This window comes from Caulobacter sp. GW821-FHT10A10 (assembly GCF_059415745.1).
Genome location: NZ_JBWKNV010000005.1, coordinates 111227 through 165443, shown reverse-complemented (window position 1 = coordinate 165443; position 54217 = coordinate 111227). Strand labels below are relative to the sequence as shown.

55 protein-coding genes and 1 pseudogene (2 of these 56 cut by a window edge) are annotated in these 54217 nt (G+C 69.1%); 29 read left to right on the top strand and 27 right to left on the bottom strand.

Annotation, left to right across the window (positions count from 1 at the left end; all coding sequences use genetic code 11):
* The 3 genes from AC07NS_RS15095 to AC07NS_RS15085 form a co-directional block, all read right to left on the bottom strand.
* Positions 1-327 carry the 5' portion of a hypothetical protein gene (locus AC07NS_RS15095; protein ID WP_494604480.1) on the bottom strand. It extends 42 nt beyond the left edge of the window, so only the first 327 of its 369 coding nucleotides appear in the window; it begins with the start codon at positions 325-327; its stop codon lies beyond the left edge, outside the window.
* 49 nt (positions 328-376) lie between these two features.
* The gene (locus AC07NS_RS15090) at positions 377-931 is read right to left on the bottom strand and encodes a GNAT family N-acetyltransferase (RefSeq protein WP_494604476.1); all 555 of its coding nucleotides are present in this window, start codon (positions 929-931) and stop codon (positions 377-379) included.
* 109 nt (positions 932-1040) lie between these two features.
* Positions 1041-3221, bottom strand: a complete 2181-nt coding sequence (locus AC07NS_RS15085) for a S9 family peptidase (protein ID WP_494604475.1) — start codon at positions 3219-3221, stop codon at positions 1041-1043.
* A 103-nt stretch (positions 3222-3324) separates the two neighbouring features.
* Here AC07NS_RS15085 and AC07NS_RS15080 point away from each other — a divergent pair, with 103 nt between their 5' ends.
* Together AC07NS_RS15080 and AC07NS_RS15075 are read left to right on the top strand one after the other, a co-directional pair.
* Positions 3325-4209: a trypsin-like serine peptidase gene (locus tag AC07NS_RS15080; protein ID WP_494604473.1), complete on the top strand. Its 885-nt coding sequence runs from the start codon at positions 3325-3327 to the stop codon at positions 4207-4209.
* A gap of 79 nt (positions 4210-4288) precedes the next feature.
* Positions 4289-4491, top strand: a pseudogene (locus AC07NS_RS15075) (CsbD family protein).
* Positions 4492-4675: 184 nt separating this feature from the next.
* Here AC07NS_RS15075 and AC07NS_RS15070 read toward each other — a convergent pair.
* From AC07NS_RS15070 to AC07NS_RS15060, 3 genes are read right to left on the bottom strand one after another with little or no spacing between them, the layout of a single operon-like run.
* Complete coding sequence (locus AC07NS_RS15070) at positions 4676-5125, bottom strand: MaoC family dehydratase (protein ID WP_494604471.1); 450 nt, start codon at positions 5123-5125, stop codon at positions 4676-4678.
* 50 nt (positions 5126-5175) lie between these two features.
* Positions 5176-6195 carry a nucleotidyltransferase family protein gene (locus tag AC07NS_RS15065; protein WP_494604469.1) on the bottom strand — a complete coding sequence of 340 codons (1020 nt, stop codon included), beginning with the start codon at positions 6193-6195 and terminating at the stop codon, positions 5176-5178.
* Positions 6196-6240: 45 nt separating this feature from the next.
* On the bottom strand, positions 6241-7779 hold the full coding sequence (locus AC07NS_RS15060; RefSeq protein ID WP_494604467.1) for an acyl-CoA synthetase: 1539 nt from the start codon (positions 7777-7779) through the stop codon (positions 6241-6243).
* Between the two features lie 204 nt (positions 7780-7983).
* Between AC07NS_RS15060 and AC07NS_RS15055 the strand changes: the two genes are divergently transcribed.
* From AC07NS_RS15055 to AC07NS_RS15030, 6 genes are all read left to right on the top strand, one after another.
* Complete coding sequence (locus AC07NS_RS15055; protein WP_494604465.1) at positions 7984-9318, top strand: cytochrome P450; 1335 nt, start codon at positions 7984-7986, stop codon at positions 9316-9318.
* Between the two features lie 191 nt (positions 9319-9509).
* On the top strand, positions 9510-10394 hold the full coding sequence (locus tag AC07NS_RS15050) for a crotonase/enoyl-CoA hydratase family protein (protein WP_494604464.1): 885 nt from the start codon (positions 9510-9512) through the stop codon (positions 10392-10394).
* A gap of 130 nt (positions 10395-10524) precedes the next feature.
* Complete coding sequence (locus AC07NS_RS15045) at positions 10525-11736, top strand: DUF2336 domain-containing protein (protein WP_494604462.1); 1212 nt, start codon at positions 10525-10527, stop codon at positions 11734-11736.
* A gap of 1143 nt (positions 11737-12879) precedes the next feature.
* Positions 12880-13299 carry a Ros/MucR family transcriptional regulator gene (locus tag AC07NS_RS15040; protein ID WP_110120882.1) on the top strand — a complete coding sequence of 140 codons (420 nt, stop codon included), beginning with the start codon at positions 12880-12882 and terminating at the stop codon, positions 13297-13299.
* A 224-nt stretch (positions 13300-13523) separates the two neighbouring features.
* Positions 13524-14021, top strand: coding sequence for a motility/cell cycle regulatory protein MopJ (gene mopJ, locus AC07NS_RS15035; RefSeq protein ID WP_110120885.1), 498 nt, complete (start codon positions 13524-13526; stop codon positions 14019-14021).
* 258 nt (positions 14022-14279) lie between these two features.
* Positions 14280-15044, top strand: a complete 765-nt coding sequence (locus tag AC07NS_RS15030) for an alpha/beta fold hydrolase (protein ID WP_494604460.1) — start codon at positions 14280-14282, stop codon at positions 15042-15044.
* A 15-nt stretch (positions 15045-15059) separates the two neighbouring features.
* Here AC07NS_RS15030 and AC07NS_RS15025 read toward each other — a convergent pair whose 3' ends face one another.
* The 3 genes from AC07NS_RS15025 to AC07NS_RS15015 are packed head-to-tail and all read right to left on the bottom strand — an operon-like array spanning position 15060 to position 17135.
* Entirely contained in the window at positions 15060-15971 is a 912-nt protein-coding gene (locus AC07NS_RS15025) for a ribokinase (RefSeq protein WP_487287681.1), read from the bottom strand.
* A gap of 40 nt (positions 15972-16011) precedes the next feature.
* Positions 16012-16809: a flagellar type III secretion system pore protein FliP gene (gene fliP, locus AC07NS_RS15020; protein WP_494604458.1), complete on the bottom strand. Its 798-nt coding sequence runs from the start codon at positions 16807-16809 to the stop codon at positions 16012-16014.
* Positions 16809-17135 (bottom strand): flagellar biosynthetic protein FliO, encoded by a 327-nt coding sequence (locus AC07NS_RS15015; RefSeq protein ID WP_494604457.1) that lies wholly within the window; start codon positions 17133-17135, stop codon positions 16809-16811. The genes fliP and AC07NS_RS15015 overlap by 1 nt, the downstream gene beginning before the upstream one ends.
* Before the next feature lie 111 nt (positions 17136-17246).
* On the opposite strand from AC07NS_RS15015, the gene flgB reads away from it, so the two are divergent.
* The 3 genes from flgB to fliE are packed head-to-tail and all read left to right on the top strand — an operon-like array spanning position 17247 to position 18438.
* Complete coding sequence (gene flgB, locus AC07NS_RS15010; protein WP_110120883.1) at positions 17247-17690, top strand: flagellar basal body rod protein FlgB; 444 nt, start codon at positions 17247-17249, stop codon at positions 17688-17690.
* A gap of 11 nt (positions 17691-17701) precedes the next feature.
* Positions 17702-18121: a flagellar basal body rod protein FlgC gene (gene flgC, locus AC07NS_RS15005; protein ID WP_110120876.1), complete on the top strand. Its 420-nt coding sequence runs from the start codon at positions 17702-17704 to the stop codon at positions 18119-18121.
* An 11-nt stretch (positions 18122-18132) separates the two neighbouring features.
* Positions 18133-18438 (top strand): flagellar hook-basal body complex protein FliE, encoded by a 306-nt coding sequence (fliE, locus tag AC07NS_RS15000; RefSeq protein ID WP_110120875.1) that lies wholly within the window; start codon positions 18133-18135, stop codon positions 18436-18438.
* 250 nt (positions 18439-18688) lie between these two features.
* On the opposite strand, the gene AC07NS_RS14995 is transcribed toward fliE, so the two are convergent.
* Positions 18689-18877, bottom strand: a complete 189-nt coding sequence (locus tag AC07NS_RS14995) for a hypothetical protein (protein WP_494604456.1) — start codon at positions 18875-18877, stop codon at positions 18689-18691.
* A 109-nt stretch (positions 18878-18986) separates the two neighbouring features.
* Between AC07NS_RS14995 and AC07NS_RS14990 the strand changes: the two genes are divergently transcribed.
* The 7 genes from AC07NS_RS14990 (at position 18987) to cckA (ending at position 27967) form a co-directional block, all read left to right on the top strand.
* Positions 18987-19763, top strand: coding sequence for an ATP-binding cassette domain-containing protein (locus tag AC07NS_RS14990; protein WP_494604454.1), 777 nt, complete (start codon positions 18987-18989; stop codon positions 19761-19763).
* Positions 19756-21300: a glycine betaine ABC transporter substrate-binding protein gene (locus tag AC07NS_RS14985; protein ID WP_494604453.1), complete on the top strand. Its 1545-nt coding sequence runs from the start codon at positions 19756-19758 to the stop codon at positions 21298-21300. The genes AC07NS_RS14990 and AC07NS_RS14985 overlap by 8 nt, the downstream gene beginning before the upstream one ends.
* A 58-nt stretch (positions 21301-21358) precedes the next feature.
* Positions 21359-23032, top strand: a complete 1674-nt coding sequence (locus tag AC07NS_RS14980; RefSeq protein ID WP_494604451.1) for an alkaline phosphatase family protein — start codon at positions 21359-21361, stop codon at positions 23030-23032.
* Positions 23033-23601: 569 nt separating this feature from the next.
* Complete coding sequence (gene fliQ / locus AC07NS_RS14975; RefSeq protein ID WP_110120873.1) at positions 23602-23865, top strand: flagellar biosynthesis protein FliQ; 264 nt, start codon at positions 23602-23604, stop codon at positions 23863-23865.
* A 13-nt stretch (positions 23866-23878) separates the two neighbouring features.
* The gene (gene fliR, locus AC07NS_RS14970) at positions 23879-24634 is read left to right on the top strand and encodes a flagellar biosynthetic protein FliR (RefSeq protein ID WP_494604449.1); all 756 of its coding nucleotides are present in this window, start codon (positions 23879-23881) and stop codon (positions 24632-24634) included.
* 9 nt (positions 24635-24643) lie between these two features.
* Positions 24644-25726 carry a flagellar biosynthesis protein FlhB gene (flhB, locus tag AC07NS_RS14965; protein ID WP_494604448.1) on the top strand — a complete coding sequence of 361 codons (1083 nt, stop codon included), beginning with the start codon at positions 24644-24646 and terminating at the stop codon, positions 25724-25726.
* Positions 25727-25903: 177 nt separating this feature from the next.
* The gene (gene cckA, locus AC07NS_RS14960) at positions 25904-27967 is read left to right on the top strand and encodes a cell cycle histidine kinase CckA (RefSeq protein ID WP_494604446.1); all 2064 of its coding nucleotides are present in this window, start codon (positions 25904-25906) and stop codon (positions 27965-27967) included.
* A gap of 123 nt (positions 27968-28090) precedes the next feature.
* On the opposite strand, the gene AC07NS_RS14955 is transcribed toward cckA, so the two are convergent.
* A complete protein-coding gene (locus AC07NS_RS14955) occupies positions 28091-28642 on the bottom strand; it encodes a GNAT family N-acetyltransferase (RefSeq protein WP_494604444.1) in 552 nt (183 codons plus the stop codon).
* A gap of 72 nt (positions 28643-28714) precedes the next feature.
* Here AC07NS_RS14955 and AC07NS_RS14950 point away from each other — a divergent pair, with 72 nt between their 5' ends.
* Positions 28715-29095 (top strand): YybH family protein, encoded by a 381-nt coding sequence (locus AC07NS_RS14950; protein ID WP_494604442.1) that lies wholly within the window; start codon positions 28715-28717, stop codon positions 29093-29095.
* A 169-nt stretch (positions 29096-29264) separates the two neighbouring features.
* On the opposite strand, the gene AC07NS_RS14945 is transcribed toward AC07NS_RS14950, so the two are convergent.
* Positions 29265-29477, bottom strand: a complete 213-nt coding sequence (locus tag AC07NS_RS14945; RefSeq protein WP_494604441.1) for a hypothetical protein — start codon at positions 29475-29477, stop codon at positions 29265-29267.
* Positions 29478-29955: 478 nt separating this feature from the next.
* Here AC07NS_RS14945 and AC07NS_RS14940 point away from each other — a divergent pair, with 478 nt between their 5' ends.
* Positions 29956-30951 carry a cell wall hydrolase gene (locus AC07NS_RS14940; RefSeq protein ID WP_494604440.1) on the top strand — a complete coding sequence of 332 codons (996 nt, stop codon included), beginning with the start codon at positions 29956-29958 and terminating at the stop codon, positions 30949-30951.
* On the opposite strand, the gene AC07NS_RS14935 is transcribed toward AC07NS_RS14940, so the two are convergent.
* Complete coding sequence (locus tag AC07NS_RS14935; protein WP_494604438.1) at positions 30914-31711, bottom strand: SDR family oxidoreductase; 798 nt, start codon at positions 31709-31711, stop codon at positions 30914-30916. The two genes, AC07NS_RS14940 and AC07NS_RS14935, sit on opposite strands and share 38 nt — an antisense overlap.
* A gap of 85 nt (positions 31712-31796) precedes the next feature.
* Entirely contained in the window at positions 31797-31979 is a 183-nt protein-coding gene (locus AC07NS_RS14930) for a YegP family protein (protein WP_494604437.1), read from the bottom strand.
* A gap of 142 nt (positions 31980-32121) precedes the next feature.
* Between AC07NS_RS14930 and AC07NS_RS14925 the strand changes: the two genes are divergently transcribed.
* Positions 32122-32673, top strand: a complete 552-nt coding sequence (locus AC07NS_RS14925; protein WP_494604435.1) for a DUF1003 domain-containing protein — start codon at positions 32122-32124, stop codon at positions 32671-32673.
* Between the two features lie 121 nt (positions 32674-32794).
* Here the strand turns inward: AC07NS_RS14925 and AC07NS_RS14920 are convergent, their stop codons facing one another.
* On the bottom strand, positions 32795-33736 hold the full coding sequence (locus tag AC07NS_RS14920; RefSeq protein ID WP_494604434.1) for a GlxA family transcriptional regulator: 942 nt from the start codon (positions 33734-33736) through the stop codon (positions 32795-32797).
* Positions 33737-33831: 95 nt separating this feature from the next.
* Here AC07NS_RS14920 and AC07NS_RS14915 point away from each other — a divergent pair, with 95 nt between their 5' ends.
* On the top strand, positions 33832-34533 hold the full coding sequence (locus tag AC07NS_RS14915) for a DJ-1/PfpI family protein (protein ID WP_494604433.1): 702 nt from the start codon (positions 33832-33834) through the stop codon (positions 34531-34533).
* Positions 34534-34708: 175 nt separating this feature from the next.
* On the opposite strand, the gene ygiD is transcribed toward AC07NS_RS14915, so the two are convergent.
* Positions 34709-35479 carry a 4,5-DOPA-extradiol-dioxygenase gene (gene ygiD / locus AC07NS_RS14910; protein WP_494604431.1) on the bottom strand — a complete coding sequence of 257 codons (771 nt, stop codon included), beginning with the start codon at positions 35477-35479 and terminating at the stop codon, positions 34709-34711.
* A 125-nt stretch (positions 35480-35604) separates the two neighbouring features.
* Between ygiD and AC07NS_RS14905 the strand changes: the two genes are divergently transcribed.
* Positions 35605-36765 carry an acyltransferase family protein gene (locus AC07NS_RS14905; protein WP_494604429.1) on the top strand — a complete coding sequence of 387 codons (1161 nt, stop codon included), beginning with the start codon at positions 35605-35607 and terminating at the stop codon, positions 36763-36765.
* Between the two features lie 175 nt (positions 36766-36940).
* On the opposite strand, the gene nadC is transcribed toward AC07NS_RS14905, so the two are convergent.
* From nadC to AC07NS_RS14880, 5 genes are all read right to left on the bottom strand, one after another.
* A complete protein-coding gene (nadC, locus tag AC07NS_RS14900) occupies positions 36941-37783 on the bottom strand; it encodes a carboxylating nicotinate-nucleotide diphosphorylase (protein ID WP_494604944.1) in 843 nt (280 codons plus the stop codon).
* A gap of 14 nt (positions 37784-37797) precedes the next feature.
* Positions 37798-38424, bottom strand: coding sequence for a Uma2 family endonuclease (locus tag AC07NS_RS14895; protein WP_494604428.1), 627 nt, complete (start codon positions 38422-38424; stop codon positions 37798-37800).
* Positions 38425-38453: 29 nt separating this feature from the next.
* Complete coding sequence (locus AC07NS_RS14890) at positions 38454-39980, bottom strand: L-aspartate oxidase (RefSeq protein ID WP_494604426.1); 1527 nt, start codon at positions 39978-39980, stop codon at positions 38454-38456.
* Positions 39981-40115: 135 nt separating this feature from the next.
* Complete coding sequence (gene nadA, locus AC07NS_RS14885; RefSeq protein WP_199228585.1) at positions 40116-41201, bottom strand: quinolinate synthase NadA; 1086 nt, start codon at positions 41199-41201, stop codon at positions 40116-40118.
* A 385-nt stretch (positions 41202-41586) separates the two neighbouring features.
* Complete coding sequence (locus AC07NS_RS14880) at positions 41587-43857, bottom strand: hybrid sensor histidine kinase/response regulator (protein WP_494604423.1); 2271 nt, start codon at positions 43855-43857, stop codon at positions 41587-41589.
* A gap of 201 nt (positions 43858-44058) precedes the next feature.
* Between AC07NS_RS14880 and AC07NS_RS14875 the strand changes: the two genes are divergently transcribed.
* The gene (locus AC07NS_RS14875; RefSeq protein ID WP_494604421.1) at positions 44059-44535 is read left to right on the top strand and encodes a Dps family protein; all 477 of its coding nucleotides are present in this window, start codon (positions 44059-44061) and stop codon (positions 44533-44535) included.
* A gap of 15 nt (positions 44536-44550) precedes the next feature.
* Positions 44551-45780 carry a cell wall hydrolase gene (locus tag AC07NS_RS14870; RefSeq protein WP_494604419.1) on the top strand — a complete coding sequence of 410 codons (1230 nt, stop codon included), beginning with the start codon at positions 44551-44553 and terminating at the stop codon, positions 45778-45780.
* A 156-nt stretch (positions 45781-45936) separates the two neighbouring features.
* Here the strand turns inward: AC07NS_RS14870 and trxB are convergent, their stop codons facing one another.
* Positions 45937-46944 carry a thioredoxin-disulfide reductase gene (gene trxB, locus AC07NS_RS14865; RefSeq protein ID WP_494604418.1) on the bottom strand — a complete coding sequence of 336 codons (1008 nt, stop codon included), beginning with the start codon at positions 46942-46944 and terminating at the stop codon, positions 45937-45939.
* Positions 46945-46996: 52 nt separating this feature from the next.
* On the opposite strand from trxB, the gene AC07NS_RS14860 reads away from it, so the two are divergent.
* Genes AC07NS_RS14860 through AC07NS_RS14850 form a run of 3 tightly spaced genes read left to right on the top strand, consistent with a single transcriptional unit; the run spans position 46997 to position 48929 of the window.
* Positions 46997-47329: a glycine zipper domain-containing protein gene (locus AC07NS_RS14860; RefSeq protein ID WP_494604416.1), complete on the top strand. Its 333-nt coding sequence runs from the start codon at positions 46997-46999 to the stop codon at positions 47327-47329.
* Positions 47330-47383: 54 nt separating this feature from the next.
* Positions 47384-48439, top strand: coding sequence for a pseudaminic acid synthase (pseI, locus tag AC07NS_RS14855; protein ID WP_494604414.1), 1056 nt, complete (start codon positions 47384-47386; stop codon positions 48437-48439).
* 7 nt (positions 48440-48446) lie between these two features.
* The gene (locus AC07NS_RS14850) at positions 48447-48929 is read left to right on the top strand and encodes a hypothetical protein (protein ID WP_494604412.1); all 483 of its coding nucleotides are present in this window, start codon (positions 48447-48449) and stop codon (positions 48927-48929) included.
* 388 nt (positions 48930-49317) lie between these two features.
* Here the strand turns inward: AC07NS_RS14850 and AC07NS_RS14845 are convergent, their stop codons facing one another.
* The 5 genes from AC07NS_RS14845 to AC07NS_RS14825 all read right to left on the bottom strand — a co-directional run bounded on the left by AC07NS_RS14845 (position 49318) and on the right by AC07NS_RS14825 (position 53839).
* Complete coding sequence (locus AC07NS_RS14845) at positions 49318-50319, bottom strand: mitochondrial fission ELM1 family protein (RefSeq protein ID WP_494604411.1); 1002 nt, start codon at positions 50317-50319, stop codon at positions 49318-49320.
* Positions 50320-50416: 97 nt separating this feature from the next.
* The gene (gene greA, locus AC07NS_RS14840; protein WP_110121313.1) at positions 50417-50890 is read right to left on the bottom strand and encodes a transcription elongation factor GreA; all 474 of its coding nucleotides are present in this window, start codon (positions 50888-50890) and stop codon (positions 50417-50419) included.
* Between the two features lie 166 nt (positions 50891-51056).
* Positions 51057-52670, bottom strand: a complete 1614-nt coding sequence (locus AC07NS_RS14835; RefSeq protein ID WP_494604409.1) for a methyl-accepting chemotaxis protein — start codon at positions 52668-52670, stop codon at positions 51057-51059.
* The gene (locus tag AC07NS_RS14830) at positions 52667-52924 is read right to left on the bottom strand and encodes a hypothetical protein (protein WP_494595919.1); all 258 of its coding nucleotides are present in this window, start codon (positions 52922-52924) and stop codon (positions 52667-52669) included. The genes AC07NS_RS14835 and AC07NS_RS14830 overlap by 4 nt, the downstream gene beginning before the upstream one ends.
* A 249-nt stretch (positions 52925-53173) precedes the next feature.
* Complete coding sequence (locus tag AC07NS_RS14825) at positions 53174-53839, bottom strand: glutathione S-transferase (RefSeq protein WP_494604407.1); 666 nt, start codon at positions 53837-53839, stop codon at positions 53174-53176.
* Between the two features lie 108 nt (positions 53840-53947).
* Between AC07NS_RS14825 and AC07NS_RS14820 the strand changes: the two genes are divergently transcribed.
* Positions 53948-54217: the 5' end (the start) of a methyl-accepting chemotaxis protein gene (locus tag AC07NS_RS14820; protein ID WP_494604405.1), read on the top strand. Its footprint extends 1950 nt past the window's final position; only the first 270 of its 2220 coding nucleotides appear in the window; it begins with the start codon at positions 53948-53950; its stop codon lies off the right edge, out of view.

Sequence of the window (54217 nt, the reverse complement as noted above, 5' to 3'; positions counted from 1 at the left end):
GTCGAGCGACTGGCTGAGGACGGAGAACTCAACAGGGCCGGCCGTTCGCGAGGCGAGCTCTCCAGAGGCGACGCGCTGGCCGGCCGGCAGGCAGCCGACGCAGCAGCTGGTCGCCATGGCGCCGGGCTTGGACTTGTGGTCGGCGTCCTTGTCGGCGGGAGCGTGCTCGGCGGCTTCCCCGTCCATGGCGCCCATGTCCATGCCGTCCATCGCCATCTCGTGGCAGGTGGGCATGGCCGAGGCCTGGGCCGGCGCGGCGCGCATGATCCCGCCGGCGGCGAAAGCCACCGCGATCAAGGCCAGAAGAAGGAGGCGAAGCCCGCGCATGGGCGGGAAACTAGGGATGGTCGCGACGCGGCGCAACCATCCCGCAATGTCACACCCCGCTCAGCGACAGTCCCGGCGCGTCCGGAGGCGTGTCGCCGCCGCCGTTCAGGGGCAGCTGCATCCAGACCAGGTCCACCCAGCGGCCGAACTTGTAGCCCATGGCGGGGAAGACGCCCTTGTGCTCGAAACCCAGCGAGGCGTGCACGCCGATCGAGGCGGCGTTGCCGCTGTCACCGATCACCGCGCAGATCTGGCGCAGGCCCAGGCCCTGGCAGATCTCGATCAGGGCCTTCAGCAGCGCCTTGCCGGCGCCCTTTCCGGCCGCGTCGGGGGCGACATAGATGCTGTCCTCGACGGTGTAGCGATAGGCGGCCCGCAGTCGGAACGGGCCGGCATAGGCGTAGCCCAGCACCTTTCCGTCCTGCTCGGCGACCAGATAGGGCAGGCCGCGATCGAGGAAGGTCGCGCGCCGGCGGGCCATCTCGGCCTCGTCGGGCGGAACCTCTTCGAAGGTGCCCAGGCCGTTGAGCACGTTCCAGCCGTAGATGGCCGTGATCGCCGGCACGTCGGCGTCGGTGGAGGGGCGGATAATAAGTTCGGACATGTGGGAAGACCCCCTCAGTCGGCTTCGCCGACAGCTCCCCCAGAGGGGGAGCATCTACGCAATCAAATCCTCCCCCTTTGGGGGAGGTGGCCCGGAGGGGGGGAAGGCCCTAAGCCTTCCAGCCCTTGTCGATCGCCCACACCGCGAAGGCGTAGTCGAGCGCGATCTCCTTGAGGAAGTCGAAGCGGCCCGAGGCGCCGCCGTGACCGGCCTCCATGTTGATCTTCAGCAGGATCGGGTCGCCGCTGGTCGTGTGCTCGCGCAGCTTGGCCGCCCACTTCTCGGGCTCCCAATAGGTGACGCGCGGGTCCGACAGGCCGCCGGTGGCCAGCACGGCCGGATAGGGCTTGGCGGTGACGTTGTCGTACGGCGAATAGCTGGCGATGTAGTCGTAGGCCTCCTTGTCCTCCAGCGGATTGCCCCATTCGGGCCATTCCGGCGGGGTCAGGGGCAGGGAGGTGTCGCTCATGGTGTTGAGCACGTCGACGAACGGCACCGCCCCGATGATCCCGGCCCACAGGTCGGGCCGCAGGTTGGTGATCGCGCCCATCAGCATGCCGCCGGCCGAGCCGCCGTAGGCGACCGTGCGGCCCGCCGCGCCGTAGCCGGTCGCGTGCAGGTGCTCGGCGCTGGCGATGAAGTCGGTGAAGGTGTTCTTCTTCTTGAACTTCTTGCCGTCCAGGAACCAGCCGTAGCCCTTTTCCGAGCCGCCGCGCACATGGGCGATGGCCCAGATCCAGCCGCGGTCGACCAAGCTGAAATTGCGGATCGAGAACGACGGATCCATCGACATGCCGTAGCTGCCGTAGCCGTAGAGCAGCAGCGGCGCCTTGCCGTCGAGCTTGACGTCCTTCTTCATCAGCACGGTGACCGGCACCTCTGCGCCGTCGGGCGCCTTCGCATAGAGGCGCTTGGTCACGTACTTGGACGGATCGTGGCCCGAGGGAATCTCCTGGGTCTTGCGCAGCGCCTTGTCGCCGGTGCGCATGTCGTAGTCGAACCACTGCCGGGGCGTGGTCGGCGACTGGTAGACGTAGCGCAGGGTCGGGGTGTCGAACTCGTAGCCGCCCTCGACGCTCAACACATAGGCCTGCTCGTCGACGACGATCGGCTTCTCGGCCTTGCTGGCGCGGTCGGTGATGACGATGCGGGTGTTGGCGTTGACCCGCTCGACCCGGACCAGGTGCTCCTTGTAGGCGGCGTGACCAGTGATGAAGGTCCCCGGCTTGTGGGCCACGAAGTCCTTCCAGTTGGCGCGGCCCGGATTGTCGACCGGGGCCTCGACCAGCTTGAAGTCGATGGCGTCGTCGGCGTTCGTCAGGATGATGAACTTGCCGTCCCAGTGCTCGACCGAATAGCGCAGACCGGGCGTGCGGGGCTCGACGGCTTTCGGCTTGGCGGCGACGTCGCCGGCCGGGATCAGCAGGGTCTCCGACGTCTCGTGGTCGCCGGCGCTGATGACGATGAAGGCGTCCGAGCCCGTGACGCTGACGCTGACGAAGAAGCCGTCGTCGGGCTCGTCATAGACCAGCACGTCGTCCTTCAGGCCGCCGCGGGCAGGGCGGCGGTAGATCTTGTCGGAACGGCCGTTGTCGTCGCGGTGGGTCCAGAACAGCCATTGGCTGTCGGGCGAGAAGGTGAAGTCGCCGGTGCTGCTCTCGACCGGCTCGGCCAGCACCTGGCCCGTGGCCAGGTCCTTGACGTAGATCTTGAAGACTTCCGAGCCTTGCGCGTCCTCGGCATAGGCGAACAGCTTGTGGTCGGGGCTGTGCTCGGCGGCCGCCACCTGGCTGTAGGCCTTGCCCTTGGCCAGGGCGTCGCTGTCGAGCAGCACCTCCTCGCCCTCGGTCTTGCCACGGGGGCGGCGTGCATAGATCGGATGCTGGCCGCCGATGGCGAAGCGCGAATAGTAGTCAAACGGGCCGTCGGGGGCGGGGACCGAGGAGTCGTCCTCCTTGATGCGGCCCTTCATCTCCTCGAACATCGCCTTCTGCAGGTCCTCGGTGGGGGCCAGCATCGCCTTGACGTAGGCGTTCTCGGCGGTGAGGTGCTCCTTGACCTCGGCCTTGATCAGGCTGGGGTCGCGCAACACCTTCTGCCAGTTGTCGTCCTTCATCCAGGCGTAGTCATCGACCCGCACGCGCCCCAGCTGCTCGATGCGCTTGGGGACCTTCTTGGCGACGGGCGGAACGGGCTTGGCGGTGGCGGACATGGAACTCCCGGGGATCAGGACGGCGGAGGAGGCGGCGGCGACGGCTGCAGCGCTCGTCATCATTTCGCGCCGGTTCATGGACAGATTCCCCCTCGGATGCGTCAGAACGCCAACTTGTTGCGGCGGGCGCCTCTGGTCAAACTCTTACGGCGTCAAAGGTTGAATCGGAGACGAGGCGTTCATGGCGTGGGACCTGTCGGTCGATCTGATCCAGGCGACGGTGCAGCTCGAGCAGCCGCTCGCCGACGGCTCGCGCACGGTCGGCACCGGTTTCCTCATCGAGGACCCGACGCCCGAGGGGCGTCCGCGCACCATCCTGGTCACCGCCGCCCACGTGTTCGACAAGATGCCCTCGGTCTCGGCCAAGATCGGCTATCGCGTGCAGGGGACGGACGGCGTCTGGCGCTACGACCCCCGCACCCTGAAGATCCGAGACGGCGACCATCCGCTGTGGATCAAGCATCCCAGCCGCGACGTCGCCGCCATCGAGGTCGAGGCTCCGTCGGAATTCGCCAAGGCCGCCATACCGCTGGCCTGGCTGGCCCAGGACGACACCTTCAACAAGTACAGCCTGGGTCCCGGCGACGAGATGATGGCCCTGGGCTTCCCGCGCGGCCTGTCGGCCAACACCGCGGGTTTTCCGATCCTGCGCTCGGGCCGGGTGGCGTCGTACCCATTGGCCCCGGCCAGCGTGTTCCCGACCTTCCTGATGGATTTCTCGGTGTTCCCCGGCAATTCTGGGGGACCGGTGTTCATGGCCGAGGGCGCGCGCCGCCGGCCGGGCTCGACCGAAAGCCAGGAAGTGCAGTTCGTGGCCGGCATGCTGACCCAGCAGGTCGAGCTGTCGGGCGAGCGCCTCGAGATCGGCATCGTCACCCACGCCAAGTACATCCGCGAGACCGTGGCCCTGCTCGACAAGGCCGCCGGTCCGCCGGTGATCCAGGCCGCGCCGGCCAAGCCCGCCACCCAGGCCGTCGTCCAGGTCCCGCCGGCGACACCGCCGCCTGGGGCGGCCCAAGGCGTGGTCGCCGTTCAGGCCGTGTCGGTGACCGGCTACAACCGCTGAGCCGCTCTGGTCACGCTAGGAACCTTTGCTCCGGGGCTCCCGTTCGGATGGGGAGTTCAATTCCAACTAGGAGCAAGCCATGAGCACCAATCGTGTTGAAGGCGCTGTCGACAAGGGCGTGGGCGCGGTGAAGGAAGCGGTCGGCAAGGCCACGGACAACGAGCGCCTGGAAGCCGAAGGCGCGGCCCAGAAGGTCAAGGGCGACGTCCAGAACAAGGTCGGCAAGGCCCAGGACAAGATCGGCGACGCGATCAAGCACTAGGCTTGGCCGAAGCCGAATGAAGAAGGCCCCGGGAGTGATCCCGGGGCCTTTCTTTGAGATCCTCCCCCTCTGGGGGAGGTGGCCCAAAGGGCCGGAGGGGGGGGCGTTTTCAGCTGCCGCAGAGGCGGCCGGTTTCGTAGACACCCCCCACCGATCGCTACGCGATCGCTTCCCCCACAGGGGGAGGTTCCTCGCTAGAAAGCCTTATGCGCCGTAGATGATCGAGATGGTCTCGGCCACGCAGGCCGGGCGCTCCTCGCCCTCGATCTCGATGGTGCATTCGTTCTTCAGCTGCAGGCCGCCGGCCTTGGGCTCGACCGAAACCAGCTTCTGGCGCATCCGCACCCGCTTGCCGACGCGCACCATGCCGGTGAACCGCACCTTGTCGCAGCCATAGTTGATGCCGCGGGTCACGCCGGTGACGTGCAGTATGCCCGCGCCCAGCATCGGGATCAGCGACAGGGTGAGATAGCCGTGGGCGATCGGTCCGCCGATCTCGCGGGTGGCCCGCTCGACGTCTACGTGGATCCACTGGTGGTCGCCGGTGGCCTCGGCGAACTGGTTGACCCGCTCCTGGCTGATCTCGACCCAGTCGGACACCCCGACCTCCTGGCCGACCAGGCTGGCGATGTCGGCGAAGGCGATCTCTTTCATGCGGCGTTCTCCCAAACGTTTGTTTGGAAGAGATCACGAGGCGGCCCGGGTCACAAGCCTTCGAGCGTCGCCCGCGCGTCGTCGGGCAGCAGGCCGACAGCTTCGTCAAGCAGCGTCCGCCAGGCCTCGCCCCGCCCGCGCGCCTCGGCATAGGCGTCGCGCAGGGCGTAGGGGTCGTCCTCGGCGAGGGCGCGGATCAGCTGGATCGACTGCAGGCGGTCCTTCAATCCCTTCTCGGGATTGACCTTGCGATCGCGGCTGACGATCAGCTTGTGAACCGCATAGCGGGCCGGCGAAGGCGCGTTGACGAGTACGCCGCCGCCATGGAGCACGGCGGTCTCGACGGGATCGCGCAGCAGAAAATCCATGAAGGGCAGCGGAACGGCGTCACTGCCCAAGGTCGGCAGGTACGAGGGCTCGTCCCGCGGCGCGCCTCGATTGGTGGTCAGGACATCCAGTCGATAGCGTTCGCCGAGGGAATAGCTCGTGGTGCGGCTGGCGTCGAAGGCGTAGCTCACCGGCGCGAAGCGAGGATCAAGTTCTCTCAGGATTTCGAGAAGGGGACGATCGAGGGTGTCGTCCAGGTTCGACGCGATGCCGAAGTCCTGGGCGATGTCGAGATCCATGGTCGCCAGACTGGTGATCGGCAACCGGACGCTGAGATGCGCGGCATAGGTTTGGAACGCGACCGTGCCGATCAGCAGGGCGCGCAGGCGGAATGCGCCCGCCGCCGCCAGCGCGTGGATGATCTCCGCGCTGGTACGGTCGGGGCGGGGAGCGCCCGAAGCGATGATCGCCGCGACGAGCCTGCGGCGATCATCCTGGTCGGCGCGGTGCTCGCCGTGTCGTGCGATGCGCTCGCGCAGTTCGTCGCTGTCGGGGCCGATATAGACCTGCCGTCGGCTCTGGGCGCCGCCCGTCGGCATCTGGACGTACCAGTAGATCCGGCCCTTCACGGTCTTGGATACGAACGACGAGCCGGCGGGATATTCGCCGACCCGGCCCAGGCGCAGGCGCTCCATCAGCTCGGCGTAGCTGGTGTGGGCCGAAAGAGGCAGGCGCTCGATCATGGGCCTAAGTTATACGCAATTTGAAAATCTGCGTATAACTTTCCATCACACGATCCGCCCCTCGCCCTTGCCCCAGTAGGCGTCCCGCACCAGCCGCTTGTAGAGCTTGCCGGTCGGATGCCTGGGCAGTTCGCGCACGAAGTCGATCTGGCGCGGGGCCTTCACGTGGCTGAGGTTGTCGCGGGCGAAGGCCAGGAGTTCGGCGGCCAGGTCCGGGCCGGCGTCGGACCAGTCCAGCGGCTGGATCACGGCCACGACCTTCTCGCCCATCTCCTCGTCGGGGCCGCCGACCACGGCGGCGTCGGCGACCCTGGGGTGGGTGATCAGGAGGTTCTCGATCTCCTGCGGATAGATGTTCACCCCGCCGGAGATGATCATGAAGCTCTTGCGGTCGGTCAGGTAGAGATAGCCGTCCTCGTCGGCCCAGCCGACGTCGCCCAGCGTGGTCCAGCCGTGCTTGTTGTAGCTCTCGGCCGTCTTCTCCGGGGCGTTGTGATAGGTCACGGCCGGGCCGTTGGCGAAATAGACCACGCCCTCGGCGCGGGCGGGCAGGGGATCGCCGGCCTCGTCGCAGATGCGCAGTTCGCCCAGCGCCGCCTGGCCCACCGAGCCGCGCCGCTCCAGCCAGTTGCCGCTGTCTATCCAGCAGAAGCCGTTGCCCTCGGTGCCGGCGTAGTACTCGTAGATCACCGGACCCCACCAGCCGATCATCTGTTCCTTGACCGGGATCGGGCAGGGCGCGGCGGCATGGATCGCCGACTTCATGCTGGAGACGTCGTACTTCGTCCGCACGGCCTCCGGCAGCTTCAGCATCCGCACGAAGTGGGTCGGCACGAACTGGCCGCAGGTGGCGCGGTGCTTTTCGATCAGGGTGAGGGCCGTCTCGGGATCGAACTTCTCCATCACCACGACCGTGCCGCCCAGCTTGTGCACGCTCATGCACCAGCGCAGCGGGGCGGCGTGATAGAGCGGGGCGGGCGAGAGATAGACGCTGTCGCCGTCCAGCTTGAAGAGGTGCTGGGCCATCATCTGCAGGGCCGTGGGCGCGTCGATCGGCGCGCCGTTCAGGGCTGGCTTGACGCCCTTGGGTCGTCCCGTGGTGCCCGACGAATAGAGCATGTCCGAGCCCGAGGTCTCGTCGGCGACCGGCGTGGCCGGCATGGCCGCGCGGGCGGCGTCGAAATCGCCATAGGGGGCGAGGGCGCCGTCGACCCGCAGCAGGGCGACGCCCGGGATCAGCGGCGCGAGGCTTTGCGCGACCGCGTCCAGCGCCGGCCCGGCGATCAGCGCCTTGGCCCCGCAGTCCTTGACGATGTACTCGACCTCGGGCGCGGTCAGCTTGGTCGAGACGCAAGTGAAGTAGAGCCCCGCGCGTTGGGCCGCCCAGGCGATCTCCAGGTAGCGCGGATGGTTGTCGAGCAGGATGGCCACGACGTCGCCGACCCCAAGCCCCATCGACCGGAAGAGCTGCGCCCCCTGGTTCGAGCGGTCGTCGAGTTCTTTGTAGGTCACCGTCTCGCCCGAGCCGGCCATCACGAAGGCGGGCTTGTCGGGCTGGGCAAGGGCGTGGACGCTCGGATGCATGCGACCTCCTGGGCCATGCCCGCGGAGGCGGGGGCGGCCGTTTCTCTCCCTGTCGCCGTCCGCGTGTTGCCCGCGTGATCGGCGTTCATCTGGAGCATGCTTCAAGCTCGAACTGTCGCGCAAGTTGCCGTAGGGGCGCCGTTGGCGGCGACGTCATCCTGGGTGATCGTGCCGCAAGAGAACGACGTTCAGCGGGAGGCGCGCATGGAACTGATCAGCCAGACGGCGGTGGACGGGCGGCCGGGACCGGCCGCCGCGCCGACCTATCCGACCCTCGACGGCGTCGACCTCGCCGACATCTTCCGTTTCACCAAGGGCCAGCCCTTCGCCGACTTCGCGCGGATGCGGAACGAGGCGCCGGTCATGTGGCACGCCGAGCCGTTCGGCGGGCCGGGCTTCTGGGCCGTCACCCGCCACGAGGACGTCATGCGGGTGAACGGCGACCCCGAGACCTTCTCCTCGCAGAAGGGCGGGATCCTGATGTCGATGGGGCCGCCCGACAAGCGCCACGCCCTGCTGTTTCGGGCGACCATGGACACCATGATCAATCTCGACGCGCCGCATCACCTGCAGCTGCGCCGCGAGCACATGCCCTATTTCACCGCCGGCTATCTGCGCGGCCTGACCGAGAAGGTGAGGGGCGAGGTCACGCGCCTGCTCGACGAGATGGAGCCGCTGCTGGCCGGCGGCGCCGAGGTCGACATGGTCGAGCATTTCTCGTCGATCCTGCCGCTGTTCACCCTGTGCGAGATCCTGGGCGTGCCGGCCGAGGATCGCGGCAAGTTCCTGCGCTGGATGCACTATCTGGAGCGGGCTCAGGACCTGGCCGTGCAGCAGGCCATGGCGCCGATCACCCCGACGCTGGAGCTGATGCAGTTCGTGGCCGACTTCAACGAGAACATCGAGGAGATGTTCGACTACGGCCGCACCATGCTGCTCAAGCGCCGGGAGGATCCGAAGCAGGATCTGATGACCGCCATCGCCCGCGCCCAGGTGGACGGCGACTTCCTGGCCGACGAGTATCTGGACGGCTCGTGGCTGCTGATCGTGTTCGCCGGCAACGATACGACGCGCAATACGCTGTCGGGCGCGATGAAGCTGCTGACCGAGTTTCCCGAGCAGAAGCAGCGGCTGATCGAGGATGCGTCGCTGCTGCCGGGCGCGGTGGACGAGTTCATCCGCATGGTCAGCCCGGTGATCTACATGCGCCGCACGGCGACGCGCGACGTCGAGGTGGCCGGCCAGCCGATCCGCGAGGGCGAGAAGGTGGTCATGTACTACGGCTCGGCCAACCGCGACCCGGCGGTTTTCGCCGATCCTGATCGCTTGGACGTGACCCGGCCCAACGCCGGCAAGCACGTGGCCTTCGGCTACGGTCCGCACACCTGCCTGGGCAAGCGCGTGGCGCAGATCCAGCTGGAGGAGGCCTATCGCCAGATCCTGGCGCGGTTCCCCGACCTGGAGTGGACGGGGAGCATGGAGGTCGCGGCCAACAATTTCGTGCATGCGATCAGCAAGCTGGGCGTGCGGCGGGCTTGAGAGCTCCCTTCCCCCTTGATGGGGGAAGGGCCGGGGATGGGGGTGACCTGCTGAGCTGGCGGCCGTGCGCGGCATCCGACGCCGTATTCACCCCCACCCCTGCCCCTCCCCCATCGAGGGGGAGGGGTTGTGCGTTCTTGCTGATGCGCCATACGATCGTTTGAAAAGAGATCGCTCAGGGAGCCCCGCCCATGTCGCAGCCGACCTTCGAGACCCTGCTCTATGCCGTCGAGGACGGGATCGCGACGATCACCCTGAACCGGCCCGAGAAGCTGAACGCCTTCACCGCCCGGATGATGAAGGAGATGATCGAGGTCTTCGACATCACCGACGCCGACGACGCGGTGAAGGTGGTGATCGTAACCGGCGCGGGCCGGGCGTTCTGCGCCGGGGCCGACCTGTCGAGCGGCGGGGCCACCTTCGACCGCACGTCTCCGCAAGCCCTGGAGCGCGAGGAGGGCAAGGTCGGCGACGTCTATCGCGACGGCGGCGGCCGGGTGACCCTGCGGATCTATGACAGCCTCAAGCCGGTGATCGCCGCCGTGAACGGCGCGGCTGTCGGCGTCGGGGCGACCATGCAGCTGGCCATGGACATCCGCCTGGCCAGCGAGGACGCCAAGTTCGGCTTCGTGTTCGCGCGGCGGGGCATCACGCCGGAGGCCTGCTCATCGTGGTTCCTGCCCAGGTTGGTCGGGATGCAGACGGCGCTGGAGTGGTGCTACACCGGCCGGGTGTTCCCGGCCTCGGAGGCCAAGGAGCGTGGCTTCGTGCGCTCGCTGCACGCGCCCGAGGACCTGCTGCCGGCCGCCAAGGCCCTGGCCCGCGAGATCGCCGACAATACCGCCCCGGTCTCGGTGGCTCTGACCCGCCAGCTGTTGTGGCGCATGGCCGGGGCCGACCATCCGATGGAAGCCCACAAGGCCGACAGTCGGGCCATCCAGTCGCGCGGCGCCTCGGGCGACGCCAAGGAGGGGGTGACCTCGTTCCTGGAGAAGCGCCCGCCGGCCTATCCCAACCGCGTCTCGACCGACCTGCCCGACATCTGGCCGGAATGGGAGCCGCGACAATTTCGCTGAAGCTCTGGCGGAGAGGGCTGTAAGGCCGCAAATTCTCCTGGCGGGAGAATCCTTGGCGCTTATTCGAAGTTAAAGACGTTTCCCGTCTAGTTTCGAATCCGGCGATGGGGGCTTCGCCGCCAGGAAGATCATGACCGACCCGATTTCGCCCTTCGCCAAGCCGATCGCCGTTCCGCCCAAGTCGCGCGCCGCGCTGCTCAAGCGGCTGGCCGACGTGGTCTGCCTGCCGGCCAGCCGGATCAACAATTTCGAGCGCGCCATGTGCGCCGACCTGCTGGTCGAGATGCTGCGCGAGGCGGTGGTCGAGGAGCGCGAAAAGGTCGCCCGGCGTCTGGCCACGCTGAGCGACATGCCGGGATCCCTGGTGCGGCTGCTGCTGCGCGACGAGGTGATGGTGGCCCGGGCGCTGCTGGAGAACTCGCCCAACCTGTCGGACGCCGACCTGATCGACTGCCTGTATCACGCCAGCCAGGAGCACCGCCGGCTGATCGCCATCCGCCGCGGGGTGGGCGAGGTGGTGGCCGACGCCCTGGTCGACATGGGCGAGATCCCGGTGGTCGAGGCCTTGCTGCGCAACGACCTGGCCCGCTTCAGCCACCAGGGCGTCGAGAACGTCGTGGCCATGACGCGCGACAATCCGGGCCTGATCGCCCTGCTGCTCAAGCGCGCCGAACTGCGGCCCAGCCACGCCTATGTGATGTTCTGGTGGGCCGACGCCGAGGCGCGGCGCACGATCCTCCAGCGCTTCGCCGTCTCGCGCGAGATCCTGCAGGACGCCGTCGGCGACGTCTTCGCCGTGGCCTCGGAGGAGGGCTGGCAGGACCCGCTGTCGAGAAAGGCGCTGCAGTTCATCGAGCGCCGCCAGCGCAACCGCGCCGCCATCGCCAAGAGCCCGTTCGACAGCCTGGAAGACGCCGTCGCCGCCGCCCAGAACGGCCTGACCCGCGAGACGGCCGAGGAGGTCTCGTACCTGGCCGGCCTCAAGCCGATGACCGGGGCCAAGATCTTCACCGACCCGGGCGGCGAGCCGATCGCCATCCTGTGCAAGGCCACCGGCCTGCCGCGCGCGGCGGTGCGGGCCCTGTGGCGCGGCCTGCGCCGGCCCGAGACCGACGCCAACGGCGGGCCTTCGCCGGGGCTGGAGCGGGTGCTCGGCGTATTCGACGCCATCGCCGTCGACCGCGCCCAGACGGTGCTGCGCTACTGGAACTGGTCGCTCTCCTCGGCCCTGACCCCGGCCCTGCTGAAGGCCATCCGCGACGGCGACACCGACGCCATCGACGAATATTCGGTGCCGCAACGGGCGGCGATGCTGGCCCTGTCGCGGGACTTCGGGCGGTAGGGGGGGGCTTCCTTCTCCCCTCAAGGAACCTCCCCCTCTGGGGGAGGCGATCGCGCAGCGATCGGTGGGGGGAGTTGGTGGGATACCGGCCAACACCTCGAAAGCTGAAAACGCCCCCACCGGCCTTCGGCCGCCTCCCCCAGAGGGGGAGGTTCCTTGAGCGCATGGCTTCTCGCGCTCACGCGGTGGACCGCTGAGCTGTGAAGGAGAGCGGAGCGCCCGGGCGACGCCCGGAGGTGCTTTGTGTTGTTACCGTTTCGACGAAGCCCGTGCGCTTCGCGCGGTCGTTTGGCTGCCGGCTTCCCGGGCGGCGGCGCTCTTAACGCCTTACCAGGACCGCCTTCGAGGTTTCCCTGTCAGGCGGCGACGAGGAGAGGGACGCTCTGTAGTCCTCGCCCAAGCCGACGGCGGGCGGGCCAGGCCAGCGCCAGGTCCCCGGACGCGACGGATCTTCCCAATCCGCCCCAGTCCCGCTCGATCGCATCCCGCCGCCGCATGGTCGCTGGCCGCGCGCCCCTTCGGTGCGGCGAGACCCGTTGATTATGCAGCGGGTTTGAGCGCGTCTGATCCAGAGCGCTGAGAAAGTTGCAAGGGGTTGGATTGGTTGGGGTTTGGTTCGGGCGCGACGGGGATTGAGGGCGCTCGATCCTCGTCACCCCCTTTCTTCTCCCTTCCCCTTGATTGGGGAAGGGCCGGGGTTGGGGTGGCTGCGGCGGTTGGTCCTGCATGGGCTGTGCAGGCGGAGCCGCAGCGTCACCCCCATCCCAACCCTTCCCCCATCAAGGGGGAAGGGCTCAAAAAGCCTGGGTCCTCGCTTTCGCGGGGATTTTACGGAAAGAGGGGGCGTTTCCCTGCCTTTCAGGCCACCCCGTCCGGCAAGGGGAGGGTTTTGTCCTTGAGAAAGCGACGCAGTACTAGTCCGGCCGGTCAAGTTGGTTGAACATGTTCAGTCAATAGTACGGAAAATGCAAATTTCAACTCACGACCTTGAGTTGTCATGCGGCATATGTCGGCTATCCGTCAGTCAATATTCCATGGATTCAGCTATTGCCCAGTTTTACTGGCAAGCTTATCCATATGTGGACTTCGCGTGTGAGGCGGCGCGCGTCGAATAAAAGAAAACAGAGAGAACGGGAGAGCGCCATGGAAGAAGACATCCCCTTGGTCGAGCTGACCGCGAGCATCGTCGCCGCCTTCGTGGGCGGCAATGCGGTGCCGACGGCCGAGATGCCGGCCCTGATCCGCAGCGTGCACGCCGCCCTGTCGGCGGTCGGCGCGCCGGAGGCGGCCGCGCCCGAGCCGAAGGAGCCGGCGGTGCCGGTGCGGCGCTCGGTGACGCCCGACTACATCGTCTGCCTGGAGGACGGCCGGCGCTTCAAGTCGCTGAAGCGGCACCTGCGCACGCAGTACGACCTGAGCCCCGAGGACTACCGTGAGAAGTGGGGGTTGCCATCGGACTACCCGATGGTTGCGCCGAACTACGCCAAGGCGCGTTCGGAGCTGGCCCGGCAGATGGGCCTGGGTCAGACCGGGCGAGGGACCCGCGGCGCCCGCAAGGGGTGAGTCTGAGCGTTCATTTACCCTAAATCAATCAATCGCTTGTGGTTAAGCTAAGGCTGAACCCAGACGCCCGGTCGCTGCTCCAGCGGCCGGGCGTTGTGCTTCCAGATTGACTCGCCAGCAGAATCTTTGTTGGCGAACGCGATTTTTCGCTTCCGCCGATTCGGTGCTTAAGACATAGTGAATGAGCGGTGAATCACCGTGATTCCAAAGACTTGTTAAGGACTCTGAAGATGTCCGCGCAATTGAGCGCATCCGCCACGGCGGCGCGCGCTCATCAGGAAATGTTCGCATACTGGGCGTCCCTGCGCCGTGGGGCGAACCTGCCTGCGCGTGTCGATCTTCAACCTTCCGGCATCAAGCGCCTGCTTCCGACCGTCAGCCTGACCGACGTGGTGCGCGAGCCGCGCGACTATCGCCTGCGCCTGGCCGGCACCGGCCTCTACGGCGTCTATGGCCGCGAGATCACCGGCCGCAAGCTGGACGAGGTCTACAACACCGCCGCCGCCGACTACTGGCGCAAGGAGCTGGACAAGGTGGTCGACGAGCGTCGTCCGGGCGTGGGCGTGCACAGCCTGGCCTGGCGCGGCGCGCCGCACGTCTCGATCCTGTGGCTGCGCCTGCCGCTGGCCAGCAACGGCAAGGACGTCGACATGATCCTGGGCTACGACGCCGTCGTCGGCGCCCAGGCCGAAGGCTCGTTCAGCGGCATCCGCGCGGCCTGATCGGCTAACTTCACCACCCGGCCTTCCCTGACTCCGTTCTCCCCCGCGAAGGCGGGGATCCAAGCCGAGCCCGCGGATGATCCACGGCCGTTCTTCACCCTGAAAGTCCGCTTGGATCCCCGCCTTCGCGGGGATGCTCGGTGGGGGAGGGGGCTCCTCGCGACATCTGGACCCATGCCACCAAGCTTGACCTCAAGTTGCGCCCGCCGCTCTGTCGCGCTAGCAATCGAAACGTTCGTTTGAATTACGGTGGATCGCATGCCCAGCTTCACGACCTCCGACGGCCTGTCGATCGCCTATCTGGTCTGGGGCGAGGACGAGGCGCGGCCGCCGGTGGTGCTGCACCACGGCTTTTCGGCCAGCGGCCTGATCAACTGGAAGGGACCGGGCGTCGTAGACGCCCTGGTCGCGGCGGGGCGCAAGGTCATCGCGATCGACGCGCGCGGTCACGGCGCCTCGGACAAGCCGCATGATCCCGTCTTCTACGGCGAGGCGCGGATGGCCCGCGACGTCTCCGAGCTGATCGACCATCTGGGCGCGGCCGCCATCGACCTGGCCGGCTATTCGATGGGGGCGATCGTGTCCCTGATCTGCGCCAGCCAGGAGCCGCGCGTGCACCGGCTGGTGACCGGCGGGGTGGGCGAGGGCGTGGTCGCCACCGGCGGGGTCGACACCCGCCATGTGCCCAGCGACGCCATCGTCGAGGCGTTGCTGACCGAGGATCCCTCGACCATCTGCCATCCGGCCGCCGTGCCCTTCCGGCTGTTCGCCGACGCCATCGGCGCTGATCGGAAAGCCCTGGCGGCCCAGGCCAGCGTCGTCCACGCCAAGCCGATCGCCCTGGATGCGATCACCGCCCCGACCCTGGTGATCGCCGGCGACGACGATCCGCTGGCGGTGCATCCCGAACGGCTGGCCGAAGCCATCCCCGGCGCGCGGTCGCTGCTGGTCGGCGGCGATCATCGCTCGGCGGTGGCTAACCCGGCCTTCGCCCGGGCGATCGTGGAGTTCTTCGCGGACTGAGGACGCTGGAGGGCCTCAGCCCTCCAGGAACTGCTCGACTTCGCGCTTGCCCGGCATCGAGGGGGCGGCGCCTGGCTTCTGCACCGACAGGGCGGCGGCGGCGTTGGCCTGTTCAACGGCCTCGCGCAGGTCGAGATTGGCCGACAGGCCCGCGGCCAGGGCGCCGCAGAAGCAGTCGCCGGCGCCGACGGTGTCGACGGCCTTGACCTTGCGGCCCTCGACCAGGAAGGCCTCGTCGCGACGCACGGCGGCGACGCCGGCCGAGCCCAGGGTGACGATGATCGTCTGGTCCGGGCGGCTCATCAGCTTGCGGGCGGCCTTGGAGACCTCTTCGAGCTTGGCCGGCTCATGGTCGAGGCGGGCGTAGGTGGCCAGTTCGGTCTGGTTGAGGATGAGAATGTCGGTCAGCGGGAACAGGGCCGCGCCCTGGGGCAGGGCGGGGGCGGCGTTCAGCACCCGCAGGCCGCCCTTGGCCGCGCCGGCCTTGAACAGGGCCTCGATGGCGGCGGCCGGGGTCTCCAACTGGGCCAGCAGCACGCGCTGGCCCTCCAGCGGGGTGGCGGCCACCTGCTGGGGCGTGATCATCATGTTGGCGCCGCCGGTGACGACGATCATGTTCTCGCCGCTGTTGGACACCCAGACGTGGGCCTGGCCGGTGGGGGCGCCCGACAGCTCGACGACGTCGGCCACCTGCACGCCGTAGCCGGCCAGCTTGGCCTTCAGGCTGGAGCCGCTGTCGTCCTTGCCGACCGCGCCCATCAGGCGGGTGGGCGCGCCCATGCGGGCGGCGGCGACGGCCTGGTTGGCGCCCTTGCCGCCGAGGAACAGCTCCAGCGACAGGCCGGCCACCGTCTCGCCCGGCCGCGGCAGGTCGTCGACCCGCGCCACGGCGTCCAGATTGATCGAGCCCAGTACGAAAACGCCCATCGGTCTTGGTCTTCTGTTCTTGTCTTTGAAGAGTATAGCGTCAGCCGCCGCCGGCGCCGCGCTGGAAGCTTTCCACCAGGCTGCCGCAGACGAGTCGCCAGCCATCCACTAGCACGAAGAAGATCAGCTTGAACGGCAGGCTGACCGTGGCGGGCGGCAGCATCATCATGCCCATGCTCATCAGCACGCTGGCGACGACCAGGTCGATGACCAGGAACGGGATGAACAGCAGGAAGCCGATCTCGAAGGCGCGCTTCAGTTCCGAGATCATGAAGGCCGGGGTGACCACCTTCAGCGGGGTTTCCTGGGCGGTCTTGGGCTTCTCGATCTTGGAGAGGCGGATGAACAGGGCCAGATCGTCCTCGTCGACCTGGCGCAGCATGAAGGTCTTCACCGGGCCGCCGGCCGCCTCGAAGGCCTCGGGCAGCTCCATCTGCTTGTCGAGCAGGGGTTTGACGCCGGCGTCGTAGGACTGCTCGAAGGTCGGGCCCATGACGATGGCGGTCAGGAACAGCGCCAGGCTGATGATCACCGGGTTGGGCGGGCTCTGCTGCACGCCGATCGCCGTGCGCAGCAGGCCCAGCACCACGACGATGCGGACGAACGAGGTCGTCATGATGACGATCGACGGGGCCAGGGACAGCACGGTCAGCAGGCCGACCAGCTGGACGACGCGCTCGGTGAGGCCGGCGCCGGTGCCCAGGTTCACATTGACCGCCGACTGGGCCATGGCGAAGGACGGACCCAGCGTGGTGGCGAAGGCGGCCAGCACGGCGATGACCGCGGCGCGGCGCAGGTCCTGCGGGTGGGCGCCGGTGAGGGACTTGAGCAGGCTCATCAGGCCACGGGCTCCGGCTGGGCGGGGGTCTCGGTGGTGGAAGGCGCAGGAGAAGGGGCGGGGGCGCCGGCGGGCGTCCAGTCCAGCAGGCGACCGTCGCCCAGCAGCACCAGGCGCTCCTCGCCGTCCATGCGGCACAGCACCAGGCGCCGGGCGGGGTCGAGCACCAGGGTCTCGACCACCTGCAGGCGGCGCTCGCGGCGCTTGGAAACCAGGCGGTTCAGGGTGTCGGGACCGAATCGGCGCAGGGCCACGGCGGCCAGGCCGATGAGGCCCAGCGTGACGGCCAGCGCGGCGACGGCGCGGATGAGCAGAAAGACGTCCATGGCGCGCGGACAGGATTCCAAGAAGAGAAAGGGCGCGGCGAGGCGCCGCATCCCTGGTGTGCCCTACGGGTATTAATGCCGAATTAACCCTGTTTCTTCACCATGATCCGCATGGGTCCCGACGACATTCCCCTCTTCGCGATGCTCAAGAGCCGGCTCGGCTATCTGAACGAGCGGCAGAAGGTCGTCGCCCAGAACGTGGCCAACGCCGACACCCCCGGCTACCAGCCGCGGGACCTGAAGGCCTACACCTTCCAGGCTTCGCTCGACGCCCAGGCGACGGGCTCGTCCTATCGCGGCGGCGGCGCGGCGCCGGTCGGGCCGGTGAAGATGCTGGCGACCAGCAGCGGCCACATGGCGCCGGCCACGACGGCCACGCCGTGGCGTTCGCCGACGGGCGCCGACAGCGAGACCACCCTCGACGGCAATTCCGTGAGCCTCGAGGACCAGATGCTCAAGATGACCGATGCGCGCATGAACTACGACGCGGCGGTTTCCTTCTATCAGCGCTCGCTGGCGATGCTCCGCACCGCCTCGCGCAAGCCCAACGGTTGAGGACGCGCTAGATGGCTGAAATTCGATCCCAGTCGACGGCGGCGATGGCCGTGGCGGCCAGCGCGCTGAAGGCCCAGCAGGGCCGTATGCGCATCATCGCCGAGAACATCGCCAACGCGAACTCGACGGCCCGCACGGCCGGCGGCGACCCCTACCGCCGCCAGGTGCCGGTGTTCCGCCCGACCAAGGTCGAGGGCGCCGAGGGCGTCAACATGATCCGCGTCGACGGTGACGAGAGCGCGTTCAAGACCGAGTACGATCCCGGCAACCCGGCCGCCGACGCCAAGGGCTACGTCAAGCTGCCCAACGTCGACACCCTGGTCGAGGCGCTGGACATGAAGGAGGCGCAGCGCGCCTACGAGGCCAACCTCAACGTGATCGAGACCGCGCGCAGCATGCAGTCGCGCACGCTCGACATCCTGAAGAAGTAGGGAGCTAGGCGATGATCACCGCGCTCGCCGCTTCCAAGGCCTACGCCGCCACCGGTTCGACGCCGCTGTCGCTGGGCAAGAGCTCCAGCGAACCCAAGAAGATGGACTTCGGCGACATGCTGAAGTCGGCGATGACCGACACGGTGCAGTCGTCGCGCCAGGCCGAGCACAAGATCGCCCAGCAGGCCGCCGGCAAGGCCGAGATGATCGACGTCGTCACCGCCATCTCGTCGGCCGAAGCCAGCCTGGAGACCGTGATCTCGATCCGCGACCAGGTGATCTCGGCCTATCAAGAGATCATGCGGATGTCGATTTAAGGGTAATTCCCTCTCTCTAAGAGAGAGGGAGGGGCCCGCCGCGAAGCGGTGGGAGGGTGAGAGGTTACACTCTTTCCGGATGAGGCGCCGTGAGAGGCGTGGAAGTTCGACGCAGGCCGGGCCTGTTCGTCGCGTGACTTCCGAGAACCCTAGCGCATCGAGCGCCGTCGTTTTCAAGATCTGAGATTTTCCGGTGAGCGGTGAAACCTCTCACCCTCCCACGCCTTGCGGCGCGGGCCCCTCCCTCTCTCTATGAGAGAGGGATTTGCAGCGGCGGCAGCAGCGCCGCCACGTCGATCCCGCGCAGGGCGGCGATGACGCCGGCCCAGACGGCGAGGTTGGCCAGCAGCATCAGGGCGACGGCGACGCGCAGGCGGCGCTGGACGACCTTGCGGCGCTTGCGGGCCTTGAAACCGGGCATGGATAGGGCCGTGGCCATTGTTCTGCTCCTGATCAGCCCCCGTTAACCCGTATTAACGCGACTGATTTGGCCTGGTGCAAGCGGGACGGCTTGTCGCAGCGGCCGCTAGCGCGGAAGGTGAGGGGGCATGAGCCCCGCTCCAGTCCCCGCCATCGTCCTCGAACAGGTCGGCAAGACGCGCGGCGACGCCGTGGCGCTGGAGGCCGTGGACCTGTCGATCGTCAAGGGCCAGTTCGTGGCCCTGGTCGGCGGATCGGGGGCGGGCAAGACCACGCTGCTGAAGACCATCAACGCCCTGGCGACGCCGACGACGGGCGTGGTGCGGGTGGACGGACAGGCGGTTGGCGCGTTGGACGGTTCGGCCCTGCGGCGGCGGATCGGCTACGTCTTCCAGGAGATCGGCCTCTTTCCGCACATGAGCGTCGCCGAGAACATCGGCGTGGTTCCCGACCTGCTGGGCTGGAAGAAAGACGAGATCGCCGCGCGGGTGGACGAACTGCTCGACCTGGTGGACCTGCCGCGCGCCGTGGCGGGGCGCAGGCCCTCGGCGCTGTCGGGCGGGCAGAGGCAGCGGGTGGGGGTGGCCCGGGCGCTGGCCGGGCGGCCCTCGATCCTGCTGATGGACGAGCCTTTCGGGGCGCTGGACCCGATCACCCGCAGCGCCCTGGGCGACGACGTGCGGCGGTTGCATGAAACTCTGGGGCTGACCACGGTGATGGTCACCCACGACGTGGCCGAGGCCCTGCTACTGGCCGACCGGGTGGTGGTGCTGGAGCGCGGTCGGATCATCGCCGACGCCGTGCCGCGCGACCTGATGGCCGGGCACGCCGATCCGCGTGTCGAGGCCCTGATGGCCGCCCCGCGCCGCCAGGCCGAGCGGGTGAGGGCGCTGCTGGATGGTTGAACTGCTCGCGCTTCTGCCCCAGCGCCTGGCCTGGCATGCGGCGCTGTCGGCGGCCGCCCTTTTGCTGGGCCTCGCCGTCGCCCTGCCACTGGGCTTCGCGGCGGCCAGGCGGCCGGGGCTGCGCTGGATCACGCTGGGCGCGGCGAGCCTGGTGCAGACCGTGCCGAGCCTGGCGCTGCTGGCGCTGTTCTATCCGCTGCTGCTTCTGCTTTCGAACCTGACAAAGGCCACATTGGGCTTTGGGTTCCCGGCCCTGGGCTTCCTGCCGGCGTGGCTGGCCTTGGCGCTCTACGCCATGCTGCCGATCCTGCGGAACACGGCGGCGGGGCTGTCGGGCGTCGATCCGGCGGTGACCGAAGCGGCAAGGGGCGTGGGCATGACGCCGCGCCAGAGCCTGCTGCGGGTGGAGCTGCCGCTGGCCGCGCCGGTGATCCTGGCGGGCGTGCGGACGGCGGCGGTCTGGACCATCGGCGGGGCGACCCTGGCCACGCCCGTCGGCCAGACCTCGCTGGGCGACTACATCTTCTCAGGCCTGCAGACCGAGGCCTGGGACATGGTGCTGGTCGGCTGCGCGGCCTCGGCGGCGTTGGCCCTGGTCGTCGACCAACTGCTGGGCCTGGTCGGGCGCGGGATCGAGCAGCGCCGGCCCCTGCTGTGGGGCGGGGCGCTGGCGGCGCTCGGTCTGGGTCTCGTCGCGGCCCTGGCGCCGATCGCCGCGCCGGCCCTGACGCCGCGGCCGCAGGCCTATGTGGTCGGGGCCAAGAACTTCTCCGAGCAATATGTGCTGGCCGAGCTGATCGCGAGCCGGCTGGAAGGGCAGGGGGCGCGGGTCGAGCGGCGGATCAATCTGGGCTCGGCCGTGGCCTATCGGGCGCTGGCCGCCGGCGAGATCGACGCCTATGTCGACTATACCGGCACCCTGTGGGCCAATATCCTGCACCGCACCGACAATCCTGGCCGGCAGGCGGTGCTGGATGCGCTGACGACCGAGCTGAAGCGCCGCGACGGCGTGGTGCTGGCCGCGCCGTTGGGCTTCGAGAACGCCTACGCCTTCGCCATGAAGCGTGGACAGGCGGAAAAGCTGGGCGTGAAGAGCCTGGCCGACCTTGCCGCCAAGGCGCCGAACCTGGTCATGGGCGGCGACCTGGAGTTCTTCTCGCGGCCCGAATGGAAGGCGGTCGAGAAGGCCTATGGCCTGAGGTTCAAGGCCAGGCGGCAGTTCCAGCCCACCTTCATGTACCGCGCCCTGGCCTCGGGCGATGCCGATGTGATCTCGGCCTTCTCCAGCGACGGGCGGATCGCCGCCGACGACCTTGTGGTGCTGGAGGACCCCAAGGGCGCGCTGCCGCCCTATGACGCGGTGCTGCTGGTGTCGCCCAGGCGGGCGGACGATCCACGCCTGAATGCGGTGGCGGCCGACCTGGCCGGCAGCCTGTCGGTGCAGGCCATGCGGCAGGCCAACTACGCCGTCGATCGCGACAGCGACAAGCGCTCGCCGGCCGATGTCGCGCGCGAATTGAGCGACGACATTCCCTGAACGCTGTCCGCCCAAGCTTCGTTTGCGACGCTTTTGTGAATGGGGCAGGTTGCGCGCCATGAGCAAGCTTACCTCCACGGCGGCGCTGTCGGCGCTGGCCGGCGTCGCCCTATTCGCTTCCGTGCCCGCTCAGGCGGCAGACCAGGTGAAGCCCAATCCCAAGCTGGTGGTGGTGATCTCCATCGACCAGTTCAGCGCCAACCTATTCGAGCAGTGGCGCGGCCAGTGGAAGGGCGGCCTGGGCAAGCTGGGCCGCGAGGGCGTGGTCTATCCCAACGGCTACCAGTCGCACGGCATGACCGAGACCTGCCCGGGCCACTCCAGCCTGCTCACCGGCGCCTATCCCAACCGCACCGGCATCGTCGGCAACAACTGGTACGACCCCGAGACCGGCAAGAAATCCTACTGCCTGCTGGATGCGTCGGTGACCCTGGCCGCCCCGTCCGACCAGGACCCGGTCAGCGACAAGAACCTGATGGTCGGCACCTATGGCGACTGGCTGAAGGCCGTGTCGCCCGCCAGCCGCGTCTATGGCGTGTCGGGCAAGGATCGCGGCGCGATCACCATGGCCGGCCACAAGGCCGACGGCGCGTTCTGGTACCAGGCCGGCTACGGCTTCAACACCTTCGTGCGTCCGGGCGAGGATGCGGCGACCAAGCTCAAGCCCGTCGCGGCGATCAACGCGCGCCTGGCCGCCGAGCAGAAGAAGAAGCCCTTCGTCTGGACCTACGAGAACAAGGCCTGCGCCGCGCTGGAGAAGACCTGGACCACGGGCGACCGCACCTGGGACGCCAAGCTGCCGCGGCCGCTGCCGACCAACGAGGCCGAGACCCTGCGCGACCTGGCCGCCAGCCCCTATACCGACGCCGTGACGCTGGAGGCCGCCGCCGCCCTGCGCGACGAGTTCGGCCTGGGCGACGGCCCGCAGGTCGACGTGCTGACCGTCAGCCTGTCGGCCACCGACTTCATCGGTCACCGCTACGGCACGCGCGGTCCGGAGATGTGCGATCACCTCAGCCGCCTGGACGCGCGCCTGGACACCTTCCTCAAGCGCATCGAGAAGGCCAAGGGCGAGGTGCTGGTGGTGCTGAGCGCCGACCACGGCGGTTCGGACTTCCCCGAGCGCCTGCACGACGAAGGCTACGACGTCAGCCGCATCGCCACCTCGGCCTGGCTGAAGGACCTGAACGCCCAGCTGCGCAAGGATCTATCGCTGGACTTCGACCCGGTGATCGCGCCGGGCGGCATCGACACCCTGGTGATCGTCGGCGCCGACAAGAAGGTGCTGCCGGCCACGGAACGCGCCCGCGTCGCCTCGGCGGCTCTCGCCCTGGTGCGCGGCCGCCCCGAGGTGGCCGAGGCCTATGAGATCAACGACCTGCTGACCACGCCGCCCGTCGCCAAGGGCACGCCGCCCGACACGATCAGCGTCAAGGAGCGCCTGCGCCGCAGCGCCTGGCCGGGCCGCTCGGGCGACATCCTGGTGGCTTTCAAGCCGAACCTGGTGCCGGCCACGGCGGCGGCGACCTATGTCGCCACCCACGGCACGCCCTGGGACTACGACCGTCGCGTGCCGATCCTGTTCTGGTGGAAGAGCGCGCAGGCCCGCGAACGCATCCTGCCGATCGAGACGGTCGACATCGCCCCGACCATCGCCGGCGTGACCGGCGTGCCGGTGCCGACCCCGATCGACGGCCGCTGCCGTCCGCTGGGCGCGGGTCACGATTGTTGAATCGCGGAGCCCTCTCCCCTTGCGGGAGAGGGTGGCCTCCCGGAGGGAGGTCGGGTGAGGGGTCTCTCAGAAATTGAAGCCGCGTGCAGCGGTCAGGCCTGGTGAAGGCGTCTCGCGTCTGGGAGACCCCTCATCCGACGGCCTTCGGCCGCCACCTTCTTCTGCAAGGGGAGAAGGGCGCTGCTAGCCGCTTTAACGCGCGAGTACGAAGCCCAGCACGTCGACGCCGATGAAGGCGATGATGGCCCAGCCTATGGCCAGGCCGGCGAACGGGTGGCGCTGCCACCAGCGCAGCTTGATTTCCGATTGCATGACAGTTCCCCAACTGATGGATGCATTCTGTACGCGATCGGATAGTTTCGCCAGCAACTATCGCGAGGCGCCGTTAAGTAAACCCGTGTGGCGGGATGTCGCAGGTGTGCGGGCAACCCCGCAGCGACCAAGCGCCGCGCCCGGCTTACGACCGGAAAGGGCGTCGTGTTAACAGTCCCTAACTCCCTGTTAACCATGTCCGGCCCATGGTGCGGGCCGTACCAGAACCGTCCAGAGCGCCCGCAGAAAGCCCGTTCATGACCGGAGCCGAAGTCCTCGACGTGGGTCGCGACGCGATCTGGCTGACTTTGCAGCTGTGCGCGCCGGTGCTGATCGTCGGCCTGGTGGTCGGGGTGGCCATCGGCCTGTTCCAGGCCCTGACCCAGATCCAGGAGCAGACCCTGGTCTATGCGCCCAAGATCGTCGCCATCTTCATCGCGCTGCTGCTGTGCCTGCCGCTGATGGGAGCCCTGATGTCGGGCTTCATGCGCCAGATCGCCGCCCGCATCGCGGCGATGTAGGGAAGGGCGGGGCGTGGACAGCTTCGCGACGACCGCTCAGGTCTATGTCGCCGGTCTGGTCTTCGCCCGGATCGGGGCCATGCTCATGCTGATGCCCGGCATCGGCGAGACGGCCGTGTCGCCGCGTATTCGCCTAGCCCTGGCGCTGCTGATCGCCCTGGTCATCACCCCGACGGTCGCCAAGGGCGTCGGCCCGCTGCCGACCACGGTGGGCGGCCTGGCCGGCCAGCTGATCCACGAGATCCTGATCGGCCTGATGATCGGCGCGGTGCTGAAGATGTTCATGAGCGCCATGACCACGGCGGGCGAGATCATCTCGATGCAGACCACGCTGTCTTTCGCTCAGACCACCAACCCGATGGGCGTGCAGTCGAGCACGGCGGTGGCCACCTTCCTGTCGATGCTGAGCCTGACCCTGATCATGGCCACCGACCTGCATCACCTGTTCATCGCCGCGATGGCGCGGTCCTACGACCTCTTCCCGTTCACCAAGAGCGTGCCGGTCAACGACGCCGCCGCCCTGGCCGTGCGCACCGTGGCCCATAGCTTCACCCTGGGCGTGCAGCTGGCCGCCCCGGTGATCGTGTTCTCGATCGTCTTCAACCTGGCGACGGGCCTGGTCGGGCGGGTCATGCCGCAGTTCCAGATCTTCTTCGTCACTTCGCCGCTCAGCGTGATCCTGGGTCTATCGTTGCTCGCCCTTTCCCTGGGCGGCATCGCCATGGTGTGGAGCGATCGCTACCGCGATCTGCTCAACGTCTTCAGTTAGGAGGGCGCCGTGGCCGACGACACAGACGACGCCTCGAAAACAGAAGAACCGACACAGAAGAAACTTTCGGACGCCCGGAAGAAAGGCGACGTTCCCAAAAGTCCCGACTTCTCGCAGCTGGCCTCGCTGGCCGGCGCGTTCGGCGTCGTGGTCATCGCCGGCGGCTGGCTGGCGCGCGACCTGGTGTCGGCCCTGGTGCCGTTCATCGCCCACGCCGGCCAGATGGACGTCGAGGGCGGGGCCAACCTGATCGCCAAGAAGGTGGTGATGGCGGCCCTGCCGCCGCTGATCCTGGTGATGCTGGTTTCGGGCTTCATGGGGGCTGCGGCCAACATCGCCCAGTCGGGTTTCCTGTTCTCGGCCGAGAAGATGAAGCCGGACTTCGCCAAGCTGAACCCGATGAAGGGCCTGGGCCGCATCTTCGGGCCGGACGGCCTGATGCAGTTCGCCAAGTCGGCCCTGAAGTTCATCGTCACCGGCATCATCGCCTGGTTCGTACTCAAGCCCGACGCCAAGGAGGTGATCGGCCTGGTCGGCATGGACCCGGCGGCCATGCTCCCGCTGGCCATCGACCTCTGCAAGAAGCTGTTCTGGTCGGTGCTGATCTTCCTGCTGGTCACCGCCGGCTTCGACTGGTTCTGGCAGCGGATGCGCTTCAACAAGCGCATGCGCATGACCCTTCACGAGGTGAAGGAAGAGCACAAGCAGTCGGACGGCGACCCGCACATCAAGGCCAAGCGCCGGCAGATCCAGATGCAGCGCTCGCGCCAGCGGATGATGCAGGCCGTGCCCAAGGCGACCGTCGTCGTCATGAACCCGACCCACTACGCCGTGGCGCTGAAGTACGAGCAGGGCGAGACCCCGGCTCCGATCTGCGTGGCCAAGGGCGTCGACGAGCTGGCCCTGAAGATCCGCGCCCTGGCCGAGGAGTCCGGCGTGCACGTGCTGGAGGATCCGCCCCTGGCCCGCGCCCTCTACGCCGCCGTCGAGATCGACCAGCAGATCCCGGCCGAGCACTTCGAAGCCGTCGCCAAGGTCATCGGCTTCGTGATGAGCAACAAGAAGGCCAAGCGGCGCGCCTGGGCCGACTGACGGCCCGCCTGATCCCTTGGGCGTCCTTGTCCGGGATCATCGGGACATCACATTTCCGCCGTAGAATCAGAGACCTGCTTTCTGAACGCGCTCTTGCGCCGCGTAAGGAGTATCCTTACCGGACGAATCGTCGGGGCTCCTCCCGCCCCGCCAAGTTGCAGAAGGATTTCGGTCGGCATGGCCGAGACGCCCGCGAAAGACATGACGGCGGCCCGCCGCCGCGCCGATCCCCTGATCTGGGGCGCGGCGATCTTCTTCGTCCTGGCCGCCGGCTTCGCCACGGCCCCGGCCCTGAGCGCCGGACCCGCCACCCTGGCCGGCCTGCTGCTGCTGGCGGGCGTCGCCGGCGTGGCGATCCTGGGCCTGGTGGCGATCCGCGCCTCGGCCGCGCACGACAACGGCCTGGACGTGGCCGACAGCTTCATCGAGGCCCTGGGCGAGCCGGCGGCCCTGACCGTCGCCGACGGCCGCATCCTTGTGGCCAACCAGGCTTGGCGCGACACCATGGGCGAGGCCCGCCGCCTGCCCAAGGACGCCGCCCTGTTCTCGGCCCTGACCCGCGCCCGCAAGGGAGAGACCGCCGAGGCCCTGGTGGTGCTGGCCGGCCAGGAGCGCGCGGCCGTGGCCGCCCGCGTGGCCGGCGGCCGTCTGCTGGTGCGCCTGCCCGCCGCGGCCGAGCCCGTGGCCGCCCCGCTGCCGCCCGTCGCCGTTCCGATCGCTCAAGCCGCTCCGCCGCCGCGCGCTCTGGACGCCTTCTCCGGCGCCTCGCCGTTCGGCGCGGCCCTGCTGGAGGGGCTGGATCCGTTCAATTCGCCGGTGCTCGAGGCCAATCCGGCGCTGTCGGCCATGACCGGCGCGGTGCGCGCGGGCATGACCCTGGGCGAACTGATCGACCCGCCGTCGCGCACCGAGGCCGAAACCCGCCTGGCCGAGGGCAAGGCCGGCCCGTTCGAGGTGCGGCTGGCACGCGATCCCTCGCGCATCGCCCACCTCTATCTCTACCGCGCCGAAGGCCGTCTGGTGGCCTATCTGATCGACGTGTCGGAGCAGAAGCAGATCGAGCTGCAGCTGGCCCAGGCCCAGAAGATGCAGGCCATCGGCCAGTTGGCCGGGGGCGTCGCCCACGACTTCAACAACCTGCTGACCGCCATCCAGCTGCGCCTGGACGAGCTGCTGCACCGCCACCCGGTGGGCGATCCGTCCTACGAGGGCCTCAACGAGATCCGTCAGACTGGCGTGCGCGCCGCCGACCTGGTGCGCAAGCTGCTGGCCTTCTCGCGCAAGCAGACCGTCCAGCGCGAGGTGCTGGAGCTGGGCGAGCTGATCTCGGAGTTCGAGGTCCTGCTGCGCCGCCTGCTGCGCGAAGACGTCAAGCTGATCACCGACTACGGCCGCGACCTGCCGCAGGTGCGGGCCGACAAGAGCCAGCTCGAGACGGCGGTCATGAACCTGGCCGTCAACGCCCGCGACGCCGTGCGCGCGGCCAAGGGCGGCGGCGTCGTGCGCATCCGCACCGCGCGTCTCAACGAGGACGAGGCCAAGAGCCTGGGCTTCCCCGGCGCCGAGGGCGACCAGGCCTTCATCGAGGTCAGCGACGACGGTCCCGGCATTCCGCCCGAGGTGATGGGCAAGATCTTCGACCCGTTCTTCACCACCAAGCCGGTGGGCGAGGGCACGGGCCTGGGCCTGGCCACCGTCTACGGCATCGTCAAGCAGAGCGACGGCTGGATCCACGTCCACAGCCGTCCGGGCGAGGGCGCGGCCTTCCGCATCTTCCTGCCCGTGCACGAGCCGACCCCGGCCCAGGCCGCCGCTGCCGCCGTGGTGGCCGCCGAGCCGCCCAAGCCCCGCGCCGCCCGCGACCTGTCGGGCGCCGGCCGCATCCTGTTCGTCGAGGACGAGGACGCCGTGCGCGGCGTAGCCGCCCGGCTTCTTCGCGCCAGAGGCTACGAGGTGCTGGAGGCCAGCGACGGCGAGGAGGCCCTGGTCATCGCCGAGGAGAACGCCGGCAAGATCGACCTGCTGATCAGCGACGTGATCATGCCCGGCATCGACGGCCCGACCCTGCTCAAGAAGGCGCGCGGCTATCTGGGCAACGCGCCGGTGATGTTCATCTCCGGCTATGCCGAGGCCGAGTTCAGCGACCTGCTGGAAGGCGAGACGGGCGTGACCTTCCTGCCCAAGCCGATCGACATCAAGACCCTGGCCGAGCGGGTGAAGCAGCAGCTGCAGGCGGCTTGAGCCTCTCCCACCCGTAAAATCCCCGCGAAAGCGGGGACCTAGGCTTTTTCTGCAACCCAAGGCGCTCGACGATAAAACACCTGGGTCCCCGCTTTCGCGGGGATTTTACGGGGAGGGGGCTGATCACCCCCGCCGCAGCAGGACCGTCGGGCTTTCCTTGTAGGTCGTGCGGGTCTGTTCGACGAAGCCGGTCCTGGCCGCCAGGGCCAGGGAGGCGGCGTTGTCGGGGTGGATGATGCAGACGATGGGATCGGCGCCCCAGCGGGTTTCGCCCCAGGCCAGGCCCGCCTTCACGGCCTCGGTCCCGAAGCCCTGGCCGTGCATGCGGCTGGCCAGCACCCAGCCCATCTCGGGCAAGCCTTCGAAGGACGGGGTGATGTCGCGGTGGAAGTCGGCGAAGCCGACCTCGCCGACATAGCGGCCGGTGGCGGTCTCGCGCACCGCCCAGTAGCCGTAGCCGAGCAGGGCCCACAGGCCGCGGGCGCGCAGCAGCCGGGCCCAGCTTTCCTCGCGCGTCGAGGCCCGGCCGCCGACATAGCGATAGACCTCCGGATCGGCCCACATGGCGACGCTGTCGTCGAAGTCGGACAACTGCGGCGGGCTCAGGGTCAGCCGCGCGGTGACCAGGACTGGGAGGGCGGAAGCGCGGGGGGCCATATCGTCGAGGGGCGGCATCGGGGTCCGGGTTTGCGGAGGAGCGACGGCGCAGCCTATATCGCCGGGCAGCACTAGGGGACCCGCAAGTTCATGACCTCGCCGCAGGACGCCGTCGCCGCCCGCCGCAAGCTCACCAACCGCCTGATCGCGGGCAAGGACGCGCGCCGGCTGGTCCCGTTCTTCACGCCCGACGCCAAGCTGATCGCCGGGGACGGCTCGCTGCTGCTGGGTCGCGACCAGATCATCGAGGCCTTCGCCGGCCAGTTCGCCGACCGCGACTTCGTCTCCTATGTGCGCACCAGCGAGCTGATCGAACTCGACGCCGACGGCGCGCGGGCGGCCGAGCGCGGGCGTTGGGTGGGAACCTGGAAGGGCGAGGGCGCAACCCAGAGCGGGACGTATCTGGCCACCTGGCGCAAGATCGCCGGGCAGTGGGTGATCGAGAACGAGCTGTTCGTGACGCTTTCCTGATCCCTCTCCCCTTGCGGGAGAGGGTGGCCTTCCGGAGGAGGTCGGGTGAGGGGTCTCTTAAACATGAAACGCCGCGACAGCCGATCAGCCGTCGCGGCGTTTTTCGTGGGTGCGACCCCTCATCCGTCGGCCTTCGGCCGCCACCTTCTCCCGCAAGGGGAGAAGGAGATCAGCGCCGCTTCTTAGGCGCGGGCTTCGAGGCGGTGTCGACCACGGCGCCGGCGCCCGCCCCGACGACGGCGCCCACCGGGCCGGCGACGACCGCGCCGGCGATGGCGCCGGTGGCCGCGCGCTGTTCCATGTTGTGGCCGCAGGCCGACGTCAGCGCGGCCAGGGCGAGGATAACGGCCAGGCGCGGAGCGACGGCGGGCAGGCGGGTCATGGGCGGGTCTCCGAGGAGGAATTCACTGTGACCGTTAACGGCGGAGCTTGGTCGGGGTTCCGACAGAGCGGAGCGGACGCGTCGAAAATCCCGCTGCTGCGGCGTTTTCTCGCGCGTCGAGGTTTTTCCTGTGAATCAAAGTGTTAATGGCGCGCATCGCCAAAAAGCCGGGCAAAATCAATGCCGCAGTGCAGCATGCGCTTGCGACTCGGTCATAGTTCGGTCATAAGGCGAGGCATAAGCAGGATCTCGACCTTATTGCGAACGGTCGAACCTCGCTTCCAGACCGGCCCGATAGTGCTTTTTCCGGGTGTCTTGGAAGTGTTTTTGTCGGGGGGCCGGAGCGCCCTCGTCGCGCAGGACGCAAGTTTTGTTTATCAAGTCGCAGACGTGCGCTGACGCGCGCGGGCTGATCGGCGCCGTTTTGGTCGGATCCGTCACGGGTCTGGCCTTGGGCGGCGTCTATCTTGCGGGGGGCATGGCCCAGACCGCCTCTCAGCACGCTCGCGTTACGCGCCTGGCCGACGGCGCCGCGGGAAGTTATTCCGAAGCGGCGCTGCATCAGGCCGCGTCTCGCATGGACGCCGGGGCGCTCGCCATCGCCCGTCGCCATGACCCCTACACCGTCGCCGGCGACGCCCAGCGCGATCGCCAAGCCTCGCTCCTCGCCGCCCGCCTCGAAAGCGGCGGCGAAAAGTCCGACGACCAACCGCTCCTGCTGCGCGCCAGCCTCGGCGGCGCGTTCAGCCCGGCCGCCGCGCCGTTCCACCTGACCAACGCCCTCGAAAGCTCGCGCGAACTCGAGTGCCTGGCCCAGGCGGTCTATTACGAAGCCCGGGGCGAGACGCCCAGCGGCCAGGCCGCGGTGGCTCAAGTAGTCTTAAACCGCGTACGCCACCCTTCGTTCCCCAAGTCGATCTGCGGCGTCGTGTTCCAGGGCGCCTACGCCCGCACCGGCTGCCAGTTCAGCTTCGCCTGCGACGGTTCGATGCGCGCCCCCCACGAGCGCAGCGCCTGGAATCGGGCCCGCAAGGTCGCCTCGCGCGCCCTGGCCGGCACGGTGATGTCCGAGGTCGGTTCGGCCACCCACTTCCACACCACGGGCGTCGCCCCCAACTGGGGCCCGCGCCTGATGCGCGTCGCCCAGGTCGGCATGCACGTCTTCTACCGCTTCGGCGGTCGCGCCGGCGCGCCGGGGGCCTTCACCGGCCAGCCGCGCCCCTCGACCGTGGACGACCTGCCCGACGCGCCCGTTCTGACCAGCCTGCCGCAGGCCCCGACCGCCGACGGCAAGCCGGTGATCTACGTCGCCAGTGCGCTGGCCGTCGCCAAGACGGTCGAGGGCGGCATGGGCGGTCCGGAGAAGGTCGGCCCCGAGCCGGCCTCGGCCCCGGCCATGCACCCGACCAAGACCGGCGCCGACAAGTCGGACGCCGTCAGGCCGGCTGCGGTTGCGACCGGAGCCGGTTCCTGAGGAACCCGGGGGCCAGGCGGGCCATGAACCGCATCTGCCTGGCCCGCTTTCCCACCAGATAATAGAGCTCGCGGCCGTGCGCCGCCTGCCACACCGTCTGCGCGGCCTCGTCGACGCCGTAGACGGGCATGCCGCTCTTGCGAAGCTCCTCGCCCATGTCGATGTTCTTGCCGGGCTGGGAATTGTGCAGGATCGGCGTCTCGACGAACCACGGCATCACGCAGGCCACGCCCACGCCGTGGGGCGCGAACTCGGCGTCCAGCGCTTCGGACAGGCCCCGCACCGCGAACTTGGTGGCCGAATAGACCGCCAGGCCCGGCGCGCCATAGATCCCCGCGCACGAGGCCATGTTGATCAGCCGCCCGCCGCCGGGCGTCGCCTTCAGGAAGGGCAGGCCGGCGCGCGCGCCGTTGACCACGCCGCGGATGTTGACCGCCAGCATCAGGTCGTCGCCCTCGGGATCGATCTCGGCGAAGGCCCCGAAGCGGGCGACGCCGGCGTTGTTGAACAGCACGTCCAGCCGTCCGCCCGAACGGTTCGTGAAGGCCTGCAGCGCTGGGGTCCAGGCCTCGCGGTCGCGCACGTCCAGCGGATGGACCGAGGCGTCGTCGACGCCGATCTCGGCCTGGGCGCGGGCTAGGCCCGCCTCGTCGATGTCGGAAAGACCCACCAGCCAGCCTTCGCGGGCGAAGCGCCGGGCGCTGGCCAGGCCGATGCCGCTGGCCGCCCCGGTGATGAAGATCGCCTTGCGCGCCGCCATGGCCGTCTCCCCGTCGTTGTTGATTATCGCCGATCAGACAGCGACCGACGGGGAGGGGTCAAGATGACTTGGAGTTTTAGGGGGATCAGTCGTCGCTCTGGTCGTCGGTCGGCGCGTCGGGGCCGTTCTTCTTGATCGACTCGATGGCGTTCTTGGCGCCGGCCTTCGAGGAATAACCCTCGGTCCAGAAGATGTTCTCGCTGTTGTAGACGAAGTAGGCGACGAACTCGCCGGCCTTGTTCTTCTTGATCACGAACTTATGGGCCATCTGGAACTCCCACGATGATGGCGGGTCGTTTGTCGACCAGCCGACGGACGCGAGCCTCGCGCTATGAGCGTGACGGTGTCAACCGCGTTGCGGCGACGCTCGGGGCGCCGGATGATGCGGTATCGGCAGACCGGACGGATCGATGAGCGCGGAAAAACTCGACCACCTCTCGCGCACCCTGCTGGGCGTGTCCTATGGCGATCTCACCGAAGTCCAGCGCAGCGTCATCGACCTGATCGCGGCGGAGGCCCCGACGGCCGTCGCGCCGAGCCTGCGCGAGAAGGAGGGGACTTACTGGGAGCGGCTGGCCGACAAGGTGGCGGCGATCGGCGGCTCCTGGGGTTTCATCGGCGGCTTCTCGGCGATCCTGGCGGCCTGGGTGATCCTGAACCTGGCCCTGATGCCGTTCCACAGGGCCTTCGACCCCTATCCCTTCATTTTCCTCAACCTGGTGCTGTCGACCCTGGCGGCGATCCAGGCCCCGATCATCATGATGAGCCAGAACCGGCAGGCCACGAAGGACCGCGAGGCGGCCGAGCACGACTATGTCGTCAACCTGCGCGCCGAGCTGGAGATCATGCGGCTGCACGACAAGCTGGATGCGTTGAGGGTGGCCGAGCTGTCGGAGATGGCGCGCGCCAACACCGCGTGCCTGGACGAACTGCGGGCCGAGGTGAAGGCGTTGAGGGGCTAGGAACCCTCTCCCGTAAAATCCCCGCGAAAGCGGGGACCCAGGCTTTTTCTGCAACCCGCCGCGCTCGACGATAAAACCCCTGGGTCCCCGCTTTCGCGGGGATTTTACGGAGTGGGTGGGCTCACCCCGCCTTCGCCGCGCGCCTCAGCGCCTGGGGCGCCTGGCCGTAGACGCGGATGAAGGCGCGGCGCATGCGTTCGGAGTCGCCGAAGCCGGATTCCAGGGCGATGTCCTCGACCTGCAGCGGGGCGCTGTCGAGCAGGGCGCGGGCGGCCTCGGCGCGCAGGCGCTCGATGGCCTTGGCGGGCGTGGCGCCGGTCTCGGCGGTGAACAGGCGGGCGAAGTTGCGCGGGCTCATGGCGGCGCGCTCGGCCAGTTCCTCGACGGTCAGGGGACGGGCCAGGTTCTCGCGAGCCCAGGCCAGCAGCGGGTCGAACCGGCCGCCCTTCATCTCCAGCAGGGCCGAGAACTGCGACTGGCCGCCCGGGCGGCGGTGATAGACGACCAGCTGCTGGGCCGTGCGCTTGGCGATCGGTTCGCCCAGGTCGGCGCCGATCATGGCCAGGGCGAGATCGATGCCGGCGGTGATGCCGGCCGAACTCCAGATGTCGCCGTCCTGCACCCAGATGCGGTCGGCCTCCAGCCGTACGCCGGGATAGCGGCGCTGAAAGTCCTTGGTGCGGCTCCAGTGGGTTGTGGCGCGCTTGCCGTCCAGCAGGCCGGCGGCGGCCAGGACGTAGGTTCCCGAACAGACGCTGGCCGTGCGCCGGGCGGTGCGGGCGCTCTCGCGCACATAGGCCAGGGTGGTCTCGCAGGTGGCCGGCGCCTTCACCCCGTCGCCGCCGGCGACCAGCAGGGTGTCGAAGCGCGGGGCTTTGTCGAAGGCCACGGTGTCGAAGGCCGCGCCTGAACTGCTGGCCGTCCAGCCGCCGTCGCGCGAGATCACCGTTAGGCCATAGGCGCCGGGATCGAAGCGAGCGGCGATCTCGAAGGCCGAGATCGGGCCGGCGGCGTCCAGCAACTGGAAGCCGGGATAGACCAGCATGCCGACGGCGCGAGGCATTGAGTGACCCTGTCTGGCGGAAATCGAGGGATCTCCGTCATTTCCGCCGAACGCTATCCGGGAGACCCTCGGTCGTCAAACCCGGAGGGCTATCCATGACCGACCAGATCCGCATCGTCTTCGCCCTGTTCCCGGGCGTGACCCATCTCGACTTCACCGGTCCGCACCAGATCCTGGCGCGGCTGCCGGGCGCCCAGATCACCGTCGCCAGCCTGGAGGGCGGCGAGATCGAGGCTGACGGCCTGATCTTCGCCCATCTGGCGCGGCTCGACCAGATCGAGGCGTGCGACATTCTCTGCATTCCCGGCGGTTTCGGAACGACCCAGGCGATGGGCGACGCGGCGTTCCTCGATCAGATCAAGCGGTTGGCCTGGAGCGCGCGCTACGTCACCAGCGTCTGCACCGGCTCGTTGGTGCTGGCGGCGGCCGGGCTCTTGGAGGGCAAGCGGGCGGCCTGCCACTGGGCCTGGCGCGACCAGCTGGCCCTGTTCGGCGCGATCCCCGACGAGAGCCGCGTGGCCCGCGACGGCCGCTTCGTCACCGGCGGCGGGGTGACGGCCGGCGTCGACTTCGCCCTGACCCTGGTGGCCGAGATCGCCGGCCCGGGCGTGGCCCAGGCCATCCAGCTGGCCGTGGAGTACGCGCCGGATCCGCCGTTCCAGTCAGGCCGGCCGGAGCTGGCTCCGCCGGAGGTGCTCGCGAGGGTGCGGCGCATCTACGACAACGGCATGGACGAGCGGGTTGCGGCGGCCGTGGCCGCGGCGGCGCGGTTGAAGGGGGAGGTGGTTCCGGCTTGAGCAAGCCGTCCCCTGAACTCCCGTCATTCCCGCCCTTGTGGCGGGAACCCCTCTGTCAGCCGCACGGGCAGGAGGGGCGGCGTGCTGAGCACGCCGCTGGCGCTTCACCTGCGAACGGAACCAGGGTTTCCCGCCACAAGGGCGGGAATGACGGGAAGAAAGTAGGGGGGAGGCGCTAACCCACCTGCACGCCCGTCATCGAGATCGCCGCGAAGACGTCGTCGGTGAAGAACGACACCGGCTCGTCCTTGCCCTGCGCGCCCAGCACGTAGAGCAGCGGCAGGTAGTGCTCGGCGCTGTTGATCGACAGGGCAGCGTCTTCGCCCAGGCCCTCCCAGTCGATCAGCGGCTGGTGGTCGCCGGCGGCGATCAGGACCTTGGCGGTCTCGTTGAAACGCGGCGCCCAGTCGGGGGTCTGGCCGGTGCGGAAGTTCACGGCCCGCAGATTGTGGACGATGTCGCCGCTGCCGATGATCAGCACGCCCTCGTCGCGTAGGGCCGCCAGGCGTCGGCCGGCCTCGTAGTGCCAGGCGGCGCTCTGGCCGCGGTCCAGGCTGACCTGCACCACCGGCACGTCGGCGTGCGGATACATCGGCAGCAGCACGCTCCAGGCGCCGTGGTCGAGGCCTCGTGTCGGGTGCTGCACGGTGCGCTGGGGCGACAGCAGCTCGGCGGCGCGTGCGGCCAGGGCGGGATCGCCCGGCGCGCGATACCGCACGTCGAACAGCGCCTGGGGGAAGCCGCCGAAGTCGTGGATGGTTTCCGGAGCTTCCGAAGCGCTCAGCGCCGTGCCGCCCATGGTCTCCCAGTGGGCGCTGACCATCAGCACGGCCTTGGGGCGGGGGAGGTCGGCGCCCAGCTGCGCCCAGGCGCGGCTCCAGGCGTTGTCCTCGATGGCGTTCATCGGCGAGCCGTGGCCGATGAAGAGGGCGGGCATGCGGGTCATGGCGGCGAAGTCCAATTAGATACTTGTGCGGTTACAGATGGGCGCTCGCCCATCGCGGGTCAAGGACGTCCAGCGCGACCTTCCGCCGCTTCCCCCCGGGGCTCGGCTTTGTTAAGGCCTGCCGCGTGAGCATCCCGTCGTCATCCTCGGAGTTGGTTCCCCCGGCCGCTCCCGTCGCGTCTCCCGTCGGCCATTCCACTCGCCCGGCCACCCGCGGCGGCGCGCTGGACCTGCTGCGCCTGCTCGCCGCCCTGCTGATCGTGGTCTACCACTTCGGCGCCGAAAGCCCGCTGCGCATCGAGCGCTTCCACCCGGTGTTCGCGCGCGGCTATCTGGCCACGGACTTCTTCCTGATGCTGTCGGGCTACGTGCTGGGACGGGCCTACGGGCCGTCGGCGATCTCGGGCCGCATCACCCACTTCCAGTTCTGGCTGCGTCGCGCGGCGCGGGTCTGGCCGGGCCACCTGATGGTGCTCGCCGCCATGGCCGGCTTGGTCTTCGCTCTCAACGTCATCGGCACCGACGCCCACAAGCCCTCGCGCTTCGCCTGGGACCAGCTGCCGCTGCAGGCCATGCTGATGCACGCCTGGGGTTTCAACAGCGACGGCTGGAACCTGCCCAGCTGGTCGCTGTCGGCGCTGATCGTCTGCTACGCCCTGTTCCCGTGGTTCTGGCGCGCCGCCAACCTGACTCGCCGGCCGTGGTTGCCGATCGTGCTGGCCGCCGCCTTGGTGGTCGCCTTCGACGTCGCCTCGCGCCAGACCAACGGTTTCGGCTTTTCGGAAGTCTCAATCGGCCTGTCGGACCTGCCCTTGCGCATCGGCGTGCTGCGGGCCCTGCCGCTGTTCCTGCTGGGCCTGTGCCTGGCGCGGGCGGTCGAACTGAACTGGCCCACGGAAAAGGCCGCCAAGATCCTGCTGACCCTGGGCTGCGCGGGGCTGGTGATCCTGCAACTGATCGGCCGTTTCGACCTGCCCAGCCTGGTGTGCCTGGCCGCCATCATCCTGGGCGCCGGCCGCCTTCCGGTGAAGCATCCCAAGGCCTGGATCGAGGAGGGCGCCAAGCTCTCCTTCGCCCTGTTCATCACCCACATTCTGGTCGGCGTGATCTACTGGAGCGCCGTGCACAAGCTGATCGACACCGTGCCGATCGGCATCGGCTGGCAATGGCTGATGTGGATCGCCGGCTTCCCCCTGGCCATCGGGGCTGCCTGGGTGTTCCACACCTTCATCGACCAGCCGGTGCAGGACCGGATCATGCCGTGGGTGCGGGGCAGGGGACGCTAGGAGCGCTCCTCCCTATTCTCCCGTCATTCCCGCCCTTGTGGCGGGAACCCCTTTGTCAGCCGCAAGGGCGGAAGGGGCGGACTGCTAAGCAGTCCGCCGGCGCTTCTCGTGCGAGCGGGACCAGGGTTTCCCGCCACAAGGGCGGGAATGACGGGAGTTAAAAAGGGGGACGCCCCTAAGCCGCGTCCAGACCGATATCCAGCACCGGCGCCGAGTGGGTGAGCGCCCCGACGCTGATGACGTCGACGCCCGTCTCGGCGATGGCGCGGACGGTGGTCAGGTTCACCCTTCCCGAGGCCTCCAGCACCGCGCGGCCCTTGGCCAGCGACACGGCGGTCTTCAGGTCGTCGAGGCTGAAGTTGTCGAGCATGACGACGTCGGGGCCGTGCTTGAGGGCGTCTTCCAGCTGGTCCAGGCCGTCGACCTCGACCTCGACCTTCACCAGGTGGCCGGCGAAGGCGCGGGCGTGGCGGACGGCTTCGCCGACCCCGCCGCAGGCGGCGACGTGGTTGTCCTTGATCAGGATGGCGTCGTCGAGGCCGAAGCGGTGGTTGACCCCGCCGCCGCAACGCACGGCGTACTTCTCCAGGGCGCGAAGGCCCGGCGTGGTCTTGCGGGTGTCGACGATGGTCGCCCCCGTGCCTTCGACGAGGCGCACATAGGCGCGGGTCAGGGTGGCGATGCCCGACAGGCGGCCCAGCAGGTTCAGCCCCGTGCGCTCGGCGGCCAGCACGGCGCGGGCGTTGCCCTCGGCGCGGGCCAGAACGGTTCCGGGCGCGGCGTCGGCGCCGTCGGGCGTGACGACCTCGAAGGTCGCGGTCGGATCCAGGGCGAAGAGGGCCAGGCGCGCGCAGGCCAGGCCCGAGACGCGGCCGTCCTGGCGGCTGGTGAAGACCACCGACAGCCGGGCGTCGGCGTCGATGCAGGCCAGGCCCGTGATGTCGCCGGCCCGGCCCAGATCCTCGGCCAGGGACAGATCGACGATGGGGCGGACAAGAAGGTCGGGCAGCGGCTCGATACGGGGCAAGGCGGTCAAAATACGCTCTTCAGGGCAATGTCGGCGTCGGGGGCGAACAGCGGCGAGACGCTGTCGTCGGCGGTCAGGATTTGGCGCTCGGTCCAGTCGCCGTCGAACGGGCGGCGGAAGACGTGAAGCTGGGCGTGTTTGACGTCGATCACCCAGTATTCGGCGATCCCGGCGGCGGCGTAGGCCCGGCTCTTCAGGCCGAGGTCACGCTTGAGAGTCGAGAGCGAGGCTTCGATGATCAGGAAGACTTGGTCGGGGCGCAGGAAGAAGCCCTCGCAGTCACGAGCGATGACGGCGCCGTCCGGATCGAAGGCGGAGATGTTGGAAACGCGAACCGTGCCGCCGTTCAGCACTTCGTAGCGAGCCTCCAATCCGAGGCGTTCGATGGCCCGGTCGAGCGCCTTGTTCAGGCGGGCGGCGGTCCGGGCGTGAGGCGTTGATTCCGGCGACATCCGCACCAGCCTTCCGTCTTCGAGTTCCACGCGGGTCGCATCGTCGCGATCAAAGACGCCGGCCCGGACCATGGTCTCCAGGTCGTCGACGGTGAGCAGGAACTCGGTCACGCCCTGCTCGGCGAGGCCATCGCCTGAATAGTCGAATGCGCTTTCAGATGGACCGAACGGCGTGCTCATGGTCGCGTCTCCGTTCTCCTTCCGTACCACTATTCCGCGGCGTGGCGCAAACCGGCCTGGACGGTGTCTAGGGTGACGAAGGTGCGGACGGGATCGGCCTTTTCGGGGAAGTCCGAGCGGTAGTGACTGCCACGGCTTTCCCGGCGGGCCAGGGCGGCGTCGACGATCAGGCGGGCGGCCACCAGGGGCGGGCAGAGACCGTGAGCGGTCTCCAGAGCGGCGACCTCGGCTTGCAGGCGGGCCAGGCCCTCGGCGTCGCGGATGACGCCGGCGTCGCGGCTCATGGCCTTGCGCAGGGCCTGGAACGCTTCGTCCGGCAGGTCGGGCAGGGGCGCGAGCGACACCGCCTCGCCGCCGGCTTGAGTCCCGTTGGGGACCTCGGCCGCCGCGGCGCGGCCGGCGCGGGCGCCGAACACGGCCGCTTCCAGCAGGCTGTTGGAGGCCAGGCGGTTGGCGCCCTGCACCCCGGTGGAGGCGCATTCGCCGGCGGCGTAGAGGCCGGGCAGGCTGGCGCGGCCGTCGAGGTCGGTGGCCACGCCGCCCATGTGGTAGTGCACGGCCGGCGTGACCGGGATCATCTCGCGGCGCGGGTCGATCCCGGCGCTCTGGCAGGCCTCGAACACGGCCGGGAACTCGTGCGGGAAGTGGGCGCCGACCGCCGTCGTGGCATCGAGGAAGGCGCCGCGACCGGCGGCGCGCTCGGCGTGGATGGCGCGGGCCACCACGTCGCGGGGCGCCAGCTCCTTGGCCGGGTGATAGTCGGCCATGAAGGCGCGGCCATCGGTGTTCCTGAGGATCGAGCCTTCCCCGCGCAGGGCCTCTGTGGCCAAGGGGGCGGGGTCGCGGCCGATGTCGATGGCCGTGGGGTGGAACTGCACGAACTCGGGATCGGCGATCTCGGCGCCGGCCAGGGCGGCCAGGCCCAGGCCCTCGCCGCGCACCTGGGTCGGGGTGGTGGTGACGGCGTAGAGGCCGCCGACGCCGCCGGTGGCCAGGATCACGGCCTTGGCGCGGACTTCCACGAGCTCGCCGTCGATTTCGGCGAGCACTCCGACCACGCGGCCGGCGGCGTCCTGGAGGAGGCGGCGGGCGCGGGCGTTCTCGCGGATCTGGATGGTCGGCGTGGCGCGCACCGTCGCGATGACGGCGGCCATGATCGCGGCCCCGGCTCCGTCGCCGCCGACGCGGGCGACGCGGGCCTTGGAGTGGGCGGCCTCCAGGCTGAGCACGAAGTCGCCGTCGGCTTTGCGGTCGAACGGCGCGCCGAGCGCGGCCAGGGCGCGGACGGCGGCGGGGCCTTCGCGGGTCAGCAGCGCCACGGCGTCGCCGTCGCAGAGGCCAGCGCCGGCGGCGATGGTGTCGGCGGCGTGCAGCGACGGCGTGTCGTCGCCGGCCAGGGCGGCGGCCAGGCCCCCTTGCGCCCAGGCGCTGGAGCAGCCGGTGGCCAGCGGCGTTGGCGACAGCACCAGCGCCGTCCTGGCCGCGAGCGCCGCGCTGAGGCCGGCGAGGCCCGCCCCGAGGATGACGGGGCCGTCGAAGGTGATGCGTTCGATCATCGACTACTCCAGAGCCCCTCCCCCTTGCGGGGAGGGGTTGGGGTGGGGGTGTCGGACCGGACGTTCGACGTCGGCGCTGACACCCCCATCCGACCGCTTCGCGGCCACCTTCCCCGCAAGGGGGAAGGAGACCCGTTAAATCAGCTCCACGTCCACGTGGTGGCGCGCCTTGACGAGGTCGTAGCGGGCCGGGGCGGCGGGCGGGGGCAGGTCGATCATCCGCTGCACGGCCTGGCGGGCGCGGTCGAGGATGTCGGCGTCCACCGTCACCTCGTACTGCTCGTGCACCAGGGCGTCGTAGATGTTCTGCAGGGTGATCCGCTTCATGTGCGGGCACATGTTGCAGGGGCCGATGAACTGGGTGCCGGGGCTTTCGGCCTGGACGTTGCTGGCCATCGAGCACTCGGTGATCAGCACCACCTGGGCCGGCTTGCGGGCTGCCACGTAGTCGTTCATCGCGGCGGTCGAGCCGGCGAAGTCCGAGGCCTCGAGGATCTCGGCCGGGCATTCGGGGTGGGCCAGCACCTCGGCGCCTGGCCAGGCCGCGCGCATGTCGGCGATGTCCTGGGGCGTGAAGCGCTTGTGCACCTCGCAGTGGCCGGCCCAGGCGATGATCTTGACGTCCGTCTGGCGGGCGACGTTGCGGGCCAGGAACTCGTCGGGGATCAGGATGACCTTGTCGGTCCCCCATTCCTTGGCCGCCCATTCCACCACCTGCACGGCGTTGGCGCTGGTGCAGCAGATGTCGGTCTCGGCCTTCACGTCGGCGGTGGTGTTGACGTAGGTGACCACCGGCACGCCCGGATGGCGCTCCTTGATCAGCCGCACGTCGGCGCCCGTGATCGACGAGGCCAGCGAGCAGCCGGCCAGCAGGTCGGGGATCAGGATCTTCTTTTCGGGGCTCAGGACCTTGCTGGTCTCGGCCATGAAGTGCACGCCGGCCTGGACGATGATCTTGGCGTCGCTCTTGGCGGCTTCCTTGGCGAGCGCGAGGCTGTCGCCCACGAAGTCGCCCACGCCGTGGAAGATGTCCGGCGTCATGTAGTTGTGGGCCAGGATGGCGGCGTTCTTCTCGCGCTTGAGCCGGTTGATCTCGACGATCAGCGGCGCGTGCAGGCGCCATTCCATCGGGGTGACATGGTGCTTGACCTTGTCCCAGACGGCGGCGGTCTCCGCCTCGATGTCGGCGGTGAAGGCGAGGGGCGCGAAACCGTCGGCCATGTCGTCCTCTCTTATGCTCAAAGTGAGCATTTCCTGGGCCTCAAAAAACGCCGAGACCGAGTTGCGGCTCCGTCCGGCGTCGCGACTTATGCTGAAATTGAGCATAAGGGGCTATCCACATATAGCCGGTCGCTTTGGAAATGCAAAGCATGCGGACGAAAAATCGCTTCCAGGCTTTCTGAACCGGCTTCGCCGATCGGTGGGGGTGGCTGGATCATTCCCGGCCCTGAGCCGATTTTTCACCGAGTATCCCCGCGAAGGCGGGGATCCAAGCCGAGGCTGAGCATGATCCTCGGCCGCGCCTCCTCTTGAAAGTCAGCTTGGATCCCCGCCTTCGCGGGGATGCGCGGCTTGGAGGCGATTGAATGATGAGTTTCAGCCCGTCCTAGTGCATGCGGCGGGCTTCGAACGCCTGGTCGATGGCCCGGATCAGGGCGTCCAGGGCGTAGGGCTTGCGCAGCAAGGGCCAGGGCGTCGCGCGGGCCTGGGCCAGTTCCTGGCCGGTGTAGCCCGAACTGAGCAGGATCGGCAGGTCGGGGCGCTCGGCCGAGAGGATGGACGCCAGGTCCACCCCGCTCTTGTCGCCGGGCATCATCACGTCGGTGACCAGCAGGCCAAGCTCTGGGTGCGCGCGGGCGACGCTCAGGGCCTCGTCGGCGTCGCCGGCCCGGCGCACGTGGTGGCCCAGTTCCGTCAGCATGGCCTCGACCAGGTCGCCGACCTCGGAATCGTCCTCGGCCAGCAGCACCTCGACGCCGGGGCGCGGGGCGGGGGCGGCGACCGGGGCGTCCTGCAGGATCGCGCCCTCGTGGCTGGCCGGCAGCAGCATCGACACCGTCGTGCCCTTGCCGGGCTTGGAGGCGATTTCGACCTCGCCGCCGCTCTGGCGCACGAAGCCATAGACCTGCGACAGGCCAAGGCCCGTGCCCTTGCCCGAGGCCTTGGTGGTGAAGAACGGCTCGAAGGCGCGGGCGATGGTGTCGGCGTCCATGCCGGCGCCCTCGTCGCACACCGAGACGCGCAGATAGGCGCCCGGCTTCAGTTCGCCGCGGGTCTTGGCCAGTGTCTCGGGACCGGACTCCACGACGATGGTCCCGCCGGGCGGACTGGCGTCGCGGGCGTTGACCACCAGGTTGAGCAGGGCGGCCTCGAACTGGCCGGAGTCGATCAGGGCGGTGCGGGTGCCCGAGCCGAGGCTGAGCTTCAGCGGCAGCACCTCGCCGACGGCCCGCCTCAGCAGGGCCTCGCTCTCGGCGATCACCCGGTCGACGCGGCAGACCTGCGGATTGAGCGGCTGGCGGCGGGCGAAGGCCAGCAGGTGCTGGGTCAGCTTCTCACCGCGCCGGGCGGCCGACAGGGCCGCGTCGATCATCTTGTCGCGCCGACGGGCGTCGCCCGGATGCCGCTGCACCACGTCCAGGGCGCCGATCACCACGGTCAGCAGGTTGTTGAAGTCGTGGGCCACCCCGCCGGTCAACTGGCCGATGGCCTCCAGCTTCTGCGACTGGTTGAGGGCGGCTTGGGCCAGGTCGCGCTCGGCCATGGCGGTGTCGACCTTGTCGGCCAGCAGCTCGTTCATGCCGGTCAGCTTGGCCTCGGCCTCCTTGGCCTCGGTGACGTCGAAGGCGATGCCGATGAATCCGGCGAAAGCCCCGCCTGGGCCGTAGCGCGGCTGGGAGAACGACTTCAGCCAGCGCCACTCGCCATCGGGCCGGCGGTAGCGGGCCTCCAGGCTGAAGGGCTTGCGCGAGGTCTCGCCGGCCAGCTGCGACTTGAGGATCGACGGCAGGTCCTCGGGATGGATGCGGGTGCGCCAGTCCAGGGTGAGGGCGGCGCGGTAGTCGGAACCGGCGAAGTCCACGTAAGCGGCGTTGACGAAGTCGCGGGCCCCGCCCTGACCGGTGATCCACATCAGGGCCGGGGCGCTGTCGGCCAGGGCCCGGAAGCGGGCCTCGCTCTCGCGCAGGCCTTCCTCGGCCTGGCGGCGCTTGGTGACGTCGAAATTGACGCCCAGCACCCGCACGGCCCGGCCGGCGGAGTCGCGCTCGATCTGGCCGCGCCCGTGCATCCAGCGCTCGCCCTCCTGGCTGTCGGTCAGCCGGTATTCGACCTCGTAGATCGGCCCGCTCTTGATGGCCTGGCGGATCTGCTCGCGCACCTTGGGACGGTCGTCGGGATGCACGGCGCCGGCGACGTCGTCGAAGCTCAAGGGGCCGTCCAGCGGCAGGCGCAGGTTGCGGCGGGCGGCGGGGGAGAGATGCAGGGCGCCGCTGGCCACGTCCCACTCCCAGGGGCCGACGCCGGCGGCGGCCTGGGTGACGTCGAGCCGGGCCTCGGCCTGCACCTGCCGTCGCCGGGCCTCGCCCAGGTTGGCCACCGCTTCGCGCAGGCCGTGGGCCACGGCCGTCGTGGCCGCCGCCGAGATCAGGTAGAGCACCAGCGAGGCCGACTCGGCCTCGCTCAGGGGCTCGCCGTAGCGGCCGGCCCACAGCCACCAGCCCAGCAGCCCGCCGCAGACGAGCGGTACGACGCCCCAGCGCCAGCCGGCGTAAAGCGTCACCAGCACCATGGCGGGGAAGAAGGCCTGGGTGGCGCCGATCGCCTGGTCGGGGCCCAGCAAGGCGAAACGCATGCCCAGGGCTGTCAGCGTCGCCACCACGGCGGCCGTCGCGGCGCGCCAGAACGGCGGGGGAACCTCGGGTATGAGCCAGGCGCTTAGGAGGGCGGACGTCGAACGGTGTGGCTTCGACGCCGGGGGGAGCTGATCATTCTTGTTCATTCTTGCTCCGCGCTCAGAAGCGGGCTTGCCATGAGCATGGACACGCTTACCTAGGACACGCAACACGGGAGATCATGAATGGCGACCGCTCCGAACATCGGCATTTCGGCCAAGCAACGCGCGGACATCGCGCAGGGACTGAACAAGGTCCTGGCTGACAGCTATGCGCTCTACCTCAAGACGCACGGCTATCACTGGAATGTTCGCGGTCCCTACTTCCAGTCGCTGCACATCCTGCTGGAAGGACAATACAACGAAGAGTGGGCCGCCCTGGACCTGATCGCCGAGCGCATTCGCGCCCTGGGCGAACTGGCCCCGCAGGGCTACGCCGCCTTCGGCAACCTCTCCAGCATCAAGGACGGCGACGGCGAGAAGGACTGGGAGGCCATGATCAAGGAACTCCTGGCCGACAACGAGACGGTCATCGCCACCCTGCGCGGGGCGATCGACGCGCCGGATGAGGCGGGCGACGAGGCCACGGTCGATCTCTACACTCAGCGCCTGGCGGCCCACGAGAAACACGCCTGGATGCTGCGCTCGACCCTGAGCAAGTAGTCCGAACGCACCCGCGTGCCGTCCATCCGACGACAACGGGACCTGAAGGCCGCCGCGGCGCTGATCGCCGTCGGCGGCCTTTCTGCGTGCGCCACCGCCTATCACCTGCCGCGCCAGCACGGCCGCGCGGCGGGGGTGGCGAGCCAGGCCGGCACGCTGTCGGACGCGGGGCTGGCCCGCTACGTCGCGGACATGGACCCGGCCATGCTGGCCCTGGCCCGCCGGCATGATCCTCGGCCGCGCAAGGACTACTGGGGGCGGGTGAAGGGCTGGGAGGTGATCAAGATCGCCTCCATTCCGACCCTGGGCCCCACGGTTCCCGGCTTCGAGGGCGCCCGGCTCATCAACGCCTATCGCTTGCCCGCGCCCCTGCCGATCGAGGCGGCCCGGCCCTTCGTGCTGAAAGCCTCGGGCGAGGAGCGGGCCAGGGCCCTGCACTGCCTTTCGCAGGCGGTCTATTTCGAGGCCGGCTTCGAGCCGGCGGACGGCCAGGCGGCCGTGGCCCAGACCGTGCTCAACCGGCTGCGCCATCCCGGCTATCCCAAGTCGATCTGCGGGGTGATCTACGAGGGTTCGCTGCGCAGCACCGGCTGCCAGTTCAGCTTCACCTGCGACGGTTCGCTGGAGCGGGCGGTCTCGCCGGCCCTGTGGAACCAGGCCCAGGCCGTGGCGCGGCGGGCGCTGTCGGGCTTCGTGATGAAGGACGTGGGCGTGGCCACCCACTACCACGCCGACTACGTCTCGCCGTACTGGGCGCCGACCCTGGTCAAGCTGCGCCAGGTGGGCACGCACATCTTCTATCGCTGGACCGGGCCGGCGGGGACGCTGGCGGCGTTCAAGGGGCGCTACGCCGGCGGCGAGACCAAGATCTCGGCCGACACCCTGATGGGCGCCGATCCGCGCACGCTGGAGGCCGCGCCGCCGGAGGTGCTGGCCCAGACCTTGTCGCAGACCTTGGGCGGTCCCGCGCCGGCGGCGGCCCTGAAGGACGCCCGCATCGTCGTCATTCCCGACGTCGCCGCGCCGGGCGGCGAGCGGCTGAAGGTCGAGGGCTCGGTGGCCGGCCGCCGCATCGCCACGCCCGAGGAGATCGCCCGGATCAACAAGGCCCTGGAGGCCATGCCCGAGGTCCAGGCCCAAGCCGCCGCCAAGCCCGCGCCGCCGCCGGTGGTCGCCGCGCCTCCGCCGCCTCCGCCCAAGCCGAAGCCGAGAGCGCCGAACCTGCTGAACCCGCTGGATAACTAGAGAGTAGATCCTCCCCCTAAAGGGGGAGGTGGCCCGAAGGGCCGGAGGGGGAAGCGGCTGCTGAGCCGCCGCGATCACTTCCCCCTCAGTCGCTCCGCGACAGCTCCCCCTTCAGGGGGAGCATCAAAAAGCCGCCCCTTTCGGAGCGGCTCTTCGTCACCAGGCCCCGATCTCGTTGGCCTCTTTGTGGCTGATCGGGTGGTGGGCTTGTCTGTGGTCTTCCTCAGCCAGGAAGCGGACAGCTTCCAGGGCGGCCATGCAGCCCATGCCGGCGGCCGTGACGGCCTGGCGGTAGACGTCGTCGGTGACGTCGCCGGCGGCGTAGACGCCTTCGATGGCGGTCGAGGCCGTGCCCGGCTTGACCTTCAGATAGCCGCCCGGGCCGGTTTCCAGCTGGCCCTTGAACAGCTCCGACGACGGGGCGTGGCCGATGGCGATGAACACGCCGTCGGTCTTCAGCTCGGTGGTCGCGCCGGTCTTGACGTTCTTCAGGCGCACGCCGGTGACGCCGGCCGGATCGCTGTCGCCCAGGACCTCGTCGATGGCGCTGTCCCAGACCACTTCGATCTTCGGGTGAGCCAGCAGGCGCTCCTGCAGGATCTTCTCGGCGCGCAGTTCGTCCTTGCGGTGCACGAGGGTGACCTTGCTGGCGAAGCTGGTGAGGAACAGGGCCTCTTCGACGGCCGTGTTGCCGCCGCCGACCACCACGACCTCCTTGTTGCGATAGAAGAAGCCGTCGCAGGTGGCGCAGGCCGACACGCCAAAGCCCTGGAACTTGCTCTCGCTTTCCAGGCCCAGCCACTTGGCCTGGGCGCCGGTGGCGATGATGATCGTCTCGGCGATCCAGTCCTGGCCGCTGTCGGTCTTCACCGTGAACGGGCGCTGGCTAAGGTCGACCGACAGCACGATGTCGTTGACCAGCTCGGTGCCCACGTGCTCGGCCTGGGCGCGCATCTGGTCCATCAGCCAGGGACCCTGGATGACGTCGGCGAAGCCCGGATAGTTCTCGACGTCGGTCGTGATGGTCAGCTGGCCGCCCGGCTGGATGCCGGCGATGAGCACGGGCTTGAGCAGCGCGCGGGCGGCGTAGATGGCGGCGGTGTAGCCGGCGGGGCCCGAACCGATGATCAGGCAGCGCGTGTGGCGGGGAGCGGTGGTGGACATGGCGGAACATATAGTGTCGATTCCGCGGCGTTGCGACGGTTTTGGGGGCGCCATGAAGGGCGGACTGACGATCGGCATCGGGGCCGGGACGGCGATCGGGGTCGCGCTGGGCGTGGCGACCAACAACATCGCCATGGGCGTCGCGATCGGCATCGCCATCGGGGCGGGCCTGGGGACGGCGCTGGAGGCGGCCAAGCCGGCTGGAGCAAAGCCCGGCAAGGGCGGCGACGGGGGTGATGCGTCCTCCTCGACCTATTTCGACGGTGGTTCCTCGACCTCGGATTCTTCGTCGAACGTGTCGGACTGCGGATCCTCTTCGGAGGGCGGTTCTTCGGACGGGGGAAGCTGCGGCGGCGGTGATGGTGGAGGCGGTGGCGGCGATTGACGCCTCGTCCACGATTTCAGGGTTAATATGGCGGGGACACGCGTGAGTTCGCCCATGACCGCTTCGCCCGAAATCGAGATCGCCGGCCGCAGGATCGGCGCAGACCATCCCCCCTATGTGATCTGCGAGCTGTCGGGGAACCACAACGGCAGCCTCGACCGCTGCCTGGAGATGGTCGACGCGGCCGCCGACACCGGCTGCGACGCGATCAAGATCCAGACCTACACCGCCGACACCATCACGCTCGACGTCGATCGGCCCGAGTTCAAGATCAACGGCGGCCTGTGGGACGGCCGCAGCCTCTATGAGCTCTACCAGGAGGCCCAGACGCCGTTCGAGTGGCACGGGGCGATCTTCGAGCGCGCTCGCAAGCGCGGTGTGACGATCTTCTCCAGCCCCTTCGACGAGACGGCGGTCGACCTGCTGGCCGGGCTGGACGCCCCCGCCTACAAGATCGCCTCGTTCGAGGCGGTGGACCTGCCGCTGATCCGCTACGCCGCGGCCAAGGGCAAGCCGCTGATCATCTCGACCGGCATGGCCAACCTGGCGGAGATCGAGACCGCCCGGAACACCGCCCTGGAGGCCGGGGCGGCGGGCGTGCTGCTACTGCACTGCGTGTCGAGCTATCCCGCCACCTTCGCCGACGCCAACGTCCGGACCGTGGCCGACATGGCCGCCCGCTTCGGCTGCCCGATCGGCCTATCGGACCACACGCCGGGCACGGCCGCCTCGGTGGCGGCGGTGTCGGTGGGCGCGGCCGCCATCGAGAAGCACTTCACCCTGGCTCGCGCCGACGGCGGACCGGACTCGGCCTTCAGCCTGGAGCCGGCCGAGTTCAAGGCCCTGGTCGATGACACCAAGAACGCCTGGGCCGCCCTGGGCCGCGCGCACTACGACGTGCTGGGCTCCGAGCAGGCCAACCTGCAGTACCGCCGCTCGCTCTACGTCACCGCCGACGTGCCGGCCGGCGCGATCCTGAGCCGCGACAACGTCCGCTCGGTGCGTCCAGGCATCGGCCTGCCGCCGGCCGATCTCGACAAGGTGCTGGGCCGCCCCGCCGCCCGCGCCCTGACGCGGGGCGAGCCGCTGGCATGGGACATGGTGGGGTGACGGCGGAATGGTCGACACGGGGACCGACCGCATCGCCTTCAGCCGTTCGGCGCGCGGCTACGTCATCGGCACGGCCGCGGTCATCGTCCTCTTCCTGGCGGCGGGGCTGACGCTCTGGCGCGTGGACCAGACCGTGGCGATCTCGTTGTTCGTCATGAGCATCGGCTTCGGCGCCCTGTTCGGCGCGGTGGCGGTGCAGGCCGTGCTCGGCCAGGGCGAGGCCCTGGTGATCGCGCGGGACGGCGTGCGTTGGCGCGGGACCGGGCAGAGACGCCTGCGGTTCCTGCCCTGGGAGCGCGTCGCGGTGGCGCGCGTAGAAAGCTATCGGATCAGATCCGCCGTGCAGCAGCGGCTTTATCTCAAGCTGCGGCCGACGGGGCAGGAGGCGCTGATCGCCGAGCCGATGATCGTTCTCGGCGACCTGGACCAGTCGCCGGAAGCCGTGCTCGACGCGCTTGCGCCCTACGTGTTCGTGCAGGACGCCCGTTAGTTCAGGCTCAGCGGCGATCGAACTTCTGGAAGGCCCAGTAGACCCCGAACGACAGGGCGCCGCCCAGCAGCATCATCAGGGACATGGAGACGAGAGGGTCCATCGCTAGTCCTCCACCTTGCGCAAAAGGTAGTGGGGGAGGCCTTGCAGCACAATGAAGGCGGCTGCGGCGACAAGGGCTCCAAAGCCCAAGAGGAGCGCCGAGTTCAAGTTCAAATCCGTGTTTCCCCGCGAAGGCGGGGATCCAAGCCGAGTCTGCGGGTAGTCCGCGGCTGCGCCAAATCCTGAAAGCCAGCTTGGATCCCCGCCTTCGCGGGGATGCTCGGATGTAAATGTCGAAGGCGGATTTACCCTCAGCCCTCAGCCCTCAGCCCTCAGCCCTCAGCTCTCAGTCCTTCGCCCGTGCCGCGTCCATCCGCGTCAGCACCTCGGTCGCAGCCCGGCCGGTTTCGTCGACCGGGTCATAGGTCCAGCCGTGGAAGGCGCCGCCGTAGGGGCGGGCCGCGCCCTGGCGTTCCAGTTCCTCGTGGAAGAGGCGGAACTTCAGGCTGTGGCCTTCCATCTTGAGGATGAACACCGGCTTGCCCGTCGAGGCCGCCTCGGTGGCCATGTTGGTGGAGTCCTCGGTGACGAGGATGTAGTCGGCCGCCGCCAGGAAGGCGAAATAGGGGTTGGGGCCGTCGCCGTCCCAGATGATCCCGGGCAGGTCGCGCAGGCGGGCGGCCAGCAGGGCGCGGGCCGGCTCGGGCGTGCGGCGCGAGAAGGTCAGCAGCAGGCTGCCGCCTTCCTGCTCCAGCGGCAGCTGGATCTCGTGGGCCATCTGGGCGGCGCGCTCGACGGAGAGGTCGAAGGCCTTGGACTTGCCGCCCAGCAGCACGGCGACGCGCGGGCGGGGCAAGGCCTCGATGGCGTCCTTGAACTTCTCGTACTCGGCGTCGAGGCGTTCCTGGCTGACGCGGTGCGGCGAGCCGGTGATCGGGATCACGTTGTCGCCGGTCAGCCGGTCGTGCTTGGGCGGGATGACCAGGTCGAACATCTGGGCCGGGACGCGCGGATCCTGGATCTGCACGACATAGGTCTTGCCGGCCGACCACTTCTTGAGGCGGATCGACAGGGGCAGGGTGGCGCGGCCTGCGGCGACCCATAGGTCGGGCCAGGGCGCGGTGATCTCGCTTTCGGGGGTGATCCAGCGCTTGGGCAGCCAGGCCAGCCACCAGGGCAGGCGGCCGGTGCGGCCCTTCCAGGACACGCGCTTGAGCACGATCTTCGCAGGACGCCGGCGCGCGATCGCCTCGGCCAGGCCCACGGCCTGGGCCTCGATGCCGGCGCGACCGTCCGAGACGGCCCAGATGGTCAGCGGTTCAGGACGAGGCTTTTCGCTCGCGCTCATCAGTCCAGCCCTCAAACGGCGAACGCCGCGGACCCGCCTTCGAAAGGGCGGATCCACGGCGATTGGCCGAACTTCATGGCAGGTCTGGGGCTAAGCCCTAGACCCACTCGACCTTGAGGATCTCATAGGCCTTCACGCCGCCGGGGGTGTTGACCTCGACGACTTCGCCCACTTCCTTGCCGATCATGGCGCGCGACAGCGGCGAGCTCAGCGAGATGCGGCCCGACTTCACGTCGGCTTCGTGGTCGCCCACGATCTGGTAGCGGGCTTCTTCTTCGGTGTCCTCGTCGACCACGCTGACGGTGGCGCCGAACTTCACCTGAGCGCCGGAGAGCTTGGAGACGTCGATGACCTGGGCGCGGGCGATCTTGTCCTCGATCTCGGCGATCTGGCCTTCGATCCAGCCCTGGCGTTCCTTGGCGGCGTGGTATTCGGCATTTTCCGAGAGGTCGCCATGCGAGCGCGCCTCGGCGATCGCGGCGATCACGGCGGGCCGTTCAATCGTCTTCAAACGCTTCAGTTCTTCGTCGAGGGTTTGATAACCCAAGACGGTCATCGGCACTTTTTCCATTGCGGATTTTAGCTCGGTTCGCCGTAAGGGGAGGAAGACTCCCAGTCGCTGGCGCACGCGACCGGGGGCTGAGAGGATAGGCGCCGCATTCTGGATAAGCAAGTCTCACGCGTCGGGCGACGCGCGCGGCCAAGCTGGCGGTCCTTCTTCCCCTACAGAGCTCCCGTCAGGCCCGCTTCTGCGCGCCGGGCCGCGAGGCCAGGCGGCGGTCGCCGGGCAACTGGAACTGGCCGACCAGGCGGGCCAGCTCGCCGGCGTCGTCGTTGAGGGCGTGGGTGGCCGCGGCGGTCTCCTCCACCAGGCCCGCGTTCTGCTGCAGCACCTGGTCCATCTGGTTCACCGCGGTGTTGACCTGGGTCAGGCCCTGGGCCTGGTGCTGGGCGCTGGCGGCGATCTCGGAAACCAGGCCGTCGATCTCGGCGATCTGCGAGACGATGCGCTCCAGGGCCTCGCCGGTGCGGCCGACCAGCTCGACGCCCTCGCCGACCTGGCGGGTCGAGGTGGTGATCAGTTGCTTGATCTCCTTGGCGGCCTCGGCCGAGCGTTGGGCCAGGCCCCGCACCTCGGCGGCGACCACGGCGAAGCCTTTGCCGGCCTCGCCAGCGCGGGCGGCTTCCACGCCGGCGTTGAGCGCCAGGAGGTTGGTCTGGAAGGCGATCTCGTCGATGACGCCGATGATCCGCGAGATCTGGGTGGCCGAGGTCTCGATCGCGCCCATGGCGTCGACGGCCTCGCCGACCACCTCGCCCGAGCGGCGGGCGTCGTCGCGGGCCCGGGCGACGACGGCGGCGGCCTTGCGGGCGCCGTCGGCCGTCTGCCCGACGGTGGCGGTGATCTCGTCCATGGCGCTGGCGGTCTCGGCCAGGTTGGCGGCCTGCTGCTCGGTGCGGCGCGAAAGGTTCGAGGCGGCGTCGGCGATCTGGTCGGAGCCGCGGCGCACGCCGCCGGCGCGCTCGTCGATGACGGCCAGGGCGTCGGCCAGCTTGACGGCCGCCTGGTTGAAGTCGGCGCGCAGCTGCTCGTAGGACTCGGAAAACTGCTCGACCAGGCGGACCGACAGGTCGCCCTTGGCCAGGCGCGACAGGCTCTGGGCGAGGGCGTCGACCATGTCGGCGCGCTGGCGTTCGGCGGCGGCCTGGACGGCGGCGTGGGCGACGCGGCCCTCTTCTTCCGAGCGGCGGGCGTGGTCGGCGGCGGCGTCGGCCTCGCGGGCCTCCTGCATGGCCTCCTCGGCCTTGGCGCGGGCGCGTTCGGCCAGGCCGATGACGCGGTGCAGGCCTTGCGTGGCCATGATCAGGGCGCCGGCCTCGACGATCAGGATGACGGCATGGACCAGCACGCGGCCCAGGCTCGCCGAACCCGGGAAGACGGCGGCGGGCAGCAGGTAGCTGAGGGAAAGGTGGTGGACGGCCACGGTGGCGGCCGCGGCGGCGATCACTGTCCAGTCGCAATAGACGACCAGCAGGGCCAGAGCCGCGAAATAGGCCATGTGCATGTCGATCTGCCAGGCGTGGCCGTCCAGAGCGGCGACCAGCAGCGAGACCTGGGCCATCAGCGCCACGCCCGACAGGATGCGGCCCGTCTGGGTTTCGCCGCGCTGCAGGACGGCGCCGGCCGCCAGGGCGGCGGTCATCGCGGCGGCGATGGCGATGCCGAGCACGTGCTCGCCGACCAGGAAGCGGGCGGCGATGACGATCGGGGCCATCACCGAGGTCAGGGTCAGGATCAGGCGACCGCCGAGGCGGCGCTGGACGTCGAGGTTCGAGGTCTTCGAGCTCATGGGCGGGGTTCCAGAACGGACTTGGCGGCGCAGACGCCGGCGGCCTCGGGATCGAGAAGGACGATCGCGCCGGCGGCGCGCAGGCGCTGACCCAGGGTGGCGGGATCGCCGCGCAGGATCAGGATGAAGGGCACGGACCCGGCGCCGGCGATGTCGCCGGCCGTGGTCGCCGCGCCGGCGGCGTGGGCGGCCGACCACCAGGGCGGGAAGACGGCGGCGACGCGGCCCGGATCGCGCGGCGAAGCGCTGGACAACGTCACCGCCAGAAGCGTCAAAACAATCGCGGAGGTTGCGGCCAGTGTTCGACCCAGGGCGTGAAGCAGATCACGCCAGGTTCGAACACGCTGCAGGGACAACCTCGATCTCCGGGGCACGGTGCGCCTGGATCGCGCACGTCAGGGGGCGATCTTTTGCGCGATCACGGTGATCGAAGTCTTAAGATCACGGTCGAGCGTCGCCATGTCGCAGGCGATAAGCTTGACCGTGAGTTGCGTTCCTGCGGCTCAGTCGGCGTAGGCGTATTCGCCGCCGCGTTCGAGGGCGGCGCGATAGGCGGGGCGCGCGTGGATGCGCTCGAGGAAGGCCTTCACCCGGGGGCGCGAATTGCCACCGGCGCGCGAGGCGGCGGCCTCCAGCGGGAAGCTCATCATCACGTCGGCGGCGGTGAATTCGGAGCCGGCGAACCATTCGGACTTGGCCAGTTCGGCGTCCCAGTAGTCGATATGGGCCTTAAGCTGCGGATCGACGAAGCCGGACTGGGCCTTGCCGGCGATGGCCTTGACCAGGGGCTTGAGCAGGCCGGGCGAGCGGGCGGGCAGGGCGCTGAACACCAGCTTCAGCAGCAGCGGCGTCATGGCCGAGCCCTCGGCGTAGTGCAGCCAGTAGGTATAGCGCAGGCGTTCCGGAGTTCCCGCCGCCGGGATCAGCCGGCCGTTCCCGTAGGTGTAGAGGATGTATTCGATGATCGCGCCGGTCTCGGCGATGGTCTTGTCGCCATCGGTGATCACCGGCGACTTGCCCAGCGGGTGGATGGCCCGCAGCTCCGGCGGGGCCAGCATGGTCTGCAGGTTCCGCTCGTAGCGCTTGACCTCGTACGGGACGCCCAGCTCCTCCAGCAGCCAGAGGACGCGCTGGCTGCGCGAGTTGTTCAGGTGGTGGACGACGACCATTCGGGCTTTCCCTGCCTTCTGCTTGAGGGTCCGGACGATGGCTGGCCATTCAGCGTTCGGCAAGGTTTACCGCGTCTTGTTCGCCCTCAAGTCGAGTCGGGGGACCTGATGAGTGTGCGTAAGACGTTCGGCCGGCTGTCTCTGGCCGGCAAGCTGATGGCCGCCGGCGGCGCCGCCCTGGGCGCGCTGCTGATCGCCGGCTCGCTGCTGATCTCGTGGCAGAGCGGCAAGGCGGTCAAAAGCCTGGCCCAGCGCTACGCCGCCAGCGTCACCGCCCAGACCGCCCAGGAGATCAAGAACGACCTCGACGACGCCGACGCGGTCGTGCGCTCGTCGGCGGGGCTGTTCGCGGCCAGCTACCAGGCCGGCCAGCGCGAT

Excerpts from the sequence above, each read along its gene's own strand:
- AC07NS_RS15090 (WP_494604476.1), bottom strand. The coding sequence starts at position 931 with ATGTCCGAACTTATTATCCGCCCCTCCACCGACGCCGACGTGCCGGCG.
- AC07NS_RS15085 (WP_494604475.1), bottom strand. The coding sequence starts at position 3,221 with ATGAACCGGCGCGAAATGATGACGAGCGCTGCAGCCGTCGCCGCCGCC.
- AC07NS_RS15080 (WP_494604473.1), top strand. The coding sequence starts at position 3,325 with ATGGCGTGGGACCTGTCGGTCGATCTGATCCAGGCGACGGTGCAGCTC.
- AC07NS_RS15070 (WP_494604471.1), bottom strand. The coding sequence starts at position 5,125 with ATGAAAGAGATCGCCTTCGCCGACATCGCCAGCCTGGTCGGCCAGGAG.
- AC07NS_RS15065 (WP_494604469.1), bottom strand. The coding sequence starts at position 6,195 with ATGATCGAGCGCCTGCCTCTTTCGGCCCACACCAGCTACGCCGAGCTG.
- AC07NS_RS15060 (WP_494604467.1), bottom strand. The coding sequence starts at position 7,779 with ATGCATCCGAGCGTCCACGCCCTTGCCCAGCCCGACAAGCCCGCCTTC.
- AC07NS_RS15055 (WP_494604465.1), top strand. The coding sequence starts at position 7,984 with ATGGAACTGATCAGCCAGACGGCGGTGGACGGGCGGCCGGGACCGGCC.
- AC07NS_RS15050 (WP_494604464.1), top strand. The coding sequence starts at position 9,510 with ATGTCGCAGCCGACCTTCGAGACCCTGCTCTATGCCGTCGAGGACGGG.
- AC07NS_RS15045 (WP_494604462.1), top strand. The coding sequence starts at position 10,525 with ATGACCGACCCGATTTCGCCCTTCGCCAAGCCGATCGCCGTTCCGCCC.
- AC07NS_RS15040 (WP_110120882.1), top strand. The coding sequence starts at position 12,880 with ATGGAAGAAGACATCCCCTTGGTCGAGCTGACCGCGAGCATCGTCGCC.
- AC07NS_RS15030 (WP_494604460.1), top strand. The coding sequence starts at position 14,280 with ATGCCCAGCTTCACGACCTCCGACGGCCTGTCGATCGCCTATCTGGTC.
- AC07NS_RS15025 (WP_487287681.1), bottom strand. The coding sequence starts at position 15,971 with ATGGGCGTTTTCGTACTGGGCTCGATCAATCTGGACGCCGTGGCGCGG.
- fliP (WP_494604458.1), bottom strand. The coding sequence starts at position 16,809 with ATGAGCCTGCTCAAGTCCCTCACCGGCGCCCACCCGCAGGACCTGCGC.
- AC07NS_RS15015 (WP_494604457.1), bottom strand. The coding sequence starts at position 17,135 with ATGGACGTCTTTCTGCTCATCCGCGCCGTCGCCGCGCTGGCCGTCACG.
- flgB (WP_110120883.1), top strand. The coding sequence starts at position 17,247 with ATGGGTCCCGACGACATTCCCCTCTTCGCGATGCTCAAGAGCCGGCTC.
- flgC (WP_110120876.1), top strand. The coding sequence starts at position 17,702 with ATGGCTGAAATTCGATCCCAGTCGACGGCGGCGATGGCCGTGGCGGCC.
- fliE (WP_110120875.1), top strand. The coding sequence starts at position 18,133 with ATGATCACCGCGCTCGCCGCTTCCAAGGCCTACGCCGCCACCGGTTCG.
- AC07NS_RS14995 (WP_494604456.1), bottom strand. The coding sequence starts at position 18,877 with ATGGCCACGGCCCTATCCATGCCCGGTTTCAAGGCCCGCAAGCGCCGC.
- AC07NS_RS14990 (WP_494604454.1), top strand. The coding sequence starts at position 18,987 with ATGAGCCCCGCTCCAGTCCCCGCCATCGTCCTCGAACAGGTCGGCAAG.
- AC07NS_RS14985 (WP_494604453.1), top strand. The coding sequence starts at position 19,756 with ATGGTTGAACTGCTCGCGCTTCTGCCCCAGCGCCTGGCCTGGCATGCG.
- AC07NS_RS14980 (WP_494604451.1), top strand. The coding sequence starts at position 21,359 with ATGAGCAAGCTTACCTCCACGGCGGCGCTGTCGGCGCTGGCCGGCGTC.
- fliQ (WP_110120873.1), top strand. The coding sequence starts at position 23,602 with ATGACCGGAGCCGAAGTCCTCGACGTGGGTCGCGACGCGATCTGGCTG.
- cckA (WP_494604446.1), top strand. The coding sequence starts at position 25,904 with ATGGCCGAGACGCCCGCGAAAGACATGACGGCGGCCCGCCGCCGCGCC.
- AC07NS_RS14955 (WP_494604444.1), bottom strand. The coding sequence starts at position 28,642 with ATGCCGCCCCTCGACGATATGGCCCCCCGCGCTTCCGCCCTCCCAGTC.
- AC07NS_RS14950 (WP_494604442.1), top strand. The coding sequence starts at position 28,715 with ATGACCTCGCCGCAGGACGCCGTCGCCGCCCGCCGCAAGCTCACCAAC.
- AC07NS_RS14945 (WP_494604441.1), bottom strand. The coding sequence starts at position 29,477 with ATGACCCGCCTGCCCGCCGTCGCTCCGCGCCTGGCCGTTATCCTCGCC.
- AC07NS_RS14940 (WP_494604440.1), top strand. The coding sequence starts at position 29,956 with ATGGCCCAGACCGCCTCTCAGCACGCTCGCGTTACGCGCCTGGCCGAC.
- AC07NS_RS14935 (WP_494604438.1), bottom strand. The coding sequence starts at position 31,711 with ATGGCGGCGCGCAAGGCGATCTTCATCACCGGGGCGGCCAGCGGCATC.
- AC07NS_RS14930 (WP_494604437.1), bottom strand. The coding sequence starts at position 31,979 with ATGGCCCATAAGTTCGTGATCAAGAAGAACAAGGCCGGCGAGTTCGTC.
- AC07NS_RS14925 (WP_494604435.1), top strand. The coding sequence starts at position 32,122 with ATGAGCGCGGAAAAACTCGACCACCTCTCGCGCACCCTGCTGGGCGTG.
- AC07NS_RS14920 (WP_494604434.1), bottom strand. The coding sequence starts at position 33,736 with ATGCCTCGCGCCGTCGGCATGCTGGTCTATCCCGGCTTCCAGTTGCTG.
- AC07NS_RS14915 (WP_494604433.1), top strand. The coding sequence starts at position 33,832 with ATGACCGACCAGATCCGCATCGTCTTCGCCCTGTTCCCGGGCGTGACC.
- ygiD (WP_494604431.1), bottom strand. The coding sequence starts at position 35,479 with ATGACCCGCATGCCCGCCCTCTTCATCGGCCACGGCTCGCCGATGAAC.
- AC07NS_RS14895 (WP_494604428.1), bottom strand. The coding sequence starts at position 38,424 with ATGAGCACGCCGTTCGGTCCATCTGAAAGCGCATTCGACTATTCAGGC.
- AC07NS_RS14890 (WP_494604426.1), bottom strand. The coding sequence starts at position 39,980 with ATGATCGAACGCATCACCTTCGACGGCCCCGTCATCCTCGGGGCGGGC.
- nadA (WP_199228585.1), bottom strand. The coding sequence starts at position 41,201 with ATGGCCGACGGTTTCGCGCCCCTCGCCTTCACCGCCGACATCGAGGCG.
- AC07NS_RS14875 (WP_494604421.1), top strand. The coding sequence starts at position 44,059 with ATGGCGACCGCTCCGAACATCGGCATTTCGGCCAAGCAACGCGCGGAC.
- trxB (WP_494604418.1), bottom strand. The coding sequence starts at position 46,944 with ATGTCCACCACCGCTCCCCGCCACACGCGCTGCCTGATCATCGGTTCG.
- AC07NS_RS14860 (WP_494604416.1), top strand. The coding sequence starts at position 46,997 with ATGAAGGGCGGACTGACGATCGGCATCGGGGCCGGGACGGCGATCGGG.
- pseI (WP_494604414.1), top strand. The coding sequence starts at position 47,384 with ATGACCGCTTCGCCCGAAATCGAGATCGCCGGCCGCAGGATCGGCGCA.
- AC07NS_RS14850 (WP_494604412.1), top strand. The coding sequence starts at position 48,447 with ATGGTCGACACGGGGACCGACCGCATCGCCTTCAGCCGTTCGGCGCGC.
- AC07NS_RS14845 (WP_494604411.1), bottom strand. The coding sequence starts at position 50,319 with ATGAGCGCGAGCGAAAAGCCTCGTCCTGAACCGCTGACCATCTGGGCC.
- greA (WP_110121313.1), bottom strand. The coding sequence starts at position 50,890 with ATGGAAAAAGTGCCGATGACCGTCTTGGGTTATCAAACCCTCGACGAA.
- AC07NS_RS14835 (WP_494604409.1), bottom strand. The coding sequence starts at position 52,670 with ATGAGCTCGAAGACCTCGAACCTCGACGTCCAGCGCCGCCTCGGCGGT.
- AC07NS_RS14825 (WP_494604407.1), bottom strand. The coding sequence starts at position 53,839 with ATGGTCGTCGTCCACCACCTGAACAACTCGCGCAGCCAGCGCGTCCTC.